The organism is Verrucomicrobium sp. BvORR034, from assembly GCF_000739635.1.
GTDB lineage: Bacteria > Verrucomicrobiota > Verrucomicrobiia > Verrucomicrobiales > Verrucomicrobiaceae > Verrucomicrobium.
On sequence record NZ_BATQ01000179.1, the window covers coordinates 57,672 to 104,942 of the forward strand.

General features: G+C 62.4%; 12 protein-coding genes (1 of these 12 cut by a window edge). 1 reads left to right on the top strand and 11 read right to left on the bottom strand.

Translation table 11 applies throughout. From position 1 onward, the window contains the following. The 10 genes from BV034_RS31730 to BV034_RS31780 form a co-directional block, all read right to left on the bottom strand. Nucleotides 1–101 carry the beginning of a response regulator transcription factor gene (locus BV034_RS31730; protein ID WP_050030957.1) on the bottom strand. The gene continues 604 nt to the left of window position 1, outside the view, so 101 of the gene's 705 nt are visible here — the first part of the coding sequence; it begins with the start codon at nt 99–101; its stop codon lies beyond the left edge, outside the window. 339 nt (nt 102–440) lie between these two features. Beyond that, nucleotides 441–2,972: a PAS domain S-box protein gene (locus tag BV034_RS31740; protein ID WP_050030959.1), complete on the bottom strand. Its 2,532-nt coding sequence runs from the start codon at nt 2,970–2,972 to the stop codon at nt 441–443. Between the two features lie 268 nt (nt 2,973–3,240). Beyond that, on the bottom strand, nt 3,241–14,115 hold the full coding sequence (locus BV034_RS31745; protein WP_050030960.1) for an autotransporter-associated beta strand repeat-containing protein: 10,875 nt from the start codon (nt 14,113–14,115) through the stop codon (nt 3,241–3,243). Nucleotides 14,116–14,124: 9 nt separating this feature from the next. Next, on the bottom strand, nt 14,125–26,028 hold the full coding sequence (locus BV034_RS36610; protein ID WP_265593690.1) for an autotransporter-associated beta strand repeat-containing protein: 11,904 nt from the start codon (nt 26,026–26,028) through the stop codon (nt 14,125–14,127). A gap of 50 nt (nt 26,029–26,078) precedes the next feature. Then, nucleotides 26,079–26,774 (bottom strand): Verru_Chthon cassette protein D, encoded by a 696-nt coding sequence (gene vccD, locus BV034_RS31755; protein ID WP_050030962.1) that lies wholly within the window; start codon nt 26,772–26,774, stop codon nt 26,079–26,081. Further along, nucleotides 26,771–27,844, bottom strand: coding sequence for a Verru_Chthon cassette protein C (gene vccC, locus BV034_RS31760; RefSeq protein WP_050030963.1), 1,074 nt, complete (start codon nt 27,842–27,844; stop codon nt 26,771–26,773). Before vccC ends, vccD begins: the two co-directional genes overlap by 4 nt. A gap of 29 nt (nt 27,845–27,873) precedes the next feature. Continuing rightward, the gene (gene vccB / locus BV034_RS31765; protein ID WP_050030964.1) at nt 27,874–28,425 is read right to left on the bottom strand and encodes a Verru_Chthon cassette protein B; all 552 of its coding nucleotides are present in this window, start codon (nt 28,423–28,425) and stop codon (nt 27,874–27,876) included. 19 nt (nt 28,426–28,444) lie between these two features. After that, entirely contained in the window at nt 28,445–33,133 is a 4,689-nt protein-coding gene (vccA, locus tag BV034_RS31770) for a Verru_Chthon cassette protein A (protein ID WP_265593691.1), read from the bottom strand. 1,230 nt (nt 33,134–34,363) lie between these two features. Beyond that, nucleotides 34,364–35,650, bottom strand: coding sequence for a DUF1501 domain-containing protein (locus BV034_RS31775; RefSeq protein WP_050030966.1), 1,287 nt, complete (start codon nt 35,648–35,650; stop codon nt 34,364–34,366). A gap of 51 nt (nt 35,651–35,701) precedes the next feature. Continuing rightward, nucleotides 35,702–39,445: a DUF1553 domain-containing protein gene (locus BV034_RS31780; protein WP_050030967.1), complete on the bottom strand. Its 3,744-nt coding sequence runs from the start codon at nt 39,443–39,445 to the stop codon at nt 35,702–35,704. Between the two features lie 421 nt (nt 39,446–39,866). Here BV034_RS31780 and BV034_RS31785 point away from each other — a divergent pair, with 421 nt between their 5' ends. Next, nucleotides 39,867–41,114, top strand: coding sequence for a PQQ-binding-like beta-propeller repeat protein (locus BV034_RS31785; RefSeq protein ID WP_050030968.1), 1,248 nt, complete (start codon nt 39,867–39,869; stop codon nt 41,112–41,114). Nucleotides 41,115–41,359: 245 nt separating this feature from the next. Here BV034_RS31785 and BV034_RS31790 read toward each other — a convergent pair. Further along, nucleotides 41,360–47,271: autotransporter-associated beta strand repeat-containing protein (locus BV034_RS31790; RefSeq protein WP_265593692.1), on the bottom strand; the 5,912-nt coding region annotated here is incomplete at its 5' end.

The window sequence follows — 47,271 nt, forward strand, 5'->3', positions numbered from 1 at the left end:
ATGAAGGTCCGGACGACTTTATCGTCCTCCACCACCGCGACACGAAGGGTGCGGGGAGGCTTGCTGTCATCCTGCTTCACCTTGCGAGCACCACTTTCCATGTGTTCATATAAATCATAATGCCGATAGGTTGCCACAAAAAAGTGTGCGGCGTTCTCTGTATTGGCGGCGCAAACGATCTGCTTCGCGGAGACACAAGACTTGAAGACACAAGACTCAAGCCCTGAGCTGACGCTTGAGGGAGAGGCCCAAGAAGAGCGCAACGTCATGGGACGCTCGGGGCGGATCGGGACAGGAATGTCCCTCGCTCCTCTTACTGACCGCTCCGTTGAGAGATTTCTGTGACCTGCTCAGGCTGAAGCCTGGACTCCGTACGGCTTCAGCCCCAACACCTTGACGCACTGCCCACTGACGAACCGACGCACTGGCCATGCACCAGCTCAAGTCTTGCGTCTTGTGTCTTCAAGTCTTTTGTCTCCCGCGAAGCGGGCGAGGCTGGCGACGATGGTGAGCAGTTCCAGAGCGTGCACAGGCTTGGCGAGGTGCATCTGGAAACCCTCGGTGATGGCCTTGATGCGGTCCTCAGCGCGGGTGTAGGCGGTGAGGGCCACGGCGGGGATGTTTCCGCCTTGGTCCGCAGGGAGAGCTCTCACGGCGCGGATGAATTCGTACCCGTCCTGCGGATGCATGCCGATGTCGCTGATCAGAATGTCGGCCGGGGCCTCGGCCAGGAGCCTCAGCCCTCCGGTCATGGAGCCCTCGGTGCGCACCACCGCGCCCGCCAGTGTCAGCATGCGGGCGATCGCGCCGCGCGCGTCCACCTCATCATCCACGACAATCAAGTGCACACCATCGAGTCGCGGCAGAGGAATCTCCGGCAACTCCCCTTCTGGTGAAGCTGGGTGGCGGCGAGGCTCATCAGCAGGCTCTGAGTGCAGGGGCAGGAGAGGAAAGGTGACGATGAACGTGGAGCCCTGGCCGAGACCCGCGCTCTTCACGCGGGCCGTCCCGCCATGCAGCTCAATGAGGTGCTTAACAATGGCCAGCCCCAGCCCCAGACCGCCATGCTCCCGCGTGGAGGTGGAGTCCGCCTGACGGAAGCGCTCGAACACATGCGGGAGGAAATCGGGCGCGATCCCCCGCCCGGTGTCGGTGACGGCGACTTCCAGATGCGAGTTCACCCGCTCCAGCAAGATCTGCACCCGTCCTCCCTGTGGAGTAAACTTGATCGCGTTGTTCAGCAGGTTCCAGAAGATCTGCTGCACCCGTGCTGGATCCCCGGAAATGGGTCGCGCCAGCGGATCCAACATTGCACTGAGCCGGATGCCCTTGGCCTGAGCGGCTGGTTTCAGGGTCTCCAGCGTGTTGTCGATGAGCGGGCCAATTTCCATCTTCTGCACGTCCAGGCGGACCTTGCCGGAGAGGATGCGGCTCATGTCCAGCAGATCCTCAATGATGCGGGTCTGCGCCCGGGCGCTGCGGTCAATGACCTCCAGCCCCTGCTTGAGGTCTTCCGCCGTGACGTCGTCCATCTGGAGGATCTGCGTCCAGCCCAGGATGGATTGCAGCGGCGTCCGCAGCTCATGCGAGAGCGTTGCCAGGAACTCATCCTTGAGCCGACTTTGGCGGATGACCTCCTCCGCAGACTGGCGCACGGCCTCCTCCGCCCGGCGCTGCTCGGACACATCGCGGGAGGTGGAAGTGAGCCGGGTGATGCGGCCGGTGGCATCTCGCAGGGGCGTGACCAGCACGTCCCACCATCTGACGGTGCCCTTGGCCGTGATGCCCGGCCCCTGGAAGCGGCCCGTCTCCCCTCGCAAGGCCACCTCAATCGCGGCGGTCACCCGGCCGCGCATTTCCTCCGGCCAGATCTCCACCCAGGGCTTGAGTCGCACAGACTCGAAGTCATCGATCTCGCACAGCTTCGCGCCAGGTGGGTTCATGGAAAGCAGCCTGCCCTCCAGATCCAGCACTTTTACACAGTCCGCCGTGCTGTTGAGGATGCTGGAGCTCAGCTCCTCGCTCTCTTGCAGCGCCTTTTGCATGGCGCGCTGCTGCTCCACCTCTGCCTGGAGACTCGTGTAGAGCTTCGCATTGTCCAGCGCCATGGCCGCGTGCACAGCGACTGCCACCACCAGGGTCTCTGCCTCAGACGTGAAGATGCCGGGCTCTGGATGACCAAAGAACAGTCCACCGATCACGGACTGGTTCTGGGAGACCACTGGTACCGCCAGATAGCTGCGCACCGGCAAGTGCCCCTTGGGCATGCCATGGTGAGGGGCCATGCGGCCGTAGCGCGGATCCTGTAGCACATCATCGATGCGCACCGGCCCCTGCCCGGAGAAGGTGGGTTCAAAGATGGGCGTGTTTCGCGGCATGCCGAACTTCTCAAACGCCTCCCGCGGTGCGCCGGAAAGAGTGTAAAGCATGTACGACTCCCCCTGCGCGTTGACCACATTGTAGAAGAAAGCGCCAAAGGCAGCCCCGCTCAACTCCCGCCCCGCATCCGTGACGGCCTGCACCACCTTCTGCACATCCTTCTCGCCCGTGAGGTCCAGCCCCAGGCGGTTCAGCACCTGCAGCTTCTTCTTCTCCGCCTGCAGGGCCGCCTCAGTGCGCCGGCGGGAGGTGATGTCTCGAACCACCTTGGAAGCTCCCATGATCTGACCTTCCGCATTTTTCACCGGGGAGATGGTCAGGGAGACATCCACCATGCTGCCGTCCTTCCGCTGACGCCGGGTGTCGAAGTGATCCACCCGCTCACCAGAGCGGATCTTGCGCAGGATTTCCGCCTCTTCCGTCTGAAGATCTTGCGGAATGAGCCGCAGCACCGACTGGCCGATCATTTCCTCGGCCGTGTAGCCAAAGATGCGCTCCGCTGCGCGGTTCCAACTTGTGACCGTGCCGTTGAGATCCTTGCTGATGATTCCGTCGTCGGAAGAATCGATGATGGCGGATAGCAGGGATTCCAAGGACGGAAATCCCGGGAGAACCCTTGTGGCGTCGTGAGTCATTGAGGAGGAGTACAATAGGATGGGGATGTTTGCGAACTCTCCACACATCGGGATCGCATCAAAACGCGGTCCGGATGTTTCGAGATTTCCGCATTCCGCATGGCCTGCGCCGGAGCAGGACACGGGCGTACAACCCTGCTTCCTTGGAAAAAACCACCAACTGGCCCCGCTGTCACTCATCCCAGCGACAGCGGGGCGCTCCACCCCAACTAAACCAAACCAAACTCTACCGCCGACGACGGCGGGCCATCATCAACACCAGTCCCGCGAACAAGAGCAAGGCTCTGCCGGGCTCCGGGGCCACCACTACCAGGACCCCCTCAGACAGGAACAGGCTGCGGTCCCAATGCAATCCTTCGGCGAGGGTGGGAAGAACGAGATCCGCATTCACATCCCACCCGTTGTTGTGGAGGGTGGCCCAGTTCATGAGGTCCAGCATGTCACCTTCCTGGAAGGTATAGCCATCAGAATTGTCCACCACGATGATGGCCCCGGCTTCCAGGGTCAGATCACCGTAGAGGAGAATCTGGTCGTGAGCGCCGATGTTGTAGTTGAAGAGGCTCATGCCCCCGAAGCCGTTCTCGAAGTCCAGTCCGGCCAGATAGCCGCCGAGATTCTCGTAGATGCTGGGATCAAGTGCGAAGTTCCCATCGTTGAAGATACCGCCCGATGCAGACATCTCAAAGATGGCACGTGGAGATCCTGAAACCGCACCCCGCTTTAGATCGAGACTGCCCTCAATCGTCAACAACCCGAACTTGGAGACGTCGTTGTCGCCAGCGTTGATCACACCGCTCTCTTTCACCACCACATTGGCATTCACCGTCCCGTATCCCCCAATCCGGCCGCCAGTAGCCTGCACCACGGGATTGTCATCCAGCCCGTCCAGGTATCCGGTCAGATTATTAAAGAAGACCGCACCTTGGGTCACGCTGACGCCACCAGCAAGAGTCACCGTGTTCCACAGAGTCGTCGTCCCCGCGCCAGATTTCACCATGGAGCCCTCCCCAGTGATTTCACCATTGAACTCTGTGTCCGATTCCGAGCTAACATGGAGACGACCTTCCTCGGCGATCTCCACGTTGCTGTACATGAGGCTGCCTCCCGTGCCCACTTCAAGCGTGCCCTGACTGACCGTGGTGGTGCCCGACAAGGTGTTGGTGCCGGTCAGCACCTGGGTGCCGGTGCCCTCTTTCACCAGGGAAAGCCCGCCTATGCCGCTCGCGCCATCTTCGATGGAGCCGCCGTAGGTCGCGGTCTGGCCGTCAGCCACCTTCACCGTGAGAGTTGAGGGAGCACCGCCATCGTTGCCCACGGTCCCCAGGGCCCCGGCCAGGCCGCCCACGGTCTCCGACTCTCCGTTCAGGTCCCAGCGGCCGGAGCCCGCGAGGGTGACCACAGAGGTGTCCTGAATCTGGTGAGAAGCTCCCAAGCGAAGAATGCCGTTGGAGTTGACGGTGATGCCGCCGCTGATGGCGTTGACACCGACTGTCTTCATCAGCAGGAGCACGCCACCATTGATGGTGGTGTCACCCGTGTAGGTGTTGGCTCCTGATCCCGAGAAGACGAGGGTACCAGATCCGCTCTTCGTCAGGGCATGCTCGCTGGCGTAGAAGCCGCCCTCGGCATCCGTTACCGGATTGGTAATGGCACCGCTGAGAGTCAGACTGACGGCCCCATTGGTGACGTTGATCTCCCCGCCGCCGGAGAGCAATTCCACATTGCGCCCTGTGGTGGCATTGGAGCTGCCGTTGTACTCCAGGGTCCCGTTGTTGAAGTACAGACCATTGGATCCGCCGCTGGACTGGCCCAGATTGCTGTCTCCCGTGTCAGAGATCTTGGACACGGCGAGGACACCGCGGGTGCCGCCACCGGTGGAGCCGGTGATGTAGGTGCCGCCGCTGTAGGTATTGTTCCCCGTCAGCACGAGGCGTCCCGCCCCGGCCTTGGTCAGGGCCGTGTTCGACAGACCGTTGTTGGCAATAACCGACTCGATGGTGAAGGCCGAGCCCGTGTTGTTCTGGTGGATGATGAGTTCACCCCCGGCACCAGCAGAGCCCACCAGGGTGCCGCCGGTGATCTTCGAGACATTTCCCGCGACTGCGGAGGTGATGAGAATGCCTCCGCTGGAAACGGTGTTAGTGCCCTGAAGGGTCAGTGTCACGGTCGCCGCAGCATTGAAGCGCAGCGTATTGACCGTGAAGCCAGCAGCAGGAGACTGGCTGCTGGTGACGTCCACGTTGTTGCTGGCAGAGCTGAAGTTGTTCACCTGGTAGGAGCCTGTGGCCAGACCGCCAATGGTGATGTCCGATCCGCTTTCCCCGCTCACGGCCCAAGTGTTGCCGCCCCAGGTGAGATACCCGCCAATGATACCATTGGAGTTGAGGGAGTCCGTGGTGATTGGTGCCGCCGAACTGTTGGTGATGTTCAAGGTGGCCCCGGTGCTCCGCTGAATCGTTTCCAAGTGGATCACCTGGTTCGTGTTTTGATGGGAGATGGCGGAGGCTCCAGCTTCCAGCTTCAGCCCGTTGGTGACGCGGAAGACGTTTGGAGTTGTCTGGTTGCCGCTGCCGTCACGAATCCAGCTGCCGCCCCGCAAGGTAATGTTCTTCGAGGGCGAGGAAACATTGTAGAACCGGAACGTGGCTCCGGAGTTGACATAGACCGTCTTGGTGGAGTCGCCCAAGGCTCCGGCGCCACCACCGAAGGTGAAGTCCCCCTGCTTGACGAAGACATCGCCGAGATTGGTGGTTTGCCCGCCTTCATAGGTCACCTGCGCGGAGCCGATCTTGGTCAGGGCAAAGCCGTTGCCCTGCAAGGTCCCGTCCAGGTCGAGGCGCTTGCTGCTGTTGTTGATGGTGGCATCCCCGGTGAGCACCAGATTCATGACCCGGACCTGGTCTGCCCCGCCCCGCAAAGCAGCCACATTGGCCAGCGTGAGCGCACCCTGGCGGTTGACGCCTTCACCAGCAATGGAGATGAACTCGTTGTAAACACCCTCTGCCGCGAACTCGATGGTGGCTCCAGCGCTGACAATCGTGTTGCTGCCAGCGGCGGTGTTGCCGAGCGCGCCCGTGCTGGCCACGATGAGCTTCCCGCCTTCCACATGCGTAACACCGGTATAGGTGCTGTTCCCGCCCAGGGTGAGTGAGCCAGTGCCAGCCTTGGTCAGAGCCACGGCACCCGTGCCGTTCTGGATGACGCCGTAGAAGGCGCTGCTCTGGCCGTCCGCTCCCACCGTGATGACGGTCGGGGTGGCGCCGTTGTTCGTGATGACACCTGCGGTGGCTGTCGCCGCACTGGAAAGCTGGCTGACGCTGATGCTGTGACCGTTGAGGTCTAGCGTGCCTGCCTCCACGGCGAGGCGGTTGCCATCTGCCAGCGCATCCGCGTGGTTCAGCCGGACGGTGCCGGAATTCACGGTCAGCCCACCGGTGAAAGTGTTGGCCGCGCTCAGTACCAGGGTGCCAGCGCCGCTCTTCGTCAGAGCCACCTGCCCGGTGCCGTTGTCCGCAATGGAGGCGGTGACGTTCAAGGTCCGGCCCGCCGAGTTCTGGTGGATCACCAGTTCCCCACGGGAGTCCGCGCTGGTACCGGCCGTGAGAGTGCCCCCGCCAATCTCGCTGTCAAAATCCCCACTCACCAGGAGACCGCCGGATTCGATCCTCAGGGTGTGCCCACCCAGGTTCACCGTTGCCGCCGACTGTTGCGCCAGGTTCAAGGAATTAATGACCCGGTCAGCTCCGAGGGTGAACCCGCCGGTCTGCTTGATGTTCTGGACATAGGTCCAGGTGCTGTCGGCAGTGCCGATGGTGTAGTCGTCAGCGGTCATGGCCGTCACGCCGCGGCTGCCGTACTTGGCAAACTCATTGCCGACGGTCACCCAGGCTCCGATCATGCCGTGGTCCAGACCGGACGGCGGAGTGTCAAAGACCACCTGATTGCGGCCGTCATCAAGACCCAGTCCGGCACCGGAAAAGTCGACTGTGGCGGAGTTGTTTCGGGACAGGGAGGCAAAGCGGAGCGTCGAGGACTGCCCATCGGCGGCCCGGGAGGTGGCCACCGTGCTGGCTCCGGACTCGAGCACGAGATCCCCGGCCGTCTCCGAGTAGCTGACAGTGCCACCGTCGTGGCTGAATTCCAGCCTGGCCCCGGTGAGAGACACGGCAGCCCCATCGTTGATCCGGTTCGAGGAGTTCGAACTGGCGGAATTGGTCAGTCGAAGGGTCCCGCCGGTGGTGATGACAATCTGGCCTGTGGCTCCGATGGACCCGGAACCTGCCAGCTCCAGCACCCCGGCCCGCACGGTGGTGGCGCCGGAATACGAGCTGGCCCCGGTGAGCGTGAGGATGCCGGAATTGATCTTGGTCAGGGCCAGAATGCCGCCGTTGTTGCGCAGGATGCCTGAGAAGACGTCGTTCGTGGCATTGTTGACGGTCAGCGTGCTGGTGCCGTTGTTGCCGTTCTCAATGATGCCTTCACCGTTGATGCTGCGGATGCTGCCCACCGTTTCATTGAACCCAAACAACTGGAACGTGCCCGCCTGGGAGGCCGTGCCGCGGAAGTTCAGAACCGTGCCGGCATCTGCAATCTGGTCGTGCTGGGCCAGACGCAGGATGTCCTGGCTGCCGCCCTGGCCGTCGCCAATATTGACCTGGGTGTTGGCGGCGATGGCGTTCACGTACTGGTTCTTGTTCAGACGCAGGATGCCTGAGTTGATGGTGGTGCCTCCAGTGTAGGTGTTCGCTCCAGAACCCTGCAGCACCACCACGGAGCCGGGGCCCTCACCGGTGACCACCAGGCCGCCCACACCGCTGACCACGCCCGAGAGCGTCAGCACGCCATCGCGGGAGGTCACCTGGGAGGTGGATGCCAGCGAGATCGAGCCGCTGAAGGTGTTGTTGCCCGCCTGGTTGCGGATCGCGCCCAGGGCATCCACCCCGATGCGATGGCCGCTGCCGTTGAGCACAAGGTTTTCCGCCACGGTGATGCCTCCTCGCACCTCCAGCGTGGCTCCTGCCAGCACGGTGGTGTTTCCTGCGGTCGTCCCCAGCGCCGTGGCATTGCGGATGTCCAGCACGCCCTGGGCCACCGTCACCGCGCCGGTGAAGGTGTTCGCACCGGAAAGGATGAGGCGTCCCACCCCGGACTTGGTCCAGGCACCGGAGCCAGCCATCACAGCAGAGATGGTCGTGCCCAGGGAGTCCACATAGGCGTGGTTGGTGGTGATCCAGGCGTTGTTGGTCACCGTGAGCGTTCCATCAGCGCCCGTTCCTGCGATGGTGTAGTAGCCGCTGCCCGCATCGTTGAAGGTTATGTTGTTCACCAGGATGCCGCCTGTGGCATTGATGGTCACGGTCCCGGCCGCTCCTGCTGCCGAGCCAAAGATCACGTTCTGGGTGCCGTCCGAGACAAAGGAGGTGTTGGACGAACCATTCCACCAGTGCATGTCCGGCCCTGTGGTCCAGGTGCCTGATCCGTCCTGGGCTCCTGTGGTGGCGGTATCGCTGTCCAAGGTAATGGCATTGGCGAGGACAACGATGGTGCCGTTCACCTTGAGGCGGCTGGTGTCCCAGTAGGTCCCCGCGCTATTGGTCAGGCCGAGGGAGGCGAGGTCCAGCAACAGGCTGTCCAGGTCGCGATCCACGACCGAAACAACACCCCAGTCGATGAGTCTGAGGGATTCATTAACCTGCCACTGCAGGGCGGCATTGCCGTTGTTGAGGATGAGCTTGCCACCCAGTTCCACCGGGCTCGTGCCGGCAAACTTAATCTGGTCCACAGAGGACACGCTCCAGACGTCCATGCTGATCGTCCCCTGGCTGGAGAGGCCTCCGTTGAAGGTGAGGATCTGGGCAGCGGTCTGCCCAAAGTTGCCCACGCTCAACAGGCCACCCGTCTGGATAATGGTGTCGCCGCCGATGACGCCGTTCCCCGCGAGGGTGGCTGCGCTGGAGACCGTGTGCAGCCCGCTTCCGGTGCGCGCGGTGGCCAGGGATCCCGCAGCCGTACCCGCGCCCACCTGCAAGGTGCCGGCGAGGACTTCGGTGGTGCCTGTGTAAGTGCTCGAACCGGAGAGAATCTGATAGCCCACTCCCGTCTTGGCGAGGGAGGTCGTGCCGCCGCCGTTCCCGTCTTCGATGATGCCCGCATAGCCATTTCCCGTGCCCCACTGCGTCCCGTTGGCTACATAGGTCGCGTCATCATGACCGATCGTGAGTTTGGAGGATCCGCCGCCGCCATTGCGGATGATGCCGCCGCTGCCCATGAGCAGGCCGACATTTTGACTGGTGCCATTGAGTTCCAGGATACCGCCGGTGTTCACGGTCAGTCTGGCGATGGAGGCCCCCAGACGGCCAGCCCCGCTCATACGCAGGATGCCGGCGTTGACCGTGGTCGTCCCGGTGTAGTCGTTGCTCCCGTTGGACAGGATGAGGATGCCGTTGCCGGTCTTGGTAATATTTCCCTGCCCGGCATAGTGACCTTCATCTGCCGCGAGGGCTTCGCCAGTGATCTTGCCGCTGACATTGAGAGCCACGCCAGAGGTGAGGACATCAAACGTGCCGCCACCCGAAAGCAGGTTCACCGTGCGTGAGAGCTCCGCGTTCGAAGCGCCCGCATAGCGCAAGGTCCCATTGTTGAGGAAGAGCTGGTTGGCGGTGGAGCCAAGCTGGTCGTTTCCTGTCGCTTGCAAAGCACTCACCTGCAGGACACCAGCGCTGCCGCCGCCAGCCGCACCGTTGATGTAGGTGTGGCCCATGTAAGTGTTGGTGGCGGCCAGGATGAGCGTGCCGCTGCCCGTCTTGACCAGGGCGGTCGCACCGCCGTTGTTCTCGATCACCGACCCAATTGTCAGGGTGTTGGCAGTGTTGTTCTGATGGATGATCAGCTCACCCGATGCAGAACCCCTCAATGAACCGCCTGTGATGCTGAGGGCGTTGTTTCCCACAGCCGAGGTCACCAGGATGCCTCCGCTCTGCAGGGTGTTGGCGCCCGTGAGCGTAAGGGTCGTCGCGGCTGCGGTGTTGAAACGCAGGGAGTTGACGGAGACGTTGGAGATGGCCTCACTTGCCAGGACATCCACATTGGCCGCAGCACCGAAGGTGTTGACATAGCTGCCTGTGGCAAGGCCCACAATGGCTCCGTTGACCCCATTCGTGGAGTTCACGGCCCAGGTGTTGCCGCCATAGGTGAGATACCCGCCGAGGATGCCGTTGACATTCGTGGAGCTGGTGGTGGCCAGAACCGGATTGCCCGTGGTGGGCAGCACGAGGGCGGAGGTATCCTGGATGTCCAGCGTGGCTCCGGTGGCCCGGGTGATGGTGCCCAGCTGGAAGACCAATTGGGAGTTCCCGTGCTGGATGGAGGAATGCCCGGCCGTGAGGTTCAGGCCGCCAGTGATGCGGAGGATCGCACCGGCCGATTCGCCCACCGCACCGCCGTTGCGCCGCATGATGCCGCCCTGCAGGGTGATTCGCTTGTCATCGCTGCCCTTGGCATAGAACGCGAGGGAGGCACTGGAGTTCACATAGATCGTGTTCCCGTACACCACGCTGTCGAAGTAGCCCATGTCGGAGCTTCCGGAGAAGTTAAAAGTCCCCTGTTTGACGTAGGCATTGCCCAGGTTCCGGGAGTTGGCTCCGCCCTCCCAAGGCAGATCGGACGAACCAATCTTCGTAACGCTGAACCCCTGCGCATCCATCACACCATCGAAGTCCCAGCGGACGTTGGTATTCAGGGTGGTGTGGCCTGTCAGGACGAACTGGTTGATGACCAGACCGGAACCTCCGTTCTTCATGACGGCTCCCAAATAACCAACGCCCTGTCCCGACGCAGTGATGCGTTCATTGTTCAACGGGGAAGTTCCTCCCACGAAGGAAAGGTCAAGAGTCGCTCCGTTGCGCACATCCAACCCATTGGCCGTGGTAGTGCCCAGCCCGGCCGCATTGACGTGACCCAGTGCCAGAATGCCCTCCTCAACGATGATCTTCCCGTCATACGCGGCACTGTCCCCGCTAAGATAGAGACGGCCATCACCCTTCTTCGTGAAGGATCCAGTGCCCGTCAGCACCCCTGCAAAGGTGATGTTGTTGCCGTTGGTATCTACCACGGCCCCACCTGCGGCAATCGCGCCGAAGCGGCCGGAGTAGTCCAGCACGATGCCCCGGCCATACTCCAGCGTGCCACCATTGAAGATGATGGAGCCCGCCCCGCCTGCGCCCAGTGCGCGGGTGTTCTCGATCGCCAGCACTCCCTGATACAAGGTGGTGGTGCCGGTGTAGGTGTTGGCAGCGGTGAGCGTCAAGCGGCCAGCGCCGGCTTTGGTGAATCCCGTACCACTGCCGGTCAACACGGCGTTGATTGAAGCATCCGCATTGGTGGTGATCCAGCTGTCTGACTGCAAAGTGATGGCCCCCGGGCCATTGATCTGGTAGCTGCCACTGCCGACGGGTTCGAAGGTGATGTCCTGAACTGACACGCCGCCTGCAGCGACCTGGACCGTTCCTGCGGCTCCTGAAGCGGCGCCGAAGACGACACTGTCCCCGCTGGCAAACGTCTCGTTGCCAGTTCCGTTCCACCAGGATGCGGTGGTGTTGTCCCAGACCCCGCTGCCATCCTGAGCGCCAGTGGTCCCGGCATTCGTGTCCCAGCGCAGAGCTCCCGTCAGCACATCCTTTACCAGCGAGATGACTCCGAGATCCGACAGACGGGACAGGTCCCACTGCCAACCGGCAACCAGCGTGCCAAAGGAGGACATGTCCACAGAACTGAACGCGACATTGCGATTGGACGCCGTGGTCACCGCCGTCCAGTCGAAGAGGCGGATGCTGTCGCCTAGAGCCCATGCCGTGTTACCAGTATGGTTGGTCAAGACGAGGGTGCCGCCGAGATCCACCATGGCGTCAGAGCCAAAGACGAGCGTATCGCTGGTGGAGCCACCGCCCGCACCATAAGTCCACACGTCCATCTCGATCGCGCCGAGATTCGTGAACGCTCCACTCACGAGCAAACTCTGGGCTCCAGTGGCGTCGAAGGTGCCGACGCTCAAGAAACCGCCTGCGGCGACGGTGGTGAGCGAGCCACTGCTGCCGATGCCCCCGTTGCCGGACAGACGGCCAGTGGCGGCCACCGTTACGTTCCCCGTTCCCGTGCGCGCCGTGCTGGTGGCGGCCGTGCCAGATCCGATCTGCAACACACCCGCTGTAACCGTCGTGGTGCCTGTGTAAGTCTGGACGCCCGTGAGGATCTGCCTGCCAGCACCGACTTTCTCAAAGCTCATCACGCCGCCCGTGCCGCTGTTGTCCCGGATGACGCCTGCATAACTCGCATCTGCCCCGCCATTCCCGGCTTTCAAAACGGAGGTGGTGGAGGCCCGGCTGTTCTGGATGTTCCCGCCGGAGCCGGAGAGAGCACCAACGGTCTGTGTCGTGCCGTGAAGATCCAGAACACCGCCATTCACCGCAATGGCATTGGAGGTGCTGCCCAGCGTGCCGTTGAGAGTACCGTCAGAAAGTTGCACGGTGCCCGACGCCAGGGTCAGCCCACCAGAGAAGTTGTTGGTTCCGTTAACCAGATACAGAATGCCACCTCCGTTCGCAATGAAACCGCCTGTGCCCGTGACCTGACCCGTCAGCTTCATGTGGCGGTCCGTTCCGGGATTGATCCGGTTGTTGGCCACATTGTTGATGTGGACTGTGCCGCTCCAGGTGATGGTGGTCGCCGCGCCGCTTCCGGAAGAAGTCCACACACCTCCATTCATCTCCACCTGCTTGCCATTGCTGGCCACCTGCCAGGAGCTCAAGTTTCCAGCGCTGTTGACGATGAACCGATGGGCGGTGGAGCCGACGTTGCCATTTTGCACCGTGACATTGCCGGCGTTGATCACAATGTCCCCCACAGTGGATCCGTTGTTCGGTGACCAAGTGAGCTGGTTGGCTCCTACTTTCGTCAGCGTGTAGGTCCCACCAACGAAGTCAATGGCACCCACGATGTCGTAGCGATTCACGCCACCGATGGTCGTATCACCAGCAAGGGTGATCTTCTTCCAGATGGAACTGTTGGTTGCTCCGGCCCCTGAGTTCCACAACGCGGCCATGCCTGCCACACCTGATCCGCTGACGGTGATGTCATACTTGGTGCCCGTCCCCGTGTTGCTGTTTGTATCCAGCGTGGCTCCGTTGGCCACAATCACCGATGTGCTCGCGCCCAGCGCACTGGCTATCGCGCCGCTGGCGATTTTCAACACCCCGGCTTCCACCGTGGTCGTTCCGGTATAGGTGGCCGCAGCCCCCAGAGTCAGTGTCCCGGCCCCTTTCTTTGTGAAGCCGCCATTGCCTGTCAGGGCTGTGGCAAAGGTGATGTTTCCCCCGTTCGTGTCCACGGCGGCGTCGCCGGTGAAGGGGTCGAACTGGTCGGAGAAATCCTCCGTGATCCCCGTGGCGTACCTGAGAGTACCGCCATTAAAGACAAGCCTGCTGGTGCCCACCCCGAGAGCCGCCGCGTTGCCAACCTCAAGCACACCCTCTGCGAGGACGATGTAGCCATCGAAGGTGTTGGCCTTGTTGAGATAGAGCGTGCCCGAGCCGGTCTTCAACAGACCGCCCCCGCCAATGGCGGATCCCGCCGATCCCGCGAGAACGGCATTCACCACGATGTCGCCGCCATCCGCATTCCACACCTGGTTTGCACCTGCCTTGTCCACCGTCACCGTGAGCCCGTCCAGGAACTGGAGCGCGAAGGTGCTGCTGTTGACCACGCTGTCTCCAGTGAGGAACAGATTGCCGGTGCCCCCGATGGAGGTGGCGGTGCCAGTCCCACTTTGAAGCAGGTCATAGGCAATGATGCTTCCGGTGACATTCACGAGGTTGGCACCGCCCGTCTGGAAGTAGGCCTCAAATCCATCCATCCAGGCTCCTGGAGCGACCGCACCGGGATTGAATACCGACTGCCAGTAGGCACCCGACCATTCCACGGCGGCCGGGGCTGGGTTCAACCCGGCGGCAGCGCCACCATCAAAGTATTGTCCCGGAGCATGACCCGGCAAACCGAGCAGCAGAGAGGCTCCAGCAAGGACAGGGAGGAGGGCGAAAACGGGCTTCATGATACAAACTCAGACGGAAATTTTGACGCGGGCGGAACGGCGGCGACGGAAGATGACGGACCCCAGCGCCAGGAACAGCAGGCAGAAGCGACCGGGTTCAGGAGCCGACACAAACACTACCCCGTGCTCGCCGAACAGGCTGGTGTCCCAGCGCATGTTGGCATCGGAGAGCGTGGGCAGGAGAAGGTCCCAGTCCGTGCTCCACACACGGTCCGAACCGGAGGCGACGAGGTTCAATGTGCCCCAGTCGATGAGGTTGAAGACGTCTCCAATCTGGAACTCGTAACCGTTGAGGTTCTCGAACAGGATCTGGGCTCCAGCCTCCAGCGTCAGCTCGCCGTTCACGATCAGCTGACCGTGATTGCCTGCGGCATTGACGTCATAGGACGTGGAGATCAGATTCTCGTTTCCGGCCAGGCTGAAGTAGCCGGCGGTGTTGGCCCCATGGGTGTTGATCCAGGTGGCCAGACCCGCGTCGTGGTAGGTTGCACCATAAGAGGTTGTCCCCAGCACCACGCGAGGCATCGCAGAGGCCTCGGGACGCGTCAGTACCAAGTTGCCATCGATGGTCAGGGTGCCCAGCCCTTCACTGAAGCCACTGTGATCCCTCTGACTGATCTGACCGGAGCCTTTGACCACCACGTTACCTGTGATCGTGCCGTATCCACCGAGGGTGCCCCCCGTGACATTGACGACCGGAGCCGACACCGCGAAGGAATTCACGACCAGATGGCCGGCTTGCACATTCACCGCACTTGCGCTGAAGGAAGCACCGGAAAGGGTGGTGGTGCCGGAACCTGCCTGGGTGAAGGTGCCTTCACCGGAGACGTCCTGCATCACCTCGATGTCCGCAATCGTCTTGACCACGAGTTCTGCATTTTCGGCGATGCTGATGTTCCCGTTGCCCAACCCGGCCGAAGTCTGACCATCGCCCACCTGGAGGATGCCTTCGTTCACGTCCAGACCACCGACTGTGGACAGACCCCGGACCAACACCTGGGTGCCGGCCCCCTCCTTGATGAACTTCAGCATCGAGCCGCTCTCTGAAATCGAGCCCGCATAGGAGTAGGTCTTGCCATTCGCCACGTTCACCGTGAGCGAGGCATCCATGCCGGAGCCATCCTCGATGAGCGTTCCCGTAGCGGTGCCGACCAGGCCGCCAATGGTTTCAGACTGCCCGTTCAGGCGGAAGACGCTCGTGCCGTTGAGCGTGATCACGGAGGTGTCCTTGATCTGATGGGAGGCCTTCAACATCAGGATGCTGTTGTTGTTGAGGATGACGTTCCCGTTGATGGCATGAACCGGACTCCCTTCCGTGGAAGTGGTCTTGTTCAGATGCAGCGCTCCGGCGTTGATGGTGGTGTCACCGGTGTAGGTGTTGGCCTGGGTGCCGCCCAGCACCAGGGTGCCTTCACCGCTCTTCACAAGATTGCCCTGCCCTGCGTAGAAACCTTCGTCTTCGTTCAGGGCTTCGCCCGAAACCACGCCGTTCAACTCCAGAGATGCCCCTGCCGCGGTGATGCGGAACTCCCCGCCGCCGGAGAGCAATTGCACGGCCCGGGTCGTTGTCGCCGTGGTGCCGCCGGTGTACTCTAGAAGACCGTTGTTCAGATAGAGGCCATTGCTGCCCCCGGTGGAGTTGCCCAGATTGCTGTCTCCGGTGTCGGAGATCTTCGACACGGAAATCACACCCCGGGAGCCGCCACCGGCCTGACCATGGATGTAGGTGCCACCCGTATAGGTGTTGTTTCCTGTCAGGATCAGCGAGCCTGTACCGGATTTCGTCAGCGCCGTGGCGCCGCCGTTGTTGGCGATGATGGATTCAATCGTCAACGCGGCCGAGGCATTCTGGATGATGACCAAATCCTTGCCCGCGGCCCCCACCAGCGTCCCGCCAGTGATTTTGGTCGCGCCAGCTCCAGTCACCAGCAGACCGCCCGTGTTGAGCGTCAGCGTATTGCCCGTGCCAATCGTGACCGTGGCGGCGGCGGTGAGGCGCAGCGAGTTGATCGTCTGAGTGCCCACCCCCGATGCGCTGGCACCGAGACTGACGTTCTCCTCCGCCGCCCAGTTGGTGGCGGTGGTGCTGGTTTCATAGGTGCTAAGTCCCGTGATGTTGGTGACAGACCCGTTGGTCGAGCCAACTGCCCAGGTGTTGCCGCCGTAGGTGGCATAGCCCCCCAGGATGCCGTTCACATTCACGGAGGTGGTGGTGGCGAGCGCGCTGGAAGTGGAGACCACGTTCAGGGTCGCTCCCACTGAACGGTTCACTCCGTTTAACGCGAACACCAAGGCCGAATTGCTGGAGCGGAGTTCGGAGTTGCCGGCCTCGAGATAAAGTCCACCCGCGATGTCGAAGGTGTTTCCGTTCACCGAGCCAGCGCTGGAACCGTTGCGGTTGATGGAGCCGCCACGCAGGACCACTCCTTTGGAGTCAGATGTCTTGTCCCAGAAGTTCAAGCCCGTATTGGTGAGCACATAGATGAAGTTGTGCCCAGACGCATCATTGAAATAACCCATGTCCGCCGACCCGGCGAACTGGATGCTGGATTGCTTCGCGTACAGGTTCCCCAGGTTGGCCATGGTGCCGTCGAAGGTGAGACCGCTGGTCCCGATCTTCGTGATGCTGTGACCTCGGGCATCAGATCCGCCAGTCTCCACGTCGAAGCGTCCACCGCTGGAGTTCAACGTCACATCCCCATCAAGGAACAGGTAGCCGAAGCCGTAGTTCCACTCCTCTGCGGAGTTCTTTGTGATAACACCCAGACCGTCCACCCCGTGGCCCGAGATGGTGATGTACTCGGCGTAGGCAGCCCCCAGACGCGGCATGTCGGAGACGTCCAACGTTGCTCCGTCATGGACGATGGTCCCGTTCCCCGCGTTGCCCAATGCCCCCAGAGCGTTGGCATTGCCGATTCTCAGGATGCCCTGCTCCACAATGGTCTGGCCGGTGTAGGTATTGTTCCCGCCCAGGGTCATGGTGCCGGTCCCGGTCTTGGTCACGGTGACGGCACCACGCAGGCTGCCGTAGAAATTGCTGCTGGCATTCCCCTCCCCGATGGTCAGGCTCGCCGCCGCCCCGAGGTTCTCCACCACCCCGGTCGTTGCATTCGCATCGCTGCCAAGCCTGCCCAGCACGAGGTTTTGACCGTTGAAGTCAAATCGCCCGGCGTTGACCAGGAGGTCGTTGCCCGCAGCGAGCGCAGCCCCTGTCGCCAGCGTGACTTTGCCTTCATGCACGGCAAGGCCGCCGGTGAAGGTGTTCTGGCCGGAGAGCACGAGATTGCCCTCACCGGACTTGGTCACCCCCACTGCCTGCGTGCCGTTGTCGGTGATGTTCGCTGAAATCTCCAGTGTGAAAGCCTGGCTGGAGTTTTGATAGATGATCAGCTCCCCACCCTGCTGGGTTCCGGTACCGGCCGTGAGTGAGCCGTTGGCGATGGCCGAGTTGTAGTCGCCGCTCACGATGATGCCGCCCGACTCCACCCGCAGCGCGTGACCGCCGAGGTTCAAGGTTTGACCCGCCCCTGACTGCGCCACATTCAACGAGTTGATGTTGCGGTCTGCCGTGAGCGTCTGGCTGGCGGTCGTCTTGACGTTCTTGTCAAAGGTCCAGCCCGACTCCCCGCCGGTGTGGTAGTCTCCGTCATCGAAGGAGACCACCCCGTTGTCGCCATACTTGGCAAAGTTGTCACCGACGGTCATCCAGGCAGCCAGCATGCCGTGATCCAGCATGTCCTCGGAGAAGTTGCCGACAAAGATCTGATTGCGGTTGTCCACCCCGAGGCCCGTGCCAGAGAACTCCAGCAGACCACCATCGAGGCGCTGCAGGGAGGACAACATGAGGGTGGAGGTCCGGCCGGAAACCGCCTGGGACGAGGAAATCACGTTTGAGCCGGCGGTGATCTGGACGGTGCCCACTGTCTCAGAGTAGTTCCCGGCCCCATCGTGATTGAAGTCCAGGGTGCCGCCGGACATAAGCACGGTGGCGGCGTCATTGAGGCGGTCGCCCTGGGCGGCACCGCTGGCATTGGTCAACCGCAGGACGGAGCCCTCTGCCACGGTGATCCCGCTGGTGCCTGAGATGCGGCCGCCGGAACCAGCCAGCTCCAGCACGCCCCCGCGGACGACGGTGGTGCTGTTGTAGCTGTTGTCCCCGGTCAGGGTGAGTTTTCCCGAACCGCCCTTCACAAAGGCCAGCCAGCCCTGGCTGCCGTTGCGCATGATGCCGCTGAAGACGTGATCCGTCGTGTGGTTGACCGTCAGGGTGCTGAGGCTTCCTGCCGTGCCGCTGCCGTTCTCGATGATGCCGGCTCCCCCGGTGCTTTCAATGGCCCCAACGGTCTCGGAAAGGCCCATCAACTGGAACACACCTGCACTGGAACCCGTACCTGCGAACGAGAGGACCGTGCCAGAGTCCGCGATCTGGTTGGACTGCGCGAGGCGCAGCACCGCACGGGAGCCGCCGGTCCCGATCTGAATACGGCTGTTGGCCGCGATGGCATTGACCCCCGCGTTCTTACCAAGGCGCAATTCACCCGACTTCACGGTAACTCCACCGGTGAAGGTGTTGGCGGAGCCCCCGGTCAGTTGCACGATGGACGTGGTGTCCTCACCCGTGATGATCAAGGCTCCCGCGCCGCTGATGACGCCGGAGAGGGTCAACGTGCCGGCCCGCGAGGTCACCTGGGAGTTCGAGGCCAGGCTGATGGTGCCGGAGAAGGTGTTGTTTCCTGAGTTGTTGCGCAGCACTCCGATGGGATCCACGCCGATGCTGTAGCCGTTCCCGTTCAGCACGAGGTTTTCCGCCACGGTGATGCCGCCGCGAACCTCCAGGGTGGCCCCTCCGGTGACCTGGGTGTTGCCCGCGGTCGTGCCCAGAGCCTGGGCGTTCCGGATGTCGAGCACGCCTTGCAGGACAGACAGGTTGCCGGTGAAGGTGTTGGCCCCTGAGAGGATCAAGCGCCCGGAGCCAGCCTTGGACCAGTTCGTGCCCGCGATGACAGCGCTGATGGTGGAGCCGAAGTCCGCCTCATACGCGTGATCTGTCTTCACCCAGCTTCCTGCAGCAAGATTCAACACACCAGGAGCCCCTGCGGCACCGGAGATTTCATAGTACTTGGCTGCGCCCGTGCCCGTCCCTGACTTGAAGGTGATGTCCCGCACGGTGATGCCGCCGGGGTTGTTGATCTGCACGTTGGCCCCGTTGCCGGTTCCCGTGCCGAAGATGACGTTCTCATTGCCATTGGAGGCAAAGGTCACATTGGAGCCGCCGCTCACCCAGTGATTGTCCGCGGTCCACGTCCCCGCTCCGTCCTGGGCTCCTGCAGTTGATGTATTTGCATCCCAGATCAGGTCGTTGGAGCGCACCACGATGGTGCCATCCACGCCCAGACGGCTGAGATCCCAGTAAGTGTTCGCCCCATCAGCGAGACCGAGGAGGGCCATGTCCAGCGAGAGATAATCAAGATGGCGGTTCTCCATCCAGATGCCCCCCCAGTCGATCAAAGTGAGAGCTTCCTCCACCTGCCAACCGTAGGAGGCCATCGCACCACCGTTGTTGAGCACCAGGCTGCCGCCCAGATTCACCTCCGCATTGCCCAGGAACTTGATCTGGTCCACCGAGGTCGCGCCCCAGACGTCCAAAGCAATGGTGCCCTGATTGGTAAGTCCCGCGTTGAACGTGAGCGACTGAGCACCAGTTTGCCCGAAGGTGCCCACGCTGATCAATCCACCGGCATTGACGACAGTATGGCCACCGATGATGCCGTTGCCAGACAGCGTGCCACCGCTCGATACCGTATGCAGGCCGCTTCCGGTGCGCGCCGTAGAGGTCGCGGCCGTGCCCGCGCCGATCTGCAGAATGCCCTGCTGGATCTGGGTGGTGCCCGTGTAAGTGCTGGCCCCGGTCAGGATCTGGAGGCCCGTGCCCACTTTGACCAAGGCCACCGTGCCCGTGCCCGTGCCGGCATTGTCCCGAATGATGCCCTGGTAGCCGCTGCCGGAGCCATAGGTGGAGCCGTTGGCCCCGCTGCTGGCATTGCCAGAGCCGACTGTGAGAACAGACACGCCAGTGCCGCTGTTCTGGATGATGCCGCCGGTCGAGGAACTGAGAAGGAGCCCCACCGTCTGGCTGGTGCCGCCGAGATCCAGGATGCCGTTGGTCACGCTCAGGTAACCTTGAGAGGCCCCCAGCTTGCCCGCACCGCTCAGACGCAGCGTGCCCGCCGTGATGGTGGTGCCGCCAGTATAGTCGTTGGTGCCGTTGGTGATGACCAGCGTGCCCGCCCCATCTTTAAAGAGCGTGCCCTGGCCCCAATACCAGCCTTCATCCGACGCGAGCGCCTCGCCCGTGATCTTCCCACTGAGCGTGAGCGTGACGTTGGCCGCATCCACCTGGAAGCGTCCCCCGCCTGAGAGCAGGTGAATGGCGCGGCTCGTCTCTGCATTGCTGCTGCTGTTGGTATAGCGCAGACGACCGTTGTTCAGGTACAGGGCATTGGAAGCCGAACCCAGATTGTCATTGCCGGAAGTGGCGAGGGAAGAAACACGAACCTCCCCGACGCCGCCGCCACCCGCATCCCCGTTGATGTACGTGTTGCCAGTGTAGGTGTTGGTGCTCCCGAGAACCAACGCCCCGGCACCTGACTTGGTCAGGCCGGTGGCACTTGCGCCGTTGTTGGCGATGATGGAGTTGATGGTCAGGATGTTTGTCGTGTTGTTCTGGTGAATGACCAGATCTCCACCCGTGCCGGCAGATCCCACCAGCGTCCCGCCGTTGATATTGACCGCGTTGTTTCCTACGGTCGAGGTCACCAGGATGCCACCGCTCTGCAGCGTGTTGATGCCGCTAAGTGACAGGGTCACCGCTGCCGCCTGGTTGAAGCGGAGGGAATTGACTGTGAATCCGGCGCCCGGCGTCTGGTTCGAGGTGGTGACATCTACGTTGTTACCCGCGGCCGTGAAGGCGCTGGCATAGTCGGCCGTGGCCAGACCGGTGATAACATTCGTCTTGCTGCCCACGGCCGTGGCTCCGGAGTTCACCGCCCAGGTGTTCTTGCCGTAGGTAAGGTACCCGCCAATGATACCGTTGGTGTTGGCCGTGGTGGTGGTCACCATGGCCGGAGTGTTGTTTCCGGTCAGACCAGAAGTGTCTTGAACATTCAATGTTCCTCCAGTGGAACGATTGATTTCATTCAACTGAAAGATCATGTGGGAGGCGCTGTGACGGATCTCCGAGTTGCCGGCACCGAGCACCAAGCCTCCGGTCATATCGAGGTACATATTCTCAGCCGACTTCACATCAACAGTACCCGTGCGCAAAAGTGCGCCACCATTGAGCACAACCCGCTTGCCAATGATGCTGCTTCTTTGCCAGAAACTCATATAAGCACCGGAGTTGATGACCGCCGACGTGTTGGCCGAGCCGAAGTTAGGCGACTGCATCATATACTGGCCGGCCTTCACATAGACGCTTCCCATGTTGTTGAAGCCGTCCGTCGTGAAATGGCCGTTGCCAACCAAAGTGATGGCAAAGCCACCAGCATCACCGTTGACGTTCAGGCGACCGCCAGCTGATTTACCAATGGTCACATTGTCACGCAGATAGAGGAACTGCGGGGCACCGGTGAACCAGTTCGTGCCAGTGTTCAAGACAAGGGAGCCCAACCCGTCCACGCCGCGTCCATAGAGCTCGATGCGCTCCTGGGTGTTGCTGGTGAGATCGGCATCCACCACCGGGGAGAGATCCAGGGTCGCGCCGCTGCGCACGACGACGCCGTTGGTGAAGTTGGTGCTGGTGCCAAAGACACTGCGAGAGCCAATGGCGAGGATCCCCTGGTCCACAATGATCTGGCCGGCAAACGTGTTGGTCGTGGAAGTCAGCAGCAACCGTCCGTCGCCCGTCTTGGTGAAGGTGCCGGAGCCGGTGAACCCGGTGGCATAGCTGAGGTTCTGGCCGTTGGTATCCACCACCGCGCCACCCGCGCCGATCGCACCGAAGCGGGAGGAGAAGTCGTTGGTGATGCCCATGGCATGCCGCAGCGTGCCGCCGTCGAAGACAATGCTGCCGGCTCCGCCCATGCCGAGCCCGCGGGTGGATCCCACCTCCAGCACGCCGCTGAAGAGGGTCACATTGCCCGTGAAGGTGTTGTTTCCCAGAACAGTCAGCGTGCCTGCGCCCGCCTTGGTGAAGCCGCCGATGCCGACCATTGAGGCACTGATGGTGGCATCCGTGTTGGCAGTGATCCAGCTGTTGGCGGAGAGGGTGATCGCCCCGGGTCCGTCGATCGTGTAGGTGCCGCTCCCGGCATTCTGGAAGGTGATGTGGTTCACCGTCACGCCTGAGGCCGCCACGGAGACCGTGCCTGCTGCGCCGCTGCCGGAGCCGAAGATCACGCTGCTGCCGTTGACGAATGCCACATTCGCCGCGGTGGTGGGATTCCACCAGTGGTTGTCTGTCGTCCAGACACCGCTGCCGTCCTGGGCACCAGAAGTGCCGGTGTTGGCATCCCAGCGCAGGGCTCCGGCGAGGACGTCCTCCATGATGCGGATCACGCCTGTGCTCTGGAAGCGGCCAAAGTCCCAGATGAGGCCGTCTCCCAGTATGCCAAGGGAACCCAGGTCAATGTTGGAGAAATTGACGTGCCGGTTGGCCAGCGAAACGGTGCCCCAGTCGATGAGCTGCAGGCTGTCACCCAGCTCCCACGCGGTGAAAGTGGACTGGTTGTTGAGGATGAGGCTTCCGTTGAGGTCGATGGACGCGTCCGTGTTGAACTTCAATCTGTCAGACAGGCCTTCGCCCCAGACATCGAGACTGATGATGCCGTCGTTGAGGAAAGAGCCGTTGATCGCGAGGATCTGGGCGGCGGTCTGTTCAAACGTGCCGACGGAAAGGATGCCGCCGCTCTGCACATGCGTCAGTGAGGTCGCCGAACCAACGGTGCCGTTCCCGGAGAGGGTGGCCCCGGCCCTGACCGTGGTGCCGCCCGCGCCCGCCACAGCCGCGCTGCTGGCGCCCGTGCCATTGCCCACCTGGAGCGTGCCCCGGGTCACGTCCGTGGCACCCGTGTAGGTGTTGTTTCCTGAAAGGATCTGCAATCCGGTGCCCGTCTTCACCACGGAGAGCTTGCCGGAGGTGCCATCCTCCAGCACGCCTGCGAAGCCCACCCCCACACCCCACAGCGGGCTGCTGCTGCTCACGTTGTCCGCCCCGATGGTGAGCACCGATGTGCCCGCACCGCTGTTCCGGATGGAACCGCCAGCGCCTGAGAGCAGACCCACGGTCTGGCTGGTGCCGTTCAGTTCCAGAATGGCCCCGGCGCTCATCATCACCTGGGAATAGTACCCATTCCGGCCGCCCAGCTTGCCCGCGCCTGCGAGACGAAGGGTGCCGGCGCTGACGATGGTGGAGCCGGTGTAGTCGTTGTCACCGCTGGTGAGCACCAGGGTTCCAGAGCCAACTTTGTTCAGGTTGCCCTGCCCGAAGTAGAAGCCCTCATCGCTGGCCAGGGCCTCCCCGGTGATCTTGCCCGAGAGGGTGAGAATGCGGCCACTGGTCTGGACATCAAAGGTGCCACCGCCGGAGAGGAGGTTCACCGTGCGACTGGTGGTGGCATCCGTCGTCGTATTCGCATAGCGGAGGACGCCGTTGTTGAAGTAGATCTGGTTGCCGGTGCTGCCCAGGTTGTCGAAGCCGGACGTCGCCAGGCTGGTGACGGAGAGGATGGCCTGCCCGGTGCTGCTGCCACCACCGGCGCGACCGTTGATGTAGGTGTTGCCGGTGTAAGTGTTGGTGCCGGAGAGCACGAGCATCCCGTCCCCGGTCTTGGTGAGGGCAGTGGCACCGCCGTTGTTCGCGATGATGGCGGAGATGGTCAGCGTCTGGGAACTGTTCTGGTGAATGACCAGATCCTGCCCGGCCGCGCCGCGCAAGGTGCCGGCCCCACCGATGGTGGTGGCCCCGCTGCCGGTGACGAGCAAGCCGCCCGTGTGGAGGGTCAGCGTGCGCGAGGCGTCGATGTTGACGGTGGAGGCGGCGGTGAGGCGGAGCGAGTTGATCGTGAGGTCGCTGGCGATGGAGGTGGTCGCATTGCCATTCAGACTGACGTTCTTCGGAGTGGCATCTGCCCACGCCGTGGGATCAAGGCTGGTCTCAAAGGTGGTGAGCCCGGTCACGGTCCCGTTGGCCGCGTTCGTGGCATTCACCGCCCAGGTGTTGTTCCCATAGATGAAATAACCACCGATGATCCCGTTGGTGTTGGTGGTGCTCGTGGTCACCAGCGTGGGGTTGCCCAGCTGCGGAGTACCGCCCACCGTGCCAGAGGTGGAGAGCATGGAGGTATCCTGTACATTCAAGGTGGCGCCGATCTGCCGGTTGATCGTGTTCAACTGGTACACGACGTAGTTGTACGCGCCGATATTGTTACGGAACTCCGAGTGCCCGGAGGCCAGGTTGAGCCCGCCCCGTGCCGTCAGCAGGCGACCAACTGAGGTGGCAGCCGTGTTGCGGCCCGTTCTGGAGATGTAGCCGCCATTGAGAGTGATGCCCTTGTCCCCGTCCGCACCGCGTTCCCAGGAGGAAACACCCGCGCCCGAGTTGATCACGAGAGCCCCGGTGTTATTTCCAAAACTGGAGCCTCCATGGAAGCCGACCTCGGCCTGCTTCACATACACATTCCCCAGATTGTTGAACGAGCTGTCCATCTGGAAGGAGCCGCTGCCAATCTTGGTGATGCTGTAGCCATTGGCCTCGGAGGTGCCGTCGATGTCCAGACGGTTCCCAAAGGTGCCAATGGTGGTGTGTCCGGTGAGGGTGAGGCCTGAGAAGCCCGGGTCCCAATCGGCGCTGGAGTTTTTCACCAACGCGCCCAGGTTGTCCACACCGCGTCCGGTGAGGGTGATCGGTGCTGTGACGGTGGCGACCGTGTCCACCAGCCCGGAGATGTCGAGCGTGGCCCCGTCATTCACGACGATGCCGCCAGTGGGGATGAAGTTATTGGTAAAACCCGTGCCCGCCGCCAGGGCGAGGACACCCTGCTCCACGATGATGGAGCCGCCAAAGGAGACATCTCCGGCTGAGGCCCTCAGCGTCAGCCGGCCCTCGCCCGTCTTTGTCAGGACACCGCTGCCCACAAGGCTTTTCTTGAACGTGATGTTGTTGCCGTTGGTATCAATGATGCCGCCGCTGCCCGCGATCTCCGTGATCCTGGTGGAGAGATCCACCGTGATGCCTGAGCCATACCGGATGCCGCCGCCGGCCAGGGTGACGTTGCTGAGCCCCAGACCCCGGGTGTTGCCAAGGTGGATCCAGCCTTCGCTCACCGTCGTCGCGCCGGTGTAAGTGTTCGCATTGTTCAGGTACAGGGTGTTCGTCCCCATCTTGAGCAGTCCGCCTCCGAAGAGCATGTTGCCGGGCAGGTTGCCGGAGAGGACCGCATCCACCACAATGTCTCCCGTGGCAGTATCCCACGTCTGGTCCGTGGAATCCAGCGCTTCCGGGTTCAGGTCCAGAGTCAGGCCTTTGGCAAAGTGCAACACTCCCGACGAATAGTTCGCGATGTACCCCCCCTGAATTTCCAGCGTGCCCGAGCCGCCGATGTAAGTCCCGTTCCCCAGGGTCTGGTAGAGCTCATTGATCACCACGGTCCCAGCCACGTCCAGGCGGTTCACGTCCGGAGTCTGGAAGAAGACGGTGCTCCCATCCACCCAGCCAGAGGGGGCAGCGGTGCCGGGACTGTCCGTGCCCTGCCACACATTCGAGTTCCACGGCACGACGGTGGTGGAGGGGGTGGGACCGTTGAGCCCGGCGGCATTGGTTGCGTCAAAGTACCGCTCCTGCCCAAACATCGACGGCAGCGGACAAGCCTGGATGGCGGCAATCAAGAGGAGCGATTGAAGGGGACGGAAACTCATGGGGAATCAGCAGCGCAAAATGAGAAAATCGATGAAACAATTCGGAAGGCTCAAGGACGGTAGGTCCTGGTTCTGCCTGTGACCGGATCAATCTGGATGGTGAAGTAGTTGGGAGGGGCGACGCCGGCTCCTGCTTCAGTGAGCGTGCGCTCGCCTCCCAGCGTGAGAAACGCCTGGGCGAGCGAGAGGTTGAGATTGGTGGAACCGTCCGGATAGAAAACGACACGATGATAGGTGGTGCCGGCGCCCTTGGAGGCCCAGGGCTCCTCCGTGGCGTTCGTGCCAGCCCCCTGCAGCAAGGGCGAAAGCGTACCGGTCAGGCCGACCACGCTGCCGTCGCCGAAGTACTCAGGCCCCTCGATGGCCTTCAGTCCGAAGTTCGCCGCATTGGGGTCTGATTGAAGGAAGAGCTGGTAGCCCCGCACTGCGGAGACGCCGTTGTAAGTATAGGTATAGAACCGCACTTCCACCGGCTTCTTCCTCGAAACAGCCATCTGCTGGGCGAGCGAAAGCTTGAAGGACAGGCTCGTGCCGGAGTTCGTGAGCTGGCTGGCCTCCATCGTGCCGAGGATGGACGGGGTGGCGATGAACAGCAGCATCCCGATGATGGCCACCACGACCAGCATCTCCACGAGCGTAAAGCCCTGACGCCACGCGCGACGACGGCCCGAGGCGGCTGAACCGACAAATACCTCCTGGGCCCGGGGCACAGGAGGCATGGCAACCTGGATGGTGTTTGACGTCATAAGTTCTTCCACTTGGCATTGCGGAGGGCCACGGCCGAGCTGAACACCCGATAGGTCAGCTTGTTCGCCACCAGGGACGCCTCCAGTGAGTTGAGATCATTTTCAAAGTTCGCGACATTCGTAAAGAGGTTGGAGGGAATAACCGAAGGTGCGTTGGCACCAACCGTCTCCTCCAGCTTCCGGGCCGAGGCTTCGTCAATGGCCACCAGGGTGACGGTGACGATGGGTGGCAGCATGTGCTGGGTGCCCTGGGGGTCCGTGTTGCCGCCGCCCACGACGACCTTCGTCGAATCGTACTCATAGTTGGGGGCGATCCAGGTGGGATCACCGCCCCCACCGGCGAGGTTCTCCTTGGCCACCCGTGGGGAGATGATCAACGCCATGATGTTCTCGGCGACGGGTCGGGTGGCTGCGCGATAGGTCCCGGAGTCTGCGGCAGTCACGCCTTGACTGAGCGCGTCTGCGAACCACAAACCTGAATCCACGGAGTACACGCTGTTCTTCTCGGAGGCGGGACGATACTCCATGAGGCGGTACCGGTTCCGGTTGATGGTGACATGCGGAGGACGCCACCCCAGATCTGAGCCATAGGAAACAAAGTACCCACGGCCGCAGAGCAGATTGGTCATGCCATCATAGCCGGTGCGATTGCTCACCCCGAGGGCGGCCTGGAAGAACACGCTGTGCAGCGGGGTGGTGGAGGCATCGCCACCGCCCAGCAAGGTCGCCGACCTGCCGGTGATGAACTGCAGCTCTGACTTGCGCACGTAGGACTGCGGCGCGTCTGTCTTGTCGCTGGGCACCGTGGTGCCGTTGCTGTAGAGATAGGTGGTGTAGGGGTTCAGTGTGGCCTGACGCAGATTCTGCGTGATGGCCTCAAAGGCGACCCGCGCCTCCCGGAACTGCTCGGCTCTGGCGCTGCCTTGAGTCCAGGTGCGCTGGGTTTCCGTGATCACCTGTGCGGAGACCACCATGATCATCGCCAGCACGGTCATGGACACGAGCAGTTCCACCAGGGTGAAGGCCCGGGGCTGGCGTCGGAAATGGAGTGGGGAGGAAGAACGCAACATGGCCGGTGGCAATGCCTTCAGTGTTTCCGTCAAGGAAGTCCCATGTCAGGGATCAGCAGGGCGTTGTAGCTCACGTTGCGCGGCAGCGAGTCCGGGGCCGGGAAGGCGAAATCCTGGTCCGGGGTCTGCGCGATGAAGACCAGCGCGCGCTTCATGTACTTCTCCTGTTGTGAGGTGCCCGAGGTCAGCGGGAGCTTCACTTCCATGGCGTTCTGCGGAGGCAGATACACTGAGGCGACATAGCTGACGAAGGCTCCGGCGTTGATCTCGGATGACTGGATCTCCACCCCCTGATCATCAAAGTATCTCCGCATGCCACTGGTTGTGCCATGACCAGTCCAGTTCAGGTTCTGCCACGGCGTGGAGGACAGTTCGCCGGAGATGAAGTCCACAATCCGGGTCTTGGCAGCCATCTCTGCAGAGCGGCGGGAAAGATCCAGCCCATGAGGGAGCAGCCCCAGCAAGGAGACGAAGCCGCCAGCAGCAATGGCGAGGGCGATGGTCACCTCTGCCAGGGAGAAGCCCAACCGGCGACGGCGGGCTTGCTTGGTGGAGGACAGGGCTGGAAGGACAGCGTTCATGGCGACGGGGGGTTGGGGATCAATCAAAGCTCTTCTGGGAAAGGATCCGGAAGCGGTGGTAGGCATCCAAAGGCTTCCGGGTGTTCTCATTCATCATGATGGTGGCGCTGCCCTGGGCGTAGTCGCGCTGCGAGACCGGCAGTGCCGCCAGCGCATCCACATCCAGATAGCGCTCAATCACCGCGGAACCGCGATACTCACCCGTAACGAGGTCTGCGCCATCGACGTACTTGGCGGGGTCTGAAGAGCGGCTCTTCCGAATGACTTGAGTGCGGACATAGACCTGGAAGGTGTTCGACCGGGTGGTGAGCTTCGGATAGAGGTTGGCGTAGGGCTTCTCCTTCAGGTTGTCGGCCGTGGGTGCATGATCCCGCCAGAACTTGGAAATGGAGCTCGTGGAGGTCTGACTGAGGTTGGCTGTCAGGGTGTTGGCCCAGATCACCGGCACCGCCGTGTCCGTGTTGGAAGCGCGCTTCGGCAGCAGGAACATCTCACAGATCTGGGAGGGGGACAGGAACGAGAAGCCGGAGCGGAAACGCTCATCGAAGAGGGCGAGTGTGGCATCTGCATCCACCGAGCGGTGCCAGTACAGCCCGTCACTTTCTTTCCTGAACCAGGTCTCAGTCTGACCGGCTGGGGGAGAACCAGGACGGGAGAGATACTTGTCCGTGTCTGCCTTCGGCAGGGAGTGGATCATCTCCCCTTTCATCGCCGCATAGAGACCCGTGGCACGGCGGATGTGGCGGAAGGGCACCATCTGGTAGTTCATGTTGATCTTGCCAGAAGTGGAGCCTGGCTCACTGATGGCGTAGGGCTCCACCACGGGCATCCAGAAGAAGTCCATGAAGGCGTAGTCCGGTGGGAAGGTGCCGCCCATGGCCAGCACCTGCTGCTTGCCACCGCTGGGGTTCGTGACCTTCATGCTCGCCGGTGCGCCGAGGTGCGGACGCTCATCAGAACCGGCGGGGACGGTGCGATGCAACTGCGGACGGAAGAGCAGCGTGCGCCAGCCTTCCCGCTGCTCGCCCGGGCCAGCCCCGGTGCCCTGGTGCACACCGGTGGGCAGTGAGCCCAGCATGCCCGGGGAGGACACTTGACGGTTCGGGGAAAAATACGTGGAGCCGCCCGTCCAGGAAATCCAGGTGTGCGAGAAGTAAGGCACTGCCTTGTAGGACTTGGCGGTATCCATCCAGGTCACAAAGGAGTTTCCTTCATCCGGTTTGTTGATGTAGGCACCGTCCTCCATGTTGGTGATGCCGCGATCAAAGTCGCCGTACTTGCGGATGGACTTCAGCGCGACGCGCTGCGAGTCGGTGCTGTTGGCCGGGAAGGGAATGTCCGGCCGCCAGTTGTCTGGGTAGGTGGCTCCGTCAATGAAGCGCCGTGTCACTGCCTGATCAGTGCCCAGGTCGCGGCCCGGGCCCGCATTCATATTCGCGAGCACCATGTTGTGAGCTAGTGGCTGCTGACCGTAGTAACGATGCGGCACGAACTCACTGGCGGGCACGTCATAGCGCCCCATCACCAGGCGGGGGTCTCCATGGCCGACGACAAGTGACTGGATGGTGTCTTCTATGACCGCGAAGTTCCCGCTGCGACGTCCGTTGAAGTCCGTGGCGTCAGTGACCCGGCGGAAGCGGCCGCCCAGCTCCACGTTGCCGGTGTTGTCCACGTTCGCATCGGCATTGGGGGGAACTGCCAGTACGCCATCTTTGTCGCGGCCCAGGGCACCATCGACATGGAAAGACCACCAGTACGGCGGCGGCACCATGTACCGTGTGTCCCAGGTGCCATCCACGCGCTGCTTCGTATAGGGGGCCTGAGTCTCTGTCACGAGACGGGGGGCGGGCAGGCTCCCGGAAGGGAAGTCGAAATGGAAGACCTGATAGGTCTGGCTCGGTGCCGTGCCACCCGTGGCACGCAGCGTCACCTTCACATTGCCTCCGTCGAACGGAATGATATCCCCACCAGGTCCGGAGGTTGGGATGTCAAAATAGTCGCTGATGAGATCATAGCGATGACCGTTGGCGATGTTGCCTGATTGCTGAGTACCTGTGTACCCCACGTCGGCCGGCATGCTGCCAACGCCGGGCAGCTTCCGCCCTCCCAGGAAGCCACGGAAGGAAGTGGTGCCACCGCGCTGGTAGATTTCATAGGCGCTGTTGATCTGGTTCCAAGGCTTGATGACGATGACGCCCGGACCTTTGCCCTGATCCTTGGTGAACATCTTCTTGCCGCTGATCGACAGAGCGCTGGCATCCACCTCGATCTCATAGTCGGGATTGATGAGCGACCAGCCGGCGCTGGGGACAAACCACTCCAGCAGGAACGTGGCCTGCACGCGCTTGTGATAGTCCGGCAGCGGCTTGTTGCGATCCAGGTTCCAGTTCCAGTAGTGCGCTTTGTAGCCGGGGTGGTCAGGATTGTCTCCCGCGATGTCCACCTGGAAGGGACGGTCCTTTTGGTCCGTGGGGTATTGCTCTTTGTAGAAGCCTTTGCTGGGGTCAGCATTGGTGGGGTCCAGCGGCGGGAAGTTTGAGAACCAACGGGGCACATCATCCCACGGGGCCACCTTGTGGTTCGTGGGCTTGTAGGGGGAGGCCGGGTCCACGTCAGCCACATTGAAATCCCCCGCCTCCATGGACTTCTTCAGCGCGCTCTCCCCACCCGCGCGGTCCGTGCTCTGGGCGCAGCAGATGAACTGCATGGCGGCCTCACTGATGGTCGCGAAGCGGCCCATGCCACGGTAAACATCTGAACCCTTAGGCAGGACGGTGGGCACGACCTGCCCGTGGCCGGGCCAGCTGCCCATGCTCACCTGACCCACGTCCCCGGAGTTCTTGCCCACGCGCATGGGCGTGAAAGTCTTGGAACGCAGACCGCCGGTCGCCGAGTAGGCGGTGAGACGTCCGCCCGGGGCTCCGGTGACGGCGGGCGAGTCGGTGCCCAAAGCACGCTCTGCAATGGAGTCATCGTAGAGATTGGTGCTGCGGATGTAGTCGAAGATCTCCACCAGTATCTGCTGGCGGTTGTCACCGTACTTGGTGACGAAGGTCTCTCCATTGGGCGAGAATCCCGGCACCGGACGGTCCGTCATGGCCATCAGATAGTTGAAGAGCTGGTTGTTGCGGGTGATGCCGCTGATCTCTGTCTGCGAGTTCGAGTTCTGACGGCGGAAGTAATACTCCGAACCCGCGATGGTGGAGGAACGGGCGATCAGGCGGTCGAAGACGGTGCGATACTCCTGCTCCTGAGCAGTGGAGAGGGAGTTGTGCAGCGGCCACATGGCGATCTTTGGCATGCCATAGGGGTTCATCTCCGGCGACTTGCTGTTGGTCGTCATGAAGAAGCGGAGCCGCTCCACCACATCCGCCTTGGTCATGCCGGACCAGAGCGTGGAACCACCCAGATCAATCTCCCGGCGCTCACCGCCATCGATGGCACTGCGCAGCAGGAACTCATCCACGGTGGCAAAGAGCCGCTCCCGCAGGGCTTGTTGGACGTTGGCAAAATCGGTGGGCGAGAAGTCCCTGCCCAGTGGCACGGGCACCGAGCCCGCCTGGGAGCCTCCTGGCAGGATCTTGGGCATGAGGTCATAGATGGCCTCCTTGATTTGCAGAGCGTTATTGAAGGCACCCGTGGGCACATCGCCAGAGCCCGTCGTGCGAGGCGGATTCATCGGCACGTTGGGGAAGAGCACGGTGCTCATCGCCACGGTGGCAGGATGCCCCGGGTAGCGCTGGTATTCATACATCATGGGCTGGAACCTTGCCCAGTCCCCGTCCCACTGGTGAAACATCCGGGGCGTGTCCCAGGAGGTCCCTTCCCCGGCCGTGTTGATGTTGATTTTGCAGCTCTCGTCATCCGCCCAGAAGGCGATGCGAGCCACGATGGGGTTCGCCCGGGTTGCCGCCTCGCCACCTGCTCCGCGGAAGACTTTGTCGTTGTCCAGCGTGCCCAGCGTCCCATCCTGCAGCACAAAGATCCAACGCACCGGCATGGGCAGGCGCTGGTCGTCATCAGACGTGTTGCTGTTGGCAGACAGAACCACACCATTCAGCAGGTTGCCCGTGGTGCTGTCGCCCTTGGCGTTGTTGGTGTAGGAGAAGCCTTCCACGGACTTCGACTTGGCCCCGGAGGTGGTTCCCGTCACGTAGGCACGGGGATCGATCACCGGAAACAGGATCCGTCTGGACCCCGGCGTGGCTCCTTCACGGATGACTGGCTCGTTCAGATCCACCCAGTTGGACTTGTCCGTATCCCAGCTCAGCGGCGGCGTGTCACCCGCGATGGCAAACAACGTATTGGCCTCGTCTGCGTCCGTGTCAGCGCTTTCCAGGTCCATCTTGTCACTGGAGTAGAGCTTGTGCGCCGTCAGCAGACGCCCGTTTTCACGGTACTGCCGCGCCATGCCGGGCTGGCTGGTCCAGAGCTCCCGGCCGTCTACGGTCTGGTTCTGCTGGGTGGCCTTGACGAGCTGGGAGATCACCACATTCACCGCCACGTCCGCCTTTCTCCGGGCCTCCGTGCCATCTGAATAGGCAGCCGTGGAAGTCATCTCCGTCTGCGTGGTCGAGAACAGTGCCAGCACCAGCACCGTCGCCAGAGCCAGAAGCATGACCACTGTGATCAATGCGATACCACGCCTGCCGCGAAGACGCCGGGAGAGTGCAGGACGGAAGTTGGAAAGATCTGAGCGGGACAACATGGGACATGAACCGGCCATGCGTCACCATTGTGGCACGCCCGGTGGCTTGAGATTGATGATGCTGGATGACGGACGTTGTCCGTCCGTTAGTCGGGGCAGCGGGAAATACGTTCCACCGCTGCCGCATCGGCAACTGACCCGTATAGGGTGCCACTGGATCGCTGGATGGGGGAGTTCATGTCTGGATGAATACGATGTATTGGCATCCATTTCTTTCAGAGAATCATTATGGAGACAACCGCTTTTTTGTAACACAGCCCTCGCACTAAAGATTTTGTTATGGCAGCGAACTCTTTCATCAATCCCTCTTCAATTGCATCACGGTAACAACATCGCGGCCTCATGAGACATCTGCTATATGGAGGCATGAGAGAAACCCTCCCGGATGCAGACTCCTTGAACCTTCTTTCATCCAATTGGCTAAAATACAGACTCATGCGCACAACATTTTCCGTATTCCACTCATGATCAGATGATTGCGAAATGCATTTCTTTTGCTTCTTACGCCGGGTTCAAGTGTATTACCTGATCATTTGCCAGGTTCGTCCGCGTTGCATGCAAACTTGCAACGGCTTTGCGACAGTTCTCCTGGGTTCGAGGGTTGTTTCCTGCTCTTTGCGAGCTTCGAGTTACATCTTCAGAATGACTAAGCTGCTTCTTTAGTCTCCTCTAAGCAGCGCTTTCGGCAGCATTTCTGCCCGCTGCGCGGGAGACTCAAGACCAGAAGACCTAAGACATAAAGACTGAGCTCACGCATTAGGGGATGCCGTGCAGTCGACGCTAGCAACGCGCCCCTCAGGCCATGTAGAAGAACCGTCCCAGTTCTTGCTCGCGCATCACCCAGCGCCCCCAAGAGCCGGGGCGGCTCTTCTACAGTGAGGCTCAGCGGCGTCTCTTGCCGAAGGCCTCATCGGGAGACAGCGGACTGAGCGGGGCTGGCCCCCCCGTCTCCCGTACTGTTCTTTGTGCCTTCGTGCCTTGTGTGAGAATGATCGTCATGTGACGTTTGGCACGGACCGGGACAAGAATGTTCCTCACTCCTTCTACTGATCGCTTGGTTGGGGCGTGTTTTGTGATCCGCGCAGGCTAAAGCCTGGACTCCGTACAGCTTCGGTCCCAAAGCCTTCGAACTGCCCGCTGGCATTACCGGCCACGCACTCTGGTGCGCCAGCTCAGGTCCAATCTCTGGCGTCTTCTGTCTTCTAGTCTTTTGTCTGCCCGCGCAGCGGGCTAAAACATCGCCGCGATCGGCTTGCCGCCGTCCGTGATCGGCACGGGTCTCCCGGCTTCATGCAGCTCTTTGTTGGGGTGAATCCCCATCGCGGCATGAATGGTCGCGTGGAAGTCTGCGATGGAGACGGGGTTCTCCAGGATCTTGGAGCCTTGGTCATCATCCGTCACGCCATACGCGCCGGTGTGCTTCAAGCCGCCGCCGGCAAGCAGCAGGGAGAATGCGGACTGCTGGTGCCCGCGGCCACCGCGACTGTCGAACCCAATGGGCCGGCCGAACTCGGTGCCGATGGCGATCACCGTCTTGTCGAGCAGCTTCTTCTGCTCCAGATCGAGGATGAGCGCGGAGAGCGCGTAGTCCAGCTCCTGGATGAGGACGTGTTGGTTCTGCTGCCCTTCAAAATGCGTGTCCCAACCGGTGCCGTTGATGAAGTTCATGTTGTGCGAGACCTCGATGAACCGCACGCCGGACTGGATGAGGCGGCGGGCCAGCAGGCAGCGCTGGCCGAACTCCCCGCCGTAGCTGGCGCGCAGCTCCGCAGGCTCCTCGTCGAGCTTGAAGTTTTTCATGAACCCGGGGCCGGACCAGCGGTGGGCCTGCTCCTGCATGATGGCGTAGTCCGCCAGCGCAGCGTCCCCCTGCTGCACCTGGGTGGACTGGGCCATGAGGCGGCTGCGACGCTGCAACTGGGTGTCTGAGAGTCCTGTGGCCGGGGTGAAGCCTGCGGGGCCGCTTTGCGTATCGGTGAGGTACACAGGGGCGTACTTGGGGCCCAGGTAGCCAGGGCCGCGGCTCACGTTGGGATAACCGATGAGCATGTACGCAGGCACGTTGTCATCCAGCGCGCCGCGCTGATGCGCCACCAGCGAGCCGATGGAGGGATAGATGACGGTGCCGCTGATGAGCCGCCCGGTGTGCACGAGGTTCGTGGCCAGGGCGTGCTCATCCGCAATCGTATGAAACACAGAGCGCACCGCAGTCATGCGGTCGGCGATCTTGGCCGAGCGGCGGAGGTGCTCGGTGAAGCGCACGCCGGGCACATTGGTATCGATCACATCATAGTCCGTGCCCGCCACGCGCGGGGTGGAGCGGGAGTTACCGCGGTGCTTGGGGTCGAAGGTATCGATCTGCGACATGCCGCCGCCCAGCCAGATGAAGATGCAGTGCTCGGCCTTGCCCAGCGGCACGGAGGCAGCAGAAGAAGAGGCCAGGCCCGGGGTGGCAGTGCCCAGGGCGGCGCCAGCGCCGAAGAGGCCACTGCGGATGAGGAAATCACGACGGTTCATGAAAGGAACAGCAAAAGATAAAAGGTGATGAGGGAGAAAAGAAGGACGACGTCAGCGGATGTGGATGGCCTCGGGCTTGTTGATCATCATCCAGAGGAAGTCCTCCATGGCCTCGCGCCAAACGGACTGCAGACGGGTGGTGGCGGGATCGCCCCGACGGGCGGCGGATTCGATATCCGACGCGAGCGCGTTGGCGGGCCCGTCGAGATGGTTGGACCAGGTCACGTAGAGGGATCGCTTGCGTTTGCCCTTATCCACCGCAGGCGGTGCGGTCTGGGCGCGTTCCTCGAACCCGGGCCGCAGCAGGGCCACGCCCTCCTCCAGCTCTTTCGCAGCGGGCTCACGGGTGAGCAGGCGAAGGTACACGCGCTTTACCAGCTCCTCCGGCGACTGTGCTTCCAAGGCCAGAGGCACCATCTCGTGCTCCTCACTCAGGCGGGTGACCCACGCGCTCATGGTGCCGTTGGCCAGCACGGCGGGTTGCAGCACATTCGGCGCGCTCTCGCGCACGGTCACGGGCGACTGACGCGCGCCGCGCCAGCCAAAGGACTCCAGCACGGTGAGCACGGCCTGCACGCGCGGCAGGGTGAGGCTGGGGCGGTCGCGCTCGTTGGACGTGGAGGTAAGCATCCACGCGCGGGTGGCCTGGCCCATGGTGCGCTGGTTCGAGATGCCATCGAGGTCGAAGCATAATTCCTCGACCCGGAAGGGCTTGCCCGCGGCGGAGAAAAGTGAGTCCACCACCTGCTCTGCGCTCATGGTGCGGGGCGCGGGCGCCACGTAGAGGGCCTCAGGCTCCTTCAGCAGCGGGGAGCTCTGGCGCTGGTACGCATGGGACTCAAAGATGAGCTGGCATACGGCATTCACGCTGTAGCCGGAGCGCACAAACTCCCGCGCGAGCCACTGCAACAGCTGCGGGTGGGTGATCTCGGACTTCTCCCAGTCATTGGGTTGCGTAACCAGGCCGCGGTTCATGAGGCGATGCCAGATGCGGTTCACGATGACCTGGGCGAAGCGCTCATTCTGTGGCGCGGTGATCATCGCAGCCAGACGGTCGCGGCTGCTCTGCGGGTTCTCCGCCAGGGGCTCAGCAGCCTTGGCCTCGACGAACTGCGGGAAGGGCCACACGGGCTGCACCTTGGTGCCGGGGGCCAGAGTCACCTTGATGAGCGGCTTGCGACCGCCTGCGCTGAGCTTGTCCATGGGCACGCTGCTGGTGGCGGGCACCACCAGGGGTTCGCGGTTTAACATCGCGGCCAGCTTGAAGAGATCCTCCTGTTTGGACTCGTGGCTGGGGGAGTCGTGACAGCGGGCGCACTTCATCTCCACGCCCAGGAAGGCCCCGGCGAGGATGAGCCCCTTTTCCGCAAAGGGCGAGTCGTTCTGCCCCGCGGTGCCAAAGCCCGCCGGGCCGCCGTTGTTGGCATCGCCCTCCATGCGGATGAGCTCGGTAACGATCGCATCCATCGGCTTGTCATCCACCAGCGCCTCATGCAGCCAGAAGCGGAAGGGGCCGGTGTTGTTGAGGCTGCCAGAGAGGAGGTTGGGATTCTCCGCCAGCACGTCCTGCCAGTAGCCCATCCAGTGATCTGCCCGGCGCGGATCGGCAAAGAGGCGCTGCATGGCGCGGCTGCGACGCTGCTCTGGAGCCTCCGAAAGATAGGTGCGGATCTCCTGCTCCGTCGGTGGCACGCCCACGGTATCCAGCGTGATGCGGCGCAGGAAGGTGAGGTCATCCGCCAGGGGCGGCAGTTCCAGCTGCGTGACCTGGAGCTCCGGCCAGTTGGCCCCCTGCTTGATCCATTCCTCCAGCAGGGTTATTTCCTGCTCGCTCAAGGGGCTGCCGTGAGGCGGCATGACGGCATCGGGATCGGTGCTGCGGATGCGGGCGATCAGGGAGCTGCTCTTCACATCTCCCGGCACTACGGCGGGCCCGTCGGATTCACCACCCTGGTGCGCGGAGTCGGCGAGGTCCAGCCGCAGATCGCCCTTGGCCTTGCCGCCCTTGTGGCAATCGTAGCAGCGGGACTCCAGCAGCGGCTTGATCTGCTTGAAGTAATCCGGCCCCTTCCCCTGCTTCGCCTGCTGTACTGCCGGTTTCACAGCCTCGATCTTGGCAGCGATGAAGTGGTCAATGGCATTGTGCGCGGGATAGCCCTGCGGCAGCGCGGGCACGGCCACGGGCGGGACGCTCTGCAGCCATTGGTTCGCGGTATCACGACGTTTGCCCCAGTACGGCTGCTGGCTGGCAAAGGCGGCCCGGCGGGTGTCTTGATTGATCTGGGCGATGTGCCCGCGACGCTCGACCTCATAGGCGGCCCATCCGGCATCGGTGTAAGGCACCTGCCGTTTCGGCGCGACGAGCTGCCAGCTCTGCTCCCCTTCGCGGGACCAGGCCACGACGGTCTCCCCCAGGCCGGGCCGCTCTGTGCCAAAGATCGTTTCCAGAACCACCAGCGTGGGTTTCACGCCATCCGACTCAAAGGTGCCCCAGCGCTCGCGGTTGCCTGGAGGGGCGAAGCGGAAGTCCGGCCCGAGGTCGAGGTACTGCTCCTGCTCGGTGGTGAGGTGGTGGCCGTTGAGGTTGGTGGGTTGCAGCTCGGTCTCCATCACCACCTTGCTGTCCAGCATGAGGCGGGAAACTCCGCGAGCCCGCAGCAGGATGCGGTGCTTGCCTTTCGGGAAAGTGATCGCGGCACTGGCCCGCAGCATCTGCGCCGCCGGACGCGCGGCGCGCACGCCCGTCTTCGTGTAATCATACGGTAGCTCGAAGAAGCCGAACGCATCCTCGTCCATCACCTTCGTGGCCTTGAGCACCTGTTCCGGCCATTGGCGGCGGCTGGGCACACCCTCGCTGCACAGCTCCACGCGCACGTGGTCGGGCTTCTGCTGCAGCACCTGGGTATCAATCACCGGCACCGGCGTGTGGATGGCGTAGTCGCGGTCAAACTCATGCTCGCGCTTGATGCCGCGATAGAGGGAGACCTGGTCGATCCGGCCGCGATACGAAGCCTTGGTTTTCTCCTCGAACGCCCCGCCCATCACCAGCGGCTCCGCATTCGTCACCGGCCCGCGCTCTGTGGAGTGGCCTGACTGCCAGCTCCCGGAGAAAGGGATGTTCCGCCCGTTTTGAAACGGCAGCAGGCTGGTGGGATCGCCAAAGGTGAAGGTGAGGCCGAACTGATGCCACACGTACGGCTCCAGCGGCATCTCCCCGCTCCACCACTGGTGCCGCTTGCGCGGGGCCTTGGGGTCCTTAGTCTCGCTCGTGAAGGCAAAGCCCAGGTTGATGACGCGGCGCTCCGTCTTGCGCAGCACCATCACGGCGTAGTTCAGGTCATCGTCCGGCTGGTTCGCCCGCTCCGGGTGCCCCTTGCTCAGCAGATACACCGGCTTGCCAACCGGCAGATCCTCCGCCGCCAGCCAGAACTCGACCGAGATGGAGTCGCCGTGGCGGAAATCCAGATTCAGCCCCGGCTGCGTGGCCGTGTTGGCACTGGCCAGCACCCTCGAGGGCGTGTCCGCCGCAAAGAACGCCGCCCGATTCCCCTTCCCAAAGGCCGGATACACCGGCGGCAGCGGCCCCTCCTCCAGCGGAGTCAGTTGCGGAGCGGAGGCGGGATTCGCTTGATCAAAGGACTCCGCAAACAGCAGCACCGCCTTGGGCGAGGACGGGTTCGCATCCATCGCTACCGCCTGGGCTGCGATCAGCCAGCCCAAGGCCAGCGGCAACGCGCCCAAGCCAAGGGGGAACGACGACAAAAACGTGCGAGGGACGGAGACAGAGAAAGACATGAAGAAACCGCAACGCACCTCATCAGAAAAATCCCTCACCACTAACACTTATGGGGGATGTTTTGACCCACTTCGTGGGAGACAGAAGACTTGAAGACGAAAGACAGAAGACATGAGCTCGCGCACCCAAGGACACGCCCAACGGAGCAACCCTGTAGCGCAGATTGGCAATCTGCTGTGCCGCCGATTGGCAATCGGCCGCTCCGCTCCAAGCGTCCCATGACGACGCGATCCGACCCGACCTCCAAGCGCCAGCTCAGTGCGAAGCTGTTCGGAGTCCAAACAGAGCCCCGCCAGCCACATCAGGAGCCCCCTTTGTGCCTTCGTGCCTTTGTGTGAGGCTTGAGAAACCCCCGCACCTCACGACGTACCTGCATTCCCTGCCTCGCCTCGCCTCTCCCCGTCCCGTCCCTCCCGCTGCATGAACCCGTCCCCCTCCACTCCCACCCGCGCCTTTCTCGCGCTCGCGATCGCCGTCCTCATCACCACGCCGTGCTCCGCCGCGGACTGGCCTGCCTGGCGGGGTCCGACGATGGACGGCCATGCGGCCGCGGGGCAAAAGCCGCCGCTGAAATGGAGCGAGAGCGAAGGCGTGCTGTGGAAGACCCCGGTGCGCGGGCGAGGGCATGGCTCACCTACCGTCGTGGGCGGACACGTTTATCTGGCCACGGCGGACCTGGAGACTGAGGAGCAACTCGTGATCTGTCATGACCGCGCCACGGGCAAGAAACTCTGGGAAACCGTGGTCCATCGGGAGAATCTGAATACCAAGGGGCACCGCATCGCCTCCCAGGCCTCTTCCGATGTGGTCAGCGATGGCGAGCGCTTGTACGTGAACTTCCTCAACAACGGCGCCATCTACACCACGGCGCTTGATGCCACGGGGAAACAGCTCTGGCAGCGCCGCGTCTCTGACTTTCAGGTGCATCAGGGCTTCGGCTCTTCACCCGTCCTCTACCAGTCCATCGTGCTCGTCTCCGCCGACCATCGGGGCGGTGGCAAGCTCACAGGCCTCAACAAGATTACCGGCGAGATCGTGTGGCAGCAGGACCGGCCTCCGGTGGCCAACTACGCCTCGCCCGCTGTCGTTCACGCCGCGGGAAAGACGCAGGCCGTGCTCGCCGGGTGCAACAAGGTGGAGAGCTTTGACCCGCTGACCGGCAAGAAATTGTGGAGCATCGACGGGAGCACCGAGGAGACCGTGCTCACCGCCGTCACCGATGGCAGCCGCGTCTTCATCGGGGGCGGTTATCCCAAGAACCACACCATGGCCATCGAAGCCGACGGCTCCGGCAAGATCGCGTGGGAGAACACCACACGCGCCTATGTGCCCTCCATGCTCATGAAGGATGGACACCTCTTCGCCGTGCTCGATACCGGCCGGGCCGTGTGCTGGAAGGCTGACACCGGAGAAGAGCGCTGGTCAGAAAAGGTGGACCGCGAATTCTATGGTTCCCCGGTGATGGTTGACTCACGCGTCTATGTCACCAGCAAAGCGGGCGTCACCTCCGTGTTCGAAGCCACGCCGGAGAAGTTCGCCCTGCTCGCGCAAAACACACTCGGCGATGAATCCTTCAGCACCCCGGCCATCTGCGACAACCGCATCTACATCCGCTCGGCGAAGACTGAGCCGAATCGGCAGGAGTATTTGTGGTGCGTGGGCAAGTGAAAGACACAAGACCTGAGCTGTCGCACGAAGTGGTGTGCCCTGAGGATCTGGGCACCGCGGGTACGGCGACTGAGCGGGGCTGGGAACCGCCGCCTCCTTTGTGGTCAACGCTACGCTGATCGCGGTCAGCTATGCGGGAACTCATGTCTTGCAGTCTGATGTCTCCCGCGCAGCGGGTCTCCGAGCAGGCTGCCCCATGCTCTTCACCTAATTCAAACCGATGATCCGCAGCTCAATGACCCACTTTATGTTTTGGAGTTTGACTTGCGGCGGCGCAGAAGGAGGCACAGTGCGCCCAACAGCATCAGGCCGGCACGACCGGGCTCGGGTACAATGCTCACCACGCCATCCGTGTAGAGTTTGCTGAAGTCCCAGGTGTAGCCTGAACCCTGGATCACATTGGCAAAGCTGCTTCCAATCGTGAATGTTGTCTGGGACCCTGAGGTGAAGGTCACGCCAGTCCAGTCGACGAGTTTCCACGAATCCCCGAAGGTCCAGTTGGCGATGAGGTTGGGATTGGCAATGTCCAGGGTGACTCCAGTGCCCAAGGTGAGCTGACCGTTGAGATCAAGATGGTCTGAGCTGTTGGTGCCGCCGGTGCCTGCAGAAGTCAGGTCAAAGGCGAGGGAGCTGCCGGTGTTAAAGACCAGCGCTCCGCTACCGTTTGTCGTGACAGTGAGCGTGGCAGCTTGGGCGGTGGTCAGGGTGGAGTCGCCCACGGCGAGAGTGCCGTTGACGGTGATGCTCTGCCCTGCGGCGGGGGTGATGAATCCTGAACCTCCCAACGTGGCACCAGATGCCACGGTAAAGGCACCACCTCCAGAGTTCGTACCATTTACCAGCAGAGTGCCTGCAGAGACGGTGGTGCCGCCCGTGTAGGTGTTGGTCCCCTCCAGCTTGAGGGTTTTGCCGGCGCTGGTTTTCACCAAAGCGTCGCCGCCATTGATCTGGGCCACGTTCTTGAGGGTGCCGCTGGAGAAGTTGAGCACATTGATCTTGCTCGCTGCGGTGCCGATGGCATTTCCCGTCATGTCGAGCGTGCCGCCATCGAGGTTGATGGTGGCGCTGGTCGTGCCGGGGCCGCCTTCACGAACGATGTTGCCGCGGACGGTGAGGAGGGAGCTGTCCAAAATGTTGATCTGGGCCTGCGCCGTGGATTTGCTGTTGCCGCTCGTGGCCTGCGCCGCGCCCGCCATGCTGATGGCCGTGCCACCGGCTGCCGCCTTGACCTCCACCGAGGCGTTGCCCGTGATATTCAGAGTGACGTTGGCGATGCGTTCCTTGCCCACATCCTGGCCGGACACGGTCGCGCCGGTCACTCTGGCCATGGCCAGGATGCCCTGCTGGATGACGGTGGTACCGCCGCTCAGGTTCATGGTCACAAGGGTGTCCCGCAGGGAGGCGGCACCATTTCCGCTGGTGTTAAGGCCACGAACTCCCATCGTCAGAGTGTTCATGTCCATCGTGCCGGCACTGAAGGAGAAAACGGCCGAGGAGGTGCTGCCACGAGGCTGGGTCCCGATGTTGACATCACTGAGCAGCAGGTTGGCCGTGTGGCCGCTGAGATCAAAGATGTTGGTCACCCCGGTGCCTCCCGTGCTTGCATCACCCGTAGCGATGTTCAGCGCGGTGCGCGAGCCTGCCGAGATGCCAGAAATGGCGACGGTGCCTCCCGCGTCGGCAAACGAAAAGGAGCCGCGGTCGCGGCCTCCCGTACCAACGTTCAGCGTGTTCACCCGCAAGACGTTGGTCCCGCCGCCCAGCACCATCGAATGGGTGGCCCCCGAGGAGCCGCCACCGACGTTGACGGTCCCCGCGGTGATGTCGTTGTTCTGCGCCAGGATGATCGAAGAGTCCCGGTTCGTGGACTGGTTGTCGCCCTGGCCGATGGAGATCGACCCGGAGGCCCCCAGATTGGCGGTGAACGAGTTGAGGGCGGAAAGGTCCATGATCGCCTTCGTGGTAATGTTGGTCCCGGTGGCGACCGCCACACGGATCGTGCCCCCATTGTTGTTGACCACCAAGTTGCCTCCTCCAGTGACGTTGAGGCGGGTGGTCGCATTGTTGAACGCGCTTGTGGAAGCGGTTGGACCCACTTGGATGTTGCCATTGACGGTGAGGGTCTTGCCGGCGCTGACCACAATCTCGTTAACGCTGGCCTCCGTTGTGGTGTTGACGTTGAGCCCTGCAATGGCCTGGTTGAATCCGGTCAGATCCAGTTTAGCCGAAGAGGTGCCTTCACCCATCACCACCACCGTGCCGGTGGGCAGGGCGTTGTCCACACCTGTCGTGACAGAGCCCGCATTGATGGCGGTGCCACCCGTATAGGAACTCTGACCATTGAGGCGCACATCTCCTGTTGTTGTCTTCGTGACTGGCCCAGCGCCGGTGAGGGAGATGTCCACCACACCGCTGCGGAGGGCAAAGCCAGCCGTGGTGCCCAAGGCTGAACCTGCTCCGCCCGTGATCAGGCCGCCGTCCAGAGTGACTGACCGCACCGAGTCAACAAACCCGTTAAGATCGAGAACTCCTCCTGCGTTCACGGTCACGCTGGACTCAAAGCCAACTTGGTTGGATGCCAGCCAGCGAACCGTGTCCGTACCGGTCCCGTCACCCACGAGCAGATCCCAACGGACGGCATCCACGCCTGCTGTCTTGTTAAGGGCGAGAACCCCACCATACACCCGCGTGGTGCCAGAGTGGGTATTGGCGACGGTGCCACCGAGGGTCAGGGTACCGGCGCCGGTTTTCGTCAGTTCCAGCGTGGGCAGAGATCCGCCATTGCGAATGACTCCGTTGAAGGTGCTGCTCACATCACCCGCGCCCACAGTCAGCAGGGACACCGTCCCATCGGCCAGGTTTTCCACCGCGCCCGTCCCTTGCAGTCCCGCGATGGTTTCGCTGAATCCATTCAAGGTGAGCACCCCATTGCTGTTCAGCGTCACCAGTGACGCGTCGGCGATCTGGTCTGAGGCAAACATCCGCACCCGCACCGTGCCCGGCCCTCCGGACTGCCCCACCACGAGGTTGCCGGTGATGGCATTGATGCCAGGGGACTTGGCCAGTTCCACCTCGCCACCCAGGACCTGGGCGGTGCCAGTGTAGGTGTTGGCCATGATCCCGGAGAGGCGGAGGATGCCGTCTCCCGTCTTGGTCCAGCCGTTGCCTGCCAGGATCCATGACAGGTCCAGGCGGGTGCCGGTTGCGGTGTCGATCTCAGGGGCGGAGTGGGCCAGGTTCACCGTGGTGCGCAGGGTGACATTCTGAGAGCCCGCAGCGAGCGAGATGGCATCCTGGCTGTTGATCTGGAGGGTGTAGGTGGAGTCATCGAGCAGCAGGGGGGAGGCTGTATCCTCGAACTCCAGGGAACCCACGCTCATATTGGCCCCCAGCCGCATGTTGTCGCGGTTCTGTGCGCCGGAGGCAGAGAAGTGAATCTTCGTGGTGGAACCAGGCACCAGGGAGGTGTTGTGCTCCGGGAGCCCGGCCTGGTTGGTGACCCAGTTGCTCAGGGTGGAGCCGTTGGACACTGCCCACACATTGCCCAATCCAGAGCCGTAACCGCCCTTCCACCAGAGCTCCGTGGGGATGGAGCCAGCGCCAAGCACGGTGAGGTTCAGGAATACACTCGTGGCCGTGGAGCCCACACTGTTCACCGTGAAGTTGGTGGCATTGTAGTAGTTGCCCACCGTGTAGGTGGCGCCGTTCAGGGTGCCAGTGAGGGACTTGATGACGTCCAGATTGTAAGTTCCCGGTGTCGCTGGCAGACCTGGCACGCCGTGGAAATCCACCACAATGGAACCGGTGGCGGACGCGGCACCTTGCACGTCGATGAGATTCCCCACGGAGACGCCGATGGTGGCGCCGTTCTCCAGAACCAGATCATGCAGAACGAGGTTGCTCCCCGCTGCGGCGGCACTGAACTGGAACGCTGCCCCGGAGGCCACGGTCACCCCCGCGCTGTCGCGCAAGTTGTTTGTCTGCGTGGCGATGACGGTGCCGGCGTTTACCATGGTCCGACCGGTGTAGGTGTTCAGCCCCTGTAGTTCCAACACGCCGCTGGTGGATTTTACGAGATTGCCGCCTCCGTTGAGGTTGCCCAGGTTGCGCAGCACCCCGGCTTGGGCGTTGAGGTTGACGATGTTGGTGGCTGCCCCAATGAGATGGCCATTCATATCCAGGATGCCGCCATTGAGATTGATCGTGGCGGTGGAGGTGCCTGCGCCGCCGACTTTCACAATGTCTCCCAGTATGGAGACTTCCGCATTGGTGGTGAGATTGATCGTGGCGTTCGTCAGGGAGTTTGCGATCTCCGACTTCGCCATCTGGATGGCCACGCCACCCGTCTGACCAATGGTCACCTTGGCCCCGCCGCCGATGTTCAGGGTGGCATTGATCGTGTGGATTCTCGTGGTGTCTTCCGTACCGGAACTGATCCGGCTCACGGCTCCCATGGCCAGGATCCCCTCACTCATGTTCACCGTGCCGCCGCCGATGTTGAACTCCGCATCTGTGCTCCGGTCAGCCGCGCCGTTGGTGTTGTTCGCCGTCGTTCTCGTGCCCAGAGTCAGGTTCAGGAGGTCGAGCTTGCCCTGGTCAAATGAGAAATAACTTTTGTAATTGGTGGCGCGGGTCGCCTGTGTTCCCACTTGCACCGCTCCCAGGTAGAGATCCACGTCGTGGCCGCGAACGTCGAAGTGGTTCACGTTGTTGCCGCTTGAGCTGCCGGTGTTGCCGCTGCCGCCGCCCACAATCAGGGCCGCGCGGGAGACGCCATCGGCAGCCCGGATCACCAGCGTGCCACTGGCACTCTGGAACGCCAGCTTGCCGAAGTCACGTGAGCCCGTGCCCAGATTGATGGCGTCCACATTGAGGGTGGTTCGTCCGGTTCCGAGAAATACTGCATTGGTGTAGTCGTCCGCGCCGGCCATCTGGCCACCGCCACCGATGGTGAGCGTCTTGGCAGTGATGGTGGTGGTCTTTGCTGTGTAGAACTCCGACCTGGCGTTGGTCGATGCGGACGAGTTGTTGCTCACCTGGACGAGGCCGTTGGTGGTGTTGAGCATGATGTTCAGCGTTTCCAGATCCCGGAAGTCTGCCACCACGTTGTTTCCAGCACCCGCAGTGCTGCCGGTGTAGCCGCCGATGACGACCGACGCGCCGCTGGCAGCGTTCGTGATGTTCATCGTCCCTGCGCCCGAGGCGTTGAAGAGTGTGGTCGTGAGAGCGCCCGCGTTCGAGCCGATTCGCACCGCACCATTGATGTTCAACGACTGGCCGGCTCCAATGAGCACGCGGCTGACATTGGTGGTCGAGTTCGTCTGGGCCACCATGGAGGTGAAGGTGCCGTTGGCGGTGGTCAGGTCCAGCGTGCCTGCAGTGGCGGTGGTGCTGGTGTTGCCGAACTGGAGCTGTGAGGAGAGGCTCTGGTTGCTGCCAAACTTGAGGGTGCCATTTGCGATGGCTGTGGCCCCGGTGAAGCTGTTCGCGCCGGAGAGGGTCAGGGTGCCTGTGCCCAGCTTGGTGAGGGCGACGATCATGTTGGTGTTGGTGCCATTGGAGATATTCCCCGCGAACTCAGAACTCTCATTGCCAGCACCGACGCCAAACACAGCGGTGCCTGCGGTGGAGCTGGTGACGGTGCCTGCGCCCGTCAATCCGCCGATGGTTTCATTGCGCGCCTTCAGGTCCAGCGTGTTCCCGGCGTAGATTGTGACATCAACACCGTCTGCAATCTGCTCAGCAGCATTCAATGCCACCGTGGCCCGGAGCGTTCCCACAGAGGGAACCTCTTCACCAATGATCAGCTCGGAGCCCGAGATGGCGGCCTGACCGGCCGTCTTGCCCAGGTTCAGCGTGCCCTGCTCAATGCGGGTGACGCCGGTGAAGGTATTTGCCTCTGCACCCGTGATGTTGAGCACACCAGCGCCTCGCTTCGTGAAGCCGTTCCCGCTCAACACGCCGGCGAGGTTGATCGTGCCCAGTCCCAGCTGGGTACCGTCCGTCATGCCGGTGGTGATGAGGGGAGTGGCCGAGGCAAGATTGACGTCAGCGTTGAGCGTGAGCGCCCCGGCATTGTGCGCCACAAAGATGGAGGGCGTGCTGGCGGCAGAATCGCCCCCGACGATGGTGAGAAGATAACCGTCATCATTAAGCG

What these genes read in the sequence shown, in the direction of transcription:
- vccA (WP_265593691.1), bottom strand. Translation starts at nt 33,133, where the DNA reads ATGTTGTCCCGCTCAGATCTTTCCAACTTCCGTCCTGCACTCTCCCGG.
- BV034_RS31745 (WP_050030960.1), bottom strand. Translation starts at nt 14,115, where the DNA reads ATGAAGCCCGTTTTCGCCCTCCTCCCTGTCCTTGCTGGAGCCTCTCTG.
- vccC (WP_050030963.1), bottom strand. Translation starts at nt 27,844, where the DNA reads ATGTTGCGTTCTTCCTCCCCACTCCATTTCCGACGCCAGCCCCGGGCC.
- BV034_RS31775 (WP_050030966.1), bottom strand. Translation starts at nt 35,650, where the DNA reads ATGAACCGTCGTGATTTCCTCATCCGCAGTGGCCTCTTCGGCGCTGGC.
- BV034_RS31780 (WP_050030967.1), bottom strand. Translation starts at nt 39,445, where the DNA reads ATGTCTTTCTCTGTCTCCGTCCCTCGCACGTTTTTGTCGTCGTTCCCC.
- BV034_RS31785 (WP_050030968.1), top strand. Translation starts at nt 39,867, where the DNA reads ATGAACCCGTCCCCCTCCACTCCCACCCGCGCCTTTCTCGCGCTCGCG.
- vccD (WP_050030962.1), bottom strand. Translation starts at nt 26,774, where the DNA reads ATGACGTCAAACACCATCCAGGTTGCCATGCCTCCTGTGCCCCGGGCC.
- BV034_RS36610 (WP_265593690.1), bottom strand. Translation starts at nt 26,028, where the DNA reads ATGAGTTTCCGTCCCCTTCAATCGCTCCTCTTGATTGCCGCCATCCAG.
- vccB (WP_050030964.1), bottom strand. Translation starts at nt 28,425, where the DNA reads ATGAACGCTGTCCTTCCAGCCCTGTCCTCCACCAAGCAAGCCCGCCGT.